The organism is Devosia sp. 63-57 (assembly GCF_001899045.1).
Lineage (GTDB): Bacteria > Pseudomonadota > Alphaproteobacteria > Rhizobiales > Devosiaceae > Devosia > Devosia equisanguinis.
On sequence record NZ_MKUY01000003.1, the window covers coordinates 505,811 to 561,573 of the forward strand.

60 protein-coding genes (2 of these 60 running past the window's edge) are annotated in these 55,763 nt (G+C 62.3%); 31 read left to right on the forward strand and 29 right to left on the reverse strand.

What is annotated here, in order from left to right; translation table 11 throughout:
- The 4 genes in view from trpD to BGO80_RS02630 are tightly spaced (each overlapping or abutting the next) and all read left to right on the forward strand, a layout consistent with a single transcriptional unit that may run on beyond the window.
- Positions 1-589 carry the 3' portion of an anthranilate phosphoribosyltransferase gene (gene trpD, locus BGO80_RS02615; protein ID WP_286718871.1) on the forward strand. Its footprint begins 434 nt before the window's first position, so the window shows 589 of its 1,023 coding nt (coding positions 435-1,023); the start codon falls outside the window, past its left edge; the stop codon is at positions 587-589.
- Positions 586-1,398 (forward strand): indole-3-glycerol phosphate synthase TrpC, encoded by an 813-nt coding sequence (gene trpC / locus BGO80_RS02620; RefSeq protein WP_286718873.1) that lies wholly within the window; start codon positions 586-588, stop codon positions 1,396-1,398. Before trpD ends, trpC begins: the two co-directional genes overlap by 4 nt.
- A complete protein-coding gene (gene moaC / locus BGO80_RS02625) occupies positions 1,398-1,880 on the forward strand; it encodes a cyclic pyranopterin monophosphate synthase MoaC (RefSeq protein WP_286718874.1) in 483 nt (160 codons plus the stop codon). Before trpC ends, moaC begins: the two co-directional genes overlap by 1 nt.
- Positions 1,877-3,079, forward strand: coding sequence for a molybdopterin molybdotransferase MoeA (locus BGO80_RS02630; protein WP_286718875.1), 1,203 nt, complete (start codon positions 1,877-1,879; stop codon positions 3,077-3,079). The genes moaC and BGO80_RS02630 overlap by 4 nt, the downstream gene beginning before the upstream one ends.
- A 23-nt stretch (positions 3,080-3,102) precedes the next feature.
- On the opposite strand, the gene BGO80_RS02635 is transcribed toward BGO80_RS02630, so the two are convergent.
- The 7 genes from BGO80_RS02635 to BGO80_RS02665 form a co-directional block, all read right to left on the reverse strand.
- Complete coding sequence (locus BGO80_RS02635; RefSeq protein WP_286718877.1) at positions 3,103-3,939, reverse strand: MBL fold metallo-hydrolase; 837 nt, start codon at positions 3,937-3,939, stop codon at positions 3,103-3,105.
- A gap of 4 nt (positions 3,940-3,943) precedes the next feature.
- On the reverse strand, positions 3,944-4,723 hold the full coding sequence (locus tag BGO80_RS02640) for a TatD family hydrolase (protein WP_286718879.1): 780 nt from the start codon (positions 4,721-4,723) through the stop codon (positions 3,944-3,946).
- Between the two features lies 1 nt (position 4,724).
- On the reverse strand, positions 4,725-6,275 hold the full coding sequence (gene metG, locus BGO80_RS02645; RefSeq protein ID WP_286718881.1) for a methionine--tRNA ligase: 1,551 nt from the start codon (positions 6,273-6,275) through the stop codon (positions 4,725-4,727).
- Positions 6,272-7,297 carry a DNA polymerase III delta subunit-related protein gene (locus BGO80_RS02650; protein WP_286718882.1) on the reverse strand — a complete coding sequence of 342 codons (1,026 nt, stop codon included), beginning with the start codon at positions 7,295-7,297 and terminating at the stop codon, positions 6,272-6,274. The genes metG and BGO80_RS02650 overlap by 4 nt, the downstream gene beginning before the upstream one ends.
- Positions 7,294-7,980 carry a dTMP kinase gene (tmk, locus tag BGO80_RS02655; RefSeq protein WP_286718884.1) on the reverse strand — a complete coding sequence of 229 codons (687 nt, stop codon included), beginning with the start codon at positions 7,978-7,980 and terminating at the stop codon, positions 7,294-7,296. Before tmk ends, BGO80_RS02650 begins: the two co-directional genes overlap by 4 nt.
- 243 nt (positions 7,981-8,223) lie before the next feature.
- Positions 8,224-9,366: a D-alanyl-D-alanine carboxypeptidase family protein gene (locus BGO80_RS02660; protein ID WP_286718885.1), complete on the reverse strand. Its 1,143-nt coding sequence runs from the start codon at positions 9,364-9,366 to the stop codon at positions 8,224-8,226.
- Positions 9,367-9,426: 60 nt separating this feature from the next.
- Positions 9,427-10,470, reverse strand: a complete 1,044-nt coding sequence (locus BGO80_RS02665) for a septal ring lytic transglycosylase RlpA family protein (protein ID WP_286718887.1) — start codon at positions 10,468-10,470, stop codon at positions 9,427-9,429.
- A 253-nt stretch (positions 10,471-10,723) separates the two neighbouring features.
- Between BGO80_RS02665 and metH the strand changes: the two genes are divergently transcribed.
- From metH to BGO80_RS02680, 3 genes are all read left to right on the forward strand, one after another.
- Positions 10,724-14,491, forward strand: a complete 3,768-nt coding sequence (metH, locus tag BGO80_RS02670; protein WP_286718889.1) for a methionine synthase — start codon at positions 10,724-10,726, stop codon at positions 14,489-14,491.
- Positions 14,492-14,611: 120 nt separating this feature from the next.
- Positions 14,612-14,956: a hypothetical protein gene (locus BGO80_RS02675; RefSeq protein ID WP_126151989.1), complete on the forward strand. Its 345-nt coding sequence runs from the start codon at positions 14,612-14,614 to the stop codon at positions 14,954-14,956.
- Positions 14,957-14,999: 43 nt separating this feature from the next.
- Positions 15,000-15,941: a patatin-like phospholipase family protein gene (locus tag BGO80_RS02680; protein ID WP_286718892.1), complete on the forward strand. Its 942-nt coding sequence runs from the start codon at positions 15,000-15,002 to the stop codon at positions 15,939-15,941.
- A 3-nt stretch (positions 15,942-15,944) separates the two neighbouring features.
- Here BGO80_RS02680 and BGO80_RS02685 read toward each other — a convergent pair whose 3' ends face one another.
- Complete coding sequence (locus BGO80_RS02685) at positions 15,945-16,493, reverse strand: DUF1643 domain-containing protein (RefSeq protein ID WP_286718894.1); 549 nt, start codon at positions 16,491-16,493, stop codon at positions 15,945-15,947.
- Positions 16,490-17,392 (reverse strand): bifunctional methylenetetrahydrofolate dehydrogenase/methenyltetrahydrofolate cyclohydrolase FolD, encoded by a 903-nt coding sequence (folD, locus tag BGO80_RS02690; protein ID WP_286718895.1) that lies wholly within the window; start codon positions 17,390-17,392, stop codon positions 16,490-16,492. The genes BGO80_RS02685 and folD overlap by 4 nt, the downstream gene beginning before the upstream one ends.
- A 74-nt stretch (positions 17,393-17,466) precedes the next feature.
- Here folD and BGO80_RS02695 point away from each other — a divergent pair, with 74 nt between their 5' ends.
- Positions 17,467-18,081, forward strand: a complete 615-nt coding sequence (locus BGO80_RS02695; RefSeq protein WP_286718897.1) for a DUF1176 domain-containing protein — start codon at positions 17,467-17,469, stop codon at positions 18,079-18,081.
- A gap of 195 nt (positions 18,082-18,276) precedes the next feature.
- Here the strand turns inward: BGO80_RS02695 and BGO80_RS02700 are convergent, their stop codons facing one another.
- The gene (locus BGO80_RS02700) at positions 18,277-18,750 is read right to left on the reverse strand and encodes a methyltransferase family protein (protein WP_286718899.1); all 474 of its coding nucleotides are present in this window, start codon (positions 18,748-18,750) and stop codon (positions 18,277-18,279) included.
- Between the two features lie 168 nt (positions 18,751-18,918).
- On the opposite strand from BGO80_RS02700, the gene BGO80_RS02705 reads away from it, so the two are divergent.
- Positions 18,919-20,394 (forward strand): AMP nucleosidase, encoded by a 1,476-nt coding sequence (locus BGO80_RS02705; RefSeq protein ID WP_286718900.1) that lies wholly within the window; start codon positions 18,919-18,921, stop codon positions 20,392-20,394.
- Between the two features lie 86 nt (positions 20,395-20,480).
- On the opposite strand, the gene aqpZ is transcribed toward BGO80_RS02705, so the two are convergent.
- Positions 20,481-21,167 carry an aquaporin Z gene (aqpZ, locus tag BGO80_RS02710; RefSeq protein ID WP_286718902.1) on the reverse strand — a complete coding sequence of 229 codons (687 nt, stop codon included), beginning with the start codon at positions 21,165-21,167 and terminating at the stop codon, positions 20,481-20,483.
- 122 nt (positions 21,168-21,289) lie between these two features.
- On the reverse strand, positions 21,290-22,567 hold the full coding sequence (eno, locus tag BGO80_RS02715; protein WP_286718904.1) for a phosphopyruvate hydratase: 1,278 nt from the start codon (positions 22,565-22,567) through the stop codon (positions 21,290-21,292).
- A 194-nt stretch (positions 22,568-22,761) separates the two neighbouring features.
- On the opposite strand from eno, the gene BGO80_RS02720 reads away from it, so the two are divergent.
- Complete coding sequence (locus tag BGO80_RS02720; RefSeq protein ID WP_286718906.1) at positions 22,762-23,193, forward strand: VOC family protein; 432 nt, start codon at positions 22,762-22,764, stop codon at positions 23,191-23,193.
- A 3-nt stretch (positions 23,194-23,196) separates the two neighbouring features.
- On the opposite strand, the gene BGO80_RS02725 is transcribed toward BGO80_RS02720, so the two are convergent.
- From BGO80_RS02725 to BGO80_RS02735, 3 genes are all read right to left on the reverse strand, one after another.
- Positions 23,197-23,775, reverse strand: coding sequence for a hypothetical protein (locus BGO80_RS02725; protein ID WP_286718908.1), 579 nt, complete (start codon positions 23,773-23,775; stop codon positions 23,197-23,199).
- A gap of 73 nt (positions 23,776-23,848) precedes the next feature.
- Positions 23,849-25,138: an MFS transporter gene (locus BGO80_RS02730; protein WP_286718909.1), complete on the reverse strand. Its 1,290-nt coding sequence runs from the start codon at positions 25,136-25,138 to the stop codon at positions 23,849-23,851.
- Positions 25,139-25,279: 141 nt separating this feature from the next.
- On the reverse strand, positions 25,280-25,504 hold the full coding sequence (locus BGO80_RS02735; protein WP_353744182.1) for a DUF4169 family protein: 225 nt from the start codon (positions 25,502-25,504) through the stop codon (positions 25,280-25,282).
- Positions 25,505-25,871: 367 nt separating this feature from the next.
- Between BGO80_RS02735 and BGO80_RS02740 the strand changes: the two genes are divergently transcribed.
- From BGO80_RS02740 to BGO80_RS02750, 3 genes are read left to right on the forward strand one after another with little or no spacing between them, the layout of a single operon-like run.
- A complete protein-coding gene (locus BGO80_RS02740; protein WP_286718910.1) occupies positions 25,872-26,219 on the forward strand; it encodes a hypothetical protein in 348 nt (115 codons plus the stop codon).
- A gap of 48 nt (positions 26,220-26,267) precedes the next feature.
- Positions 26,268-26,978, forward strand: a complete 711-nt coding sequence (locus tag BGO80_RS02745) for a hypothetical protein (protein ID WP_286718912.1) — start codon at positions 26,268-26,270, stop codon at positions 26,976-26,978.
- A 58-nt stretch (positions 26,979-27,036) separates the two neighbouring features.
- Complete coding sequence (locus tag BGO80_RS02750) at positions 27,037-27,480, forward strand: hypothetical protein (RefSeq protein ID WP_286718913.1); 444 nt, start codon at positions 27,037-27,039, stop codon at positions 27,478-27,480.
- 6 nt (positions 27,481-27,486) lie between these two features.
- On the opposite strand, the gene flhB is transcribed toward BGO80_RS02750, so the two are convergent.
- From flhB to BGO80_RS02780, 6 genes are read right to left on the reverse strand one after another with little or no spacing between them, the layout of a single operon-like run.
- Positions 27,487-28,572 (reverse strand): flagellar biosynthesis protein FlhB, encoded by a 1,086-nt coding sequence (gene flhB / locus BGO80_RS02755; protein ID WP_286718914.1) that lies wholly within the window; start codon positions 28,570-28,572, stop codon positions 27,487-27,489.
- Positions 28,573-28,575: 3 nt separating this feature from the next.
- A complete protein-coding gene (fliR, locus tag BGO80_RS02760; protein ID WP_126151971.1) occupies positions 28,576-29,346 on the reverse strand; it encodes a flagellar biosynthetic protein FliR in 771 nt (256 codons plus the stop codon).
- Complete coding sequence (fliQ, locus tag BGO80_RS02765) at positions 29,346-29,612, reverse strand: flagellar biosynthesis protein FliQ (RefSeq protein WP_126151970.1); 267 nt, start codon at positions 29,610-29,612, stop codon at positions 29,346-29,348. Before fliQ ends, fliR begins: the two co-directional genes overlap by 1 nt.
- 50 nt (positions 29,613-29,662) lie before the next feature.
- Positions 29,663-29,989, reverse strand: coding sequence for a flagellar hook-basal body complex protein FliE (gene fliE, locus BGO80_RS02770; RefSeq protein WP_126152027.1), 327 nt, complete (start codon positions 29,987-29,989; stop codon positions 29,663-29,665).
- Positions 29,990-30,015: 26 nt separating this feature from the next.
- Entirely contained in the window at positions 30,016-30,426 is a 411-nt protein-coding gene (gene flgC / locus BGO80_RS02775) for a flagellar basal body rod protein FlgC (RefSeq protein WP_126151969.1), read from the reverse strand.
- A 12-nt stretch (positions 30,427-30,438) separates the two neighbouring features.
- Positions 30,439-30,843 (reverse strand): flagellar basal body rod protein FlgB, encoded by a 405-nt coding sequence (locus BGO80_RS02780; protein ID WP_126151968.1) that lies wholly within the window; start codon positions 30,841-30,843, stop codon positions 30,439-30,441.
- 172 nt (positions 30,844-31,015) lie between these two features.
- Here BGO80_RS02780 and BGO80_RS02785 point away from each other — a divergent pair, with 172 nt between their 5' ends.
- Both BGO80_RS02785 and fliP read left to right on the forward strand, forming a co-directional pair.
- Positions 31,016-31,633, forward strand: a complete 618-nt coding sequence (locus BGO80_RS02785; RefSeq protein ID WP_286718917.1) for a flagellar biosynthetic protein FliO — start codon at positions 31,016-31,018, stop codon at positions 31,631-31,633.
- Between the two features lie 58 nt (positions 31,634-31,691).
- Positions 31,692-32,447 carry a flagellar type III secretion system pore protein FliP gene (fliP, locus tag BGO80_RS02790; RefSeq protein ID WP_206437887.1) on the forward strand — a complete coding sequence of 252 codons (756 nt, stop codon included), beginning with the start codon at positions 31,692-31,694 and terminating at the stop codon, positions 32,445-32,447.
- Between the two features lie 11 nt (positions 32,448-32,458).
- On the opposite strand, the gene BGO80_RS02795 is transcribed toward fliP, so the two are convergent.
- The 5 genes from BGO80_RS02795 to BGO80_RS02815 all read right to left on the reverse strand — a co-directional run bounded on the left by BGO80_RS02795 (position 32,459) and on the right by BGO80_RS02815 (position 39,098).
- A complete protein-coding gene (locus BGO80_RS02795) occupies positions 32,459-35,755 on the reverse strand; it encodes a hypothetical protein (RefSeq protein WP_286718918.1) in 3,297 nt (1,098 codons plus the stop codon).
- A 181-nt stretch (positions 35,756-35,936) separates the two neighbouring features.
- Positions 35,937-36,953: a MotE family protein gene (locus BGO80_RS02800; RefSeq protein ID WP_286718919.1), complete on the reverse strand. Its 1,017-nt coding sequence runs from the start codon at positions 36,951-36,953 to the stop codon at positions 35,937-35,939.
- Positions 36,950-37,378, reverse strand: coding sequence for a DUF6468 domain-containing protein (locus BGO80_RS02805; RefSeq protein ID WP_286718921.1), 429 nt, complete (start codon positions 37,376-37,378; stop codon positions 36,950-36,952). The genes BGO80_RS02800 and BGO80_RS02805 overlap by 4 nt, the downstream gene beginning before the upstream one ends.
- Positions 37,378-38,565 carry a flagellar motor switch protein FliM gene (gene fliM, locus BGO80_RS02810; protein WP_126151963.1) on the reverse strand — a complete coding sequence of 396 codons (1,188 nt, stop codon included), beginning with the start codon at positions 38,563-38,565 and terminating at the stop codon, positions 37,378-37,380. Before fliM ends, BGO80_RS02805 begins: the two co-directional genes overlap by 1 nt.
- Positions 38,565-39,098 carry a flagellar basal body-associated FliL family protein gene (locus BGO80_RS02815; RefSeq protein ID WP_286718923.1) on the reverse strand — a complete coding sequence of 178 codons (534 nt, stop codon included), beginning with the start codon at positions 39,096-39,098 and terminating at the stop codon, positions 38,565-38,567. The genes fliM and BGO80_RS02815 overlap by 1 nt, the downstream gene beginning before the upstream one ends.
- Positions 39,099-39,383: 285 nt before the next feature.
- On the opposite strand from BGO80_RS02815, the gene flgF reads away from it, so the two are divergent.
- The 10 genes from flgF to BGO80_RS02865 all read left to right on the forward strand — a co-directional run bounded on the left by flgF (position 39,384) and on the right by BGO80_RS02865 (position 46,839).
- Complete coding sequence (flgF, locus tag BGO80_RS02820) at positions 39,384-40,121, forward strand: flagellar basal-body rod protein FlgF (RefSeq protein WP_286719607.1); 738 nt, start codon at positions 39,384-39,386, stop codon at positions 40,119-40,121.
- Between the two features lie 15 nt (positions 40,122-40,136).
- Entirely contained in the window at positions 40,137-40,922 is a 786-nt protein-coding gene (gene flgG / locus BGO80_RS02825) for a flagellar basal-body rod protein FlgG (RefSeq protein WP_126151961.1), read from the forward strand.
- 13 nt (positions 40,923-40,935) lie between these two features.
- Positions 40,936-41,883 carry a flagellar basal body P-ring formation chaperone FlgA gene (gene flgA / locus BGO80_RS02830; RefSeq protein ID WP_286718925.1) on the forward strand — a complete coding sequence of 316 codons (948 nt, stop codon included), beginning with the start codon at positions 40,936-40,938 and terminating at the stop codon, positions 41,881-41,883.
- A 15-nt stretch (positions 41,884-41,898) separates the two neighbouring features.
- Positions 41,899-42,636: a flagellar basal body L-ring protein FlgH gene (gene flgH, locus BGO80_RS02835; RefSeq protein ID WP_286718927.1), complete on the forward strand. Its 738-nt coding sequence runs from the start codon at positions 41,899-41,901 to the stop codon at positions 42,634-42,636.
- 187 nt (positions 42,637-42,823) lie between these two features.
- On the forward strand, positions 42,824-43,009 hold the full coding sequence (locus tag BGO80_RS02840) for a hypothetical protein (protein ID WP_286718928.1): 186 nt from the start codon (positions 42,824-42,826) through the stop codon (positions 43,007-43,009).
- A gap of 52 nt (positions 43,010-43,061) precedes the next feature.
- Positions 43,062-44,558 carry a carboxypeptidase M32 gene (locus BGO80_RS02845; protein ID WP_286718931.1) on the forward strand — a complete coding sequence of 499 codons (1,497 nt, stop codon included), beginning with the start codon at positions 43,062-43,064 and terminating at the stop codon, positions 44,556-44,558.
- 171 nt (positions 44,559-44,729) lie between these two features.
- On the forward strand, positions 44,730-45,164 hold the full coding sequence (locus BGO80_RS02850) for a curlin (RefSeq protein WP_286718933.1): 435 nt from the start codon (positions 44,730-44,732) through the stop codon (positions 45,162-45,164).
- A 62-nt stretch (positions 45,165-45,226) separates the two neighbouring features.
- Positions 45,227-45,613 (forward strand): curli-like amyloid fiber formation chaperone CsgH, encoded by a 387-nt coding sequence (csgH, locus tag BGO80_RS02855; protein WP_286718935.1) that lies wholly within the window; start codon positions 45,227-45,229, stop codon positions 45,611-45,613.
- Between the two features lie 226 nt (positions 45,614-45,839).
- The gene (locus tag BGO80_RS02860; protein ID WP_286718936.1) at positions 45,840-46,253 is read left to right on the forward strand and encodes a curlin; all 414 of its coding nucleotides are present in this window, start codon (positions 45,840-45,842) and stop codon (positions 46,251-46,253) included.
- A gap of 163 nt (positions 46,254-46,416) precedes the next feature.
- Positions 46,417-46,839: a YciI family protein gene (locus BGO80_RS02865; RefSeq protein ID WP_286718937.1), complete on the forward strand. Its 423-nt coding sequence runs from the start codon at positions 46,417-46,419 to the stop codon at positions 46,837-46,839.
- 61 nt (positions 46,840-46,900) lie between these two features.
- Here the strand turns inward: BGO80_RS02865 and dksA are convergent, their stop codons facing one another.
- Together dksA and BGO80_RS02875 are read right to left on the reverse strand one after the other, a co-directional pair.
- On the reverse strand, positions 46,901-47,317 hold the full coding sequence (gene dksA, locus BGO80_RS02870) for an RNA polymerase-binding protein DksA (RefSeq protein WP_126151953.1): 417 nt from the start codon (positions 47,315-47,317) through the stop codon (positions 46,901-46,903).
- A 169-nt stretch (positions 47,318-47,486) separates the two neighbouring features.
- A complete protein-coding gene (locus tag BGO80_RS02875) occupies positions 47,487-47,906 on the reverse strand; it encodes a flagellar assembly protein FliX (protein WP_286718940.1) in 420 nt (139 codons plus the stop codon).
- Positions 47,907-48,149: 243 nt separating this feature from the next.
- On the opposite strand from BGO80_RS02875, the gene BGO80_RS02880 reads away from it, so the two are divergent.
- From BGO80_RS02880 to BGO80_RS02895, 4 genes are all read left to right on the forward strand, one after another.
- Positions 48,150-49,271 (forward strand): flagellar basal body P-ring protein FlgI, encoded by a 1,122-nt coding sequence (locus BGO80_RS02880; RefSeq protein WP_286718941.1) that lies wholly within the window; start codon positions 48,150-48,152, stop codon positions 49,269-49,271.
- Position 49,272: 1 nt separating this feature from the next.
- Positions 49,273-49,584, forward strand: coding sequence for a rod-binding protein (locus BGO80_RS02885; protein WP_126151950.1), 312 nt, complete (start codon positions 49,273-49,275; stop codon positions 49,582-49,584).
- A 98-nt stretch (positions 49,585-49,682) separates the two neighbouring features.
- Positions 49,683-50,054, forward strand: a complete 372-nt coding sequence (locus tag BGO80_RS02890) for a hypothetical protein (RefSeq protein WP_126151949.1) — start codon at positions 49,683-49,685, stop codon at positions 50,052-50,054.
- A 130-nt stretch (positions 50,055-50,184) separates the two neighbouring features.
- Positions 50,185-50,508, forward strand: coding sequence for a hypothetical protein (locus BGO80_RS02895; protein WP_126151948.1), 324 nt, complete (start codon positions 50,185-50,187; stop codon positions 50,506-50,508).
- 97 nt (positions 50,509-50,605) lie between these two features.
- On the opposite strand, the gene BGO80_RS02900 is transcribed toward BGO80_RS02895, so the two are convergent.
- Positions 50,606-51,736, reverse strand: a complete 1,131-nt coding sequence (locus tag BGO80_RS02900) for a flagellin N-terminal helical domain-containing protein (RefSeq protein ID WP_286718945.1) — start codon at positions 51,734-51,736, stop codon at positions 50,606-50,608.
- A gap of 904 nt (positions 51,737-52,640) precedes the next feature.
- On the opposite strand from BGO80_RS02900, the gene BGO80_RS02905 reads away from it, so the two are divergent.
- Both BGO80_RS02905 and flbT read left to right on the forward strand, forming a co-directional pair.
- Entirely contained in the window at positions 52,641-55,403 is a 2,763-nt protein-coding gene (locus BGO80_RS02905) for a flagellin N-terminal helical domain-containing protein (RefSeq protein ID WP_286718946.1), read from the forward strand.
- A 141-nt stretch (positions 55,404-55,544) separates the two neighbouring features.
- Positions 55,545-55,763, forward strand: the 5' portion of a protein-coding gene (flbT, locus tag BGO80_RS02910) for a flagellar biosynthesis repressor FlbT (protein ID WP_286718948.1). 207 nt of this gene lie beyond the right edge of the window; the window shows 219 of its 426 coding nt (coding positions 1-219); its start codon is at positions 55,545-55,547; its stop codon lies beyond the right edge, outside the window.

Genomic DNA, 55,763 nt, shown 5'->3' on the forward strand with positions numbered 1-55,763 from the left:
AGCCGGCATCGGCTTCATGTTCGCGCCCAATCATCACCCGGCCATGCGTCATGTCGGTCCCGCGCGCGCAGAGATCGGGGTGCGCACCCTGTTCAATCTTTTGGGGCCGCAGTCCAACCCGGCAGGCGTCCGGCGCTATCTGCTGGGCGTCTATGCGCAGGAATGGGTGGAACCGGTGGCGGCTGCGCTGCTGGCCAACCGGGCGATCAAGGCCTGGGTCGTACATTCGAGCGAGGGGCTGGACGAGCTTTCCACCTCGGGCCAGAATTTTGTAGCCCAGATCATGGGTGGGGACTTGCGCAGCTTCGAGCTGCATCCTGAGCAGGTCGGCCTCAAGCTGACCGATCCCAAGGACCTTCTGGGCGGTGACCCGGCGGAGAATGCTGCCGCCATTGTCGCCCTGTTCGACGGCGCCCCGGGCGCCTATCGCGAAACCGTGTTGCTCAATGCCGGGGCGGGCCTTTTTGTCGCCGACAAGGTGAGCAGCATAGAAGACGGCATCGCCATGGCGCGCGAAAGCATCGACAGCGGCAAGGCCAAACAGACACTCGCCCGCCTGGTGGCGGCATCGAACGGACGAGCCGAATGAACGACTTTCTCAAGCAGATCGAAGCCTATAAGCGCGAAGAAATCGCCGCGGCAAAAGCCATGCGTCCCTGGGCCGAGGTGGTGGCAGAGGCGCATGACCAGCCAGCGCCGCGCGGTTTTCTGAAGGCGCTCAAGGACAAGCGCGCCAAGGGCGACTATGGCCTGATCGCCGAAGTGAAGAAAGCTAGCCCCTCCAAGGGGCTGATCCGCGCCGATTTTAACCCGGCCCAGATTGCCCGGGACTACGAGATCGGCGGCGCGGCCTGTCTCTCGGTGCTGACCGACCGGCCGAGCTTTCAGGGCTCGCCCAGCTATCTGATCGAAGCCCGCGCCGCCACGCGGCTGCCGGTGCTGCGCAAGGACTTCCTGTTCGAAACCTATCAGGTGGCCGAGGCCCGCTCCTGGGGCGCCGACTGCATCCTCATCATTCTCGCAGCCGTCGATGACGACGTGGCGCGCTACCTGCTCGATTCCGCCCAGGAATGGGGCATTGACGCGCTGGTTGAAGTGCATGACCAGGTCGAGCTCGACCGGGCGCTGGGGCTCGATGCCAAATTCATCGGCATCAACAACCGCAATCTGCGCACTTTCGAGACCTCGCTCGAAACCACAGTGCGCCTGTCGGCCGGCCTGCCTGCGGACGTGATGCTGGTCAGCGAAAGCGGCATCGTCACCCATGAGCATGTGAAGATGCTGGACGAACGCTGTGGCGTCGGCACCTTCCTCGTGGGCGAAAGCCTGATGCGGCAGGACGATGTGGTGGCGGCCACCCGCGCCTTGCTGATGGGCGCCCCCGAGACCGTGCGCTGATGACCGAGGCGCGCCTGACCCACCTCAATGCGCGGGGCGAGGCCCATATCGTCGATATCGGCGACAAGGCCGTTACTCGCCGCCGCGCCGTGGCACAGGCGCGACTGACTGGACAGGCAGAGACCATCGCCACCATTCTCGGCGGTGGGCTAAAAAAGGGCGATGCCTTGGCCGTCGCGCGCATTGCCGGCATCATGGCGGCTAAGAAAACGTCCGAACTGATCCCGCTCTGCCACCCGATCGCGCTGACCAAGGTCAGCGTCGAGATTGCGGGCGATGGCGAGGGTGCCATCCGCATCGACGCGACGGCTGAGACCACCGGCCAGACCGGAGTGGAAATGGAGGCGCTGGTCGCGGCCTCGACCGCCGCCCTAACGCTTTACGACATGGCCAAGGCCATCGACCGCGCCATGGTGGTGTCGGATATCTGCCTCGTGGAAAAATCCGGCGGCAAGTCCGGCGATTTCGTGCGCCAGCCATGAGCCTCTTGCCCGTCGATGCGGCCCTCAGGGCCATTCTGGCGCGCGTGCCCGACGTGGCGCCGGAAGCGGTAGCGCTGAACCACGCCGTGGGTCGGGTGCTTGCAGCCGATGTCATCGCCCAGCACGACCAGCCGCCCTTCGACGCCAGCGCCATGGACGGCTACGCCATGCGCGCCGCTGACGTGAGCGAGGGCGTTTCGCTCAAGGTCATCGGCATGTCGCAGGCCGGCGCCGGTTTTGCCGGGACGGTGGGCCCCGGCGAAGCCGTGCGCATCTTTACCGGTGCGCCGGTTCCGGCTGGAGCCGATACGGTGATCATGCAGGAGGAGGCGGTTCGCGAGGGTGACACCGTGCGCTTTACGGCCCCTGCCCGGCCCGGTCACAGCGTGCGCCCCAGGGGCAATGATTTCGCCACCGGACAGATGCTGATCGAGCGCGGAACGCGGCTGACACCGATGCAGATTTCGGTCGCCGCTGCGGCCAATTATCCGGCCCTGAGCGTCGCCACACGTCCGCGCATCGCGCTGGTGGCGACGGGCGACGAATTGGTGCTGCCCGGTCAGGCGCTGGGACCGGACCAGATCGTGGCCTCCAACAGCTTTGGCTTGGCCGCAATGTTGGCGCCCTATGCCGCCGAGGTGCGGGATCACGGCATTATTGCCGATGACGCGGAAACACTGCGCTCGAGGCTCGCGGCGGTGTTCGCCGACGCGCCCGATATCGTGGTGACCACCGGCGGCGCCTCGGTGGGCGAACATGACCTGGTGCAGGACGTGCTCAAGCAATTGGGCGTGACGCTGGATTTCTGGCGCATCAATATGCGGCCCGGCAAGCCGCTGATGTTCGGCATGCACGGCAAGACGCTGGTGTTCGGGCTGCCGGGCAATCCGGTTTCGGCCATGGTGACGGCGCAGGTTTTCATCAAGCCGGCGCTGCGCCGCTGGCAGGGTGTCGCCGAACCGACGCACTGGCGCCTGCCGCTGGCCGGGCCGACACCGGCCAATACGGCGCGCCGGCATTTCATGCGGGCGCAATTGCTGCACGCGCCGACCGGGCCCAAATTGCTGCCGATTTCCCAGACCGATAGCGGGCATACCTCCTCGCTGGCGCATGCGGATATGCTGATCGTGCAGCCGGAGCATGATCCGGGGCAAGCGGTGGGCGCGCTGGTGGATGCGCTGCCGCTGGATGGGTTTTGAGAAGAACCTGACGGGCTCCACCCCTACCGGTTCAAGATTTCTCCACTCAGTACATCGATCTGCATGCCGTCGAAGGCTGGGGTGACATTGGCGGGCGTCTCGGCTTCGGTGCGGGCATAGTCGAGGTCGATATGCATGTCGGTGAGCACGGCCTGACGGGGCTGGAAGCGGGTGATGAGGTCGAGGCTTTCCGGCAGGCTCAGATGGCTTGGATGCGGAGTCGGGCGGAGGGCGTCGAGCACCCAGAGCGACAGCCCGGAAATGGCGGCATGCGATTGTTCGGGAAAGCCCGAGAGATCGCAGCTATAGGCGAAATCGGCGACGCGGAAGCCCAGCGAATTGATATCGCCATGCAGTTGCAGGAAGGCGCTGATATCGAGCGTGCCGCCCGGGCCAGTCACCGAAATGGTGTCGCCGGCGGCGATTTCGTGGGCATTGAGAATGGGCGGATACGAACTGCCCGCCGGGGTGGTGAAGCAATAGCCGAAGGCCTCGCGGATGCGGGCACCGCATTCGGGGGTGAAATAGACATCGACCCGCTTGCGGTTGAGCAGCGCCAGGACGCGCAAATCGTCGATGCCATGGGTATGGTCGGCGTGCTCATGGGTGTAGAACACGGCGTCGACGCGGTTGACCGCCATGTCGAGCAATTGCTCGCGCAGGTCGACCCCGGTGTCGATCAGGATGCGGGTGGGTTCCGCCTCGCCGTCGCGCCAGCCTTCGATCAGCAGCGCGCAGCGGCGACGGCGATTGCGCGGCTCGTCGGGATCGCAAATGCCCCAATCATTGCCGATGCGCGGCACGCCGCCGGACGAACCGCAGCCCAGAATGGTGGCGATGATGCGATCCGGCGCGGCCATGGCCTTACATTACGCCGGACTTGGCAAACAGCCGCCCAAAATTGGCGGTGCTTTCGCGACCAACCTGCTCAAGCGTGACGCCGCGAATTTCGGCGACCTTCTCGGCGGTGTGACGCACGAAGCTCGGCTCGTTGGACTGGCCACGATGCGGAATGGGCGCGAGATAAGGTGCGTCGGTTTCGACCAGATAGCGATCGGCCGGCACCATGGCCGCGACGTCCTGAATTTCCTTGGCATTCTTGAAGGTGATGATGCCGGAAAAGGAGATGTAGCCACCGAGCGCCAGCGCGCGCTGCGCCAGGTCCATGCCGGCGGTGAAGCAATGGAGCACGAAGGGGAAGGCCCCCTGCCCGGTCTCTTCTTCGAGGATGGCGGCCATGTCGTCATCGGCCTGGCGGCTGTGGATAACCAGTGGAAGACCGGTGATCCGCGCGGCGGCGATGTGCCGGCGCAGTCCGATCTCCTGCGCCTCGCGTGGGGCATTGTCGTAGAAGTAGTCGAGACCGGCTTCGCCGATGGCAATGCAGCGCGGATGGGCACTTAGCCGGACCAGGTCCTCGGTCTGGATATGCAGCTCCTGATCGGCATTGTGCGGATGCGTGCCGACCGAACACCAGACGTTCGGGAAACGTTCCGCGATATCGGCATAGGTGGAAAACTTATCCACCCATGTGGATATCGTGACCATGCCGGTGACCCCGGCCGCGGCGGCGCGTGCCATGACGCCGTCGATATCGGCGGCCAGCGCTTCGAAGTCGAGATGGCAATGACTATCGATCAGCATCTTATTCCGCCGGCTTTTCGAGACGGGCAAAGACGCCCTGCGGCACGGGCAGTTCGGTGCCGGGGACGAGAGCATTGACCGCGACCGCATCGGCCAGGCCGCGCTGGTAGGCGGGCACCATCAGCTGGTCGAGCAAGCGCGCGGCGGATGCCGGCACGAAGGCCTGCATCGGGATGGCGAGGCGGCGAACGGTGTCGGCGGTGACATAGAGAACCGTGGCCATGCGAGCCGGATCGGTCTTCTTCAACGCCCAGGGCTCCTGGCCGGCAAAGTAGTTATTGGCCGAGCTCAGCGCCGCGATGATGGCGCCGGTGGCCTCATGCACCAATTGCTGATCCATGGCCTGCTGCGCCGCAGCCAGTGCCTCGGTGACCTCGGCGATGATGGCATTGTCGGCCTCGGTGAGCGCCCCGAATACGGGCACCTGGGCCTCGCAGTTCTTGTTGATCATCGACAGCGAACGCTGCGCCAGATTACCCAGATTGTTGGCCAGATCGGCATTGACGCGGTTGACCAGCTTTTCGTTGGAATAGTCGCCGTCATTGCCGAAGGAAACTTCGCGCAGGAAGAAATAGCGGATGGCGTCGGGGCCGAAGGTTTCGACCAGATGGAACGGGTCGATGACATTGCCCAGAGACTTGCTCATCTTCTGGCCGTCGACGGTGAGGAAACCGTGGGCGAAGACGCGATGCTGCACCGGCAGGCCGGCGCTCATCAGGAAAGCGGGCCAATAGACGGTGTGGAAGCGGATGATGTCCTTGCCGATAACGTGCAGGTCAGCGGGCCAGAACTTCTTGAACAGTTCGCTCTGCTCGTCGGGATAGCCGACGCCGGTAATGTAATTGGTGAGCGCATCGACCCACACATACATCACATGGCCCTCGGCGCCGGGGACCGGAATGCCCCAGTCGAAGGTGGTGCGGGAGACCGAAAGGTCCTGCAATCCGCCCTTCACGAAGGAGATGATCTCGTTGCGGCGCTCCTTGGGGGCGATGAAATCGGGATTGGCCTCGTAGAGATCGAGCAGCTTCTGGGTATAGGCGGAGAGAGCGAAGAAATAGGTCGGCTCTTCGACCCACTCGACCTCGGCGCCGGAGGGGGCAAAACGCTTGCCGTCCTTTTCAGTCAGCTCGTCCTCGTCGAAATAGGCCTCGTCGCGCACCGAGTACCAGCCCTTATAGGTGGACTCGAAGATATCGCCATTGTGGCTGTCGGCCATCTTTTTCCAGATGGCCTGCGACGCCTCATGGTGGCGCTGCTCGGTGGTGCGGATGAAGTCGTCATTGGAGAGATTGAGCGCCGCGGCGAGCTTGCGGAACTCGCCGGCATTGCGATCGGCCAGTTCGCGCACCGGAATGCCTTCCCTGGCGGCGGTCTGCACCATCTTGATGCCATGCTCGTCCGTACCGGTCAGGAAATAGACCTCGCGGCCTTCCAGACGCTTCCAACGCGCGATGGCGTCGGTGGCGATCATCTCATAGGCATGCCCGATATGGGGGGCGCCATTGGGATAGGAAATCGCGGTGGTGACGTAAAAGGGCTTGGCGGTCATGCTGGCTCAACGGGAACGGCGGAAATGGCGCAGTGCTTCCTTATGGCGTCGAAAATAACCGCCAGCGTCTGCTTCATGTCGAGATTGACGCTGTCGGCTTCGCCCAGAAGTGCGCTGGCCTTGTCCCATAGGTCAGTGGCGGAGGCAAGACGCCTGCGATCCACACCGGCAATGGCAGCCTCGCGCATTTCGGTGGCCATCCAATCGGCGAGGATTTCGCGGGCAAAGGACATGTCGGTGCCCTGCGCGTCGCTGCCCAATGCATCGGCCAGTTGCAGATGCACGGCATTGGGCATGGCGAGCGGATCTTGCAGCCAGGCCAGCAATGCTCCGACCGGCGAGGCCTCCGAGAGCGCCAGGGTTTCAAAGGCACGGCGCGGCCGGCCACCGGCCAGCTGCACGGCGCGGTCGAGCGTCTCGGCATCGAGATCGGCAACGCTGGCGGCCACGAGATCGCGCACCTGACCGCCGGCCAGCGGCCGCAGCGCCAGATTGTGGCAGCGCGACTTGATGGTGGGCAGAAGCGAGCCGGGGCGATGGGAAATAAGGAAAAATGTGGTGTCGGCCGGCGGCTCTTCCAGCGTCTTCAGCAGCGCATTGGCGGCGGACGGGTTGCAGTCGTCGATGGAGTCGAGAATGGCGATGCGGTGGCCGGCGCGGCCACGGGTGTGGTGCAGCGCGTCCCGCAGTTCGCGCACATCCTCGACGCGGATGACGGTGTAGTAGCCCTTGGCGTCCTTGGGACGGCGGCGCAGCACCGAGAGATTGGGATGGGACATGGCCTGCACCTGCTCGCGCACGCGGTGCGCGGGCTCGTCGCCGGTGGTCGTGAGGATGGTGGCGGCCAGTTCGAACGCCAAGGTCGCCTTGCCGATGCCCTGCGGCCCATGCAGCATGATGGCGCCGGGCAGACGCCCCTCGCCCAACTGCGCCAGAATGGCCTGGCGGGCGGCATCGTGGCCAATGGCCAATTGCCGCTGTTCGGGCAGCGGCAGGTCAGGAAGCGCCGTGGGATCGGTCACGCCGCGGGCCCGTCGGATAGTTCGGGGAAGCGGTCGGTGACCAGCTCCCAGATCGCTTGCTCGATCGCGTCTTCGCTCTGATTGGCGGAGATGACGTAGCAGCGGTCGCGATTGTTGCGGGCGATATCAATGAAATTCTGGCGCAGCCGCTTGTGCCAGTCGAGCTCTTCCTTCTCGAAGCGGTCGCCGGTCAGCGCCAGCCCGTCTTCGACGGCGCGCTGGGCGACGCGCTGGAAGGCGATTTCGGGGTCCATGTCGAGCACGATGGTGAGATCGGGCGTGTGGCCGTCAAGCGCCAGCACTTCGAGCGCGTCGATGAGCGTGTCGTCGACCCCGCCGGTCAGGCCCTGATAGGCGCGGGTCGAGTCGCAGAAGCGATCCGAGATCACCCAGGTGCCCTTGGCCAGGTTTGGGGCGATCAACTGGTTGACATGGTCGAGGCGCGCGGCAGCAAAGAGCACAGCTTCGGCGCCGGCGCCCCAGGCTTCCGAGCGCCCCTGCAGGATGAAGGAGCGGATGGCTTCCGCCTTGGGCGTGCCACCGGGCTCGCGCGTGCGCACGGCGCTGATGGAATGGCGATCCAGATTGACCAGCAAGCGACGCACCTGCGTCGACTTGCCGACGCCTTCCCCACCTTCAAAGGTGATGAACCGGGCCGGGTGGCGGTGTGGCGCTTCAAGCATTGGCAGGCTGATTCCTTGGTCGCATTCCTTTTAGGTCAGCAAAGGCCCCGCGAAAAGACTCGCGAGAGAGATTGATGGGCGGGGTGCGGGTTTTGGGGCTCTCCGCCCCCCACCCGGCCTCCCCCTGAAGGAGGGGGAGGAGAAGGGGTGCTCGATGCGAGTGCGGTGCGCTTAATGGGTCACTCCCCCTGCTCAAGGGGGAGGTTAGGTGGGGGCCTACACAGACACCGAGCAGCGGATGGCTTAAAGCCAGCCCAAGGCCAACTGCTTCAGGGCGTCGGTGGCGCGGCGGACGAGGTCGCCTTGGGGGACGTCTTCATTGGCGTAGAGCGGGGCGGTCTGAACCAGCTGGTCGTTGCAGAAGACGCGCAGTTCCGCGATCTGGTCGCCCTGGCGGACCGGGGGCAGCAGCGGGCTGGTATAGTTGACGGTGGCCGAAAGGCACTGGCGCGAGCCGCGCGGCAGGTAGAGCGCGATTTCACCCTTGCCGACGAGGCCGACGCTGCCGGTTTCGCCGCCATAGACATCGGCATGGGCAACGACGCTGCCGGCCGGATAGGGCGCGAAGCGCTCGAAGGCGCGCTGGCCCCAGGTAAGGAGCTTGCGGCCCTCTTCGGCGCGTTCGCGCATGGATGTGAGGCCATGAACCACGGCGACGAGGCGGCGATCGCCCTGGGCGGTGGACAGCACCACGCCATAGCCCGCCGCCGTGGTATGGCCGGTCTTGAGACCATCGACGCCGATACCGACATCGATCAGCGAATTGCGGTTGGACTGCTTGATCTTGTTCCACTCCATCTCCGGCTCGGAGAAGTAGTGATAGAATTCGGGAAATTCGCGGATGAGATAGCGGCCGAGCTCAGCCAAATCGCGGGCAGTGGAATATTCCTCTGGGTCCGGCAGGCCGGTGGAATTGGTGAAATGGGAACCGTCGAGCCCGATCTGGCCGGCCAGCTGGTTCATCATGGTGGCGAAGGTCGGCTCGGTACCGGCAATGCCCTCCGCCAGGATAATGGCCGCGTCATTGCCCGACTGGATGATGACCGAGCGGATCAGGTCTTCGACCCGGATCTGCGAATTGAGCTCGGCGAACATGGTGGAGCCGCCGGAGGCCGCGCCGCCGGTACGCCAGGCATTTTCGGAGACGAAGAACTTGTCCTCGAGGCTGATGCGGCCGGCGCGGAGTTCGTTGAACACCACGGCCAGGGTCATGAGCTTGGTCATGCTGGCCGGTTCGAGACGCGTATCGGCGTCTTTCTGGAAGATCACCGTGCCGGATTCATAATCCATCAGCACGGCGTAGCGCGCCTTGGTGTCGAAATCGACCTGAGCGGCGGCCGGGATCACCAGAGCCAGAAGTGCTGCAATGACGATCAACAGTCTCATGCGGCAAGTCCTTGTGTCTCGAGCCCCTGGACCGGACTATATGCGCCCCTGCCCCGATGATTAATAAAGAATGACGTTGGTAAGGCCAAGTTTCTGCGCCAGGTCGAGCACATCTTGTTGACCGACGCCGGGCTTGAGGTAGCTCACGGTGAGCTTGGTGGCGTCGCGGCCACCGACCTTGACGGGCTCCTCGTCCACCGCGGCAAGTACGGCGAATTCCTCGACCAGCCGTTCGGTGTTTTCCGGATCGGCATAGATGCCCAGGCCGATCTTGACGTGGCGCGCACCGGCATCGACGCTTTGCGCCCAAGCCTGCAATTCCGGTGACTGGCTGGCCATGGCATTGACCGCCGCATGGGCAGTGCCGATGCCGGCATCCACCTGCTGCGGGGTGGTATCGGCATAAGAGAACAGGCCGCTGATGAAATTGGTGGTCATGCCGACGAGGCTGCGATTGCTCTCGCTGGAGGCGACCTGGATATTGCCGCGACCGAAATCGGCCGGGCCGGCATAGCTGGCGACCAGCATGCGGGTATCGTCGCCCTCGAGCGGCGCCTGCCCCACATATTCGACCTTGACGCTGGCCGAGCCGTTATTGACGTAGCCGAGCATTTCGGCGGCGCGATGCGAGAGGTCGATGATGCGGCCGGCCACATAGGGGCCACGATCGTTGACGCGCACGATCATCGAGCGACCATTGCCGGTATTGGTGACGCGGACATAGGACGGCAGCGGCAGGGTCGGATGGGCAGCGGTGATGGCATTGGCGGAGAAGATTTCGCCATTGGCGGTGCGCCGGCCATGGAAATCTGAGCCATACCAGGAGGCCTGGCCGCTGGCAGTATAGCTCGGATTGTGCTCGGGCACATAGGTCTTGCCGCGCACCGTATAGGGCTTGCCGACCTGATAGCGCCCGCCACCCTTGGGCGGGTTGGGATTATTGGTGACGCGTGGAGAGGCGGCGACCCCATATTCCTTGGAGGTAAAGGCCCCGCGCTTGACGGTGGCACCCAGCCCGCCACCAGTGGCGCAGGCGGCCACCATGGGCACGATCAGCGTTGCAAGGGCGAGGATGCGGACGGCGCTGCGCCAGGAGGTCGTCACAGGGGCAATTCTCTACAAAACCACAACTATTCGCGCGCGACGATAAGGCGGATGGGCCGGTTTTCACAGAAAGGAACAATTTTACGGTTTAGGGGAGGTTAAGGCCAATGGGCGGTTACGGCGGCGGGTATCATTTTCGCCAAATGCCGCCGACATCGAGAGATCATTGCTTGGCGCTTGACTGATATAAAGATATCTTTATGTGATGCGTCGACACCTTCGCGCGCCTGCCCCTAAGAAAGAGAGGACGGCAATGAGCCCCTCCCCCGCCCCGACCGCCGAAACTCCTGTTCTGCCCGATTGGCAGGAAGTGCGCGCCGCCCTGGCCAAGGCCATGGAAGAGCGCATCCTCATTCTCGACGGCGCCATGGGCACCATGATCCAGCGGCTGGGGCTGACGGAGGAGAATTTCCACGGCGAGCGGTTCAAGGATTGGAGCCATCCGCTCAAGGGCAATAACGATCTGCTGGTGATCACCGAACCCGGCATGATCGAGGATATTCACTACGCCTATTACATGGCCGGTGCCGATATCGTCGAGACCAACACCTTTTCCGGCACCTCGGTGGCGCAGGCCGACTATGCCTGCGAAAGCGCGGTTTACGACATCAACTATCAGGGCGTGGTGGTAGCGCGCCGCGCCGCCCTGCGCGCCGAGCGGACCGATGGTCGCCGCCGCTTCGTCGCCGGCGCCCTCGGACCGACGACCAAGACCTCGTCCATGTCCACCGACGTCAATAATCCCGGCCATCGATCGATCAGTTTCGACGATCTGGTCGAGGCCTATGGCGAGGCGGTGCGCGGGCTGGTCGATGCCGGCGCCGACCTCCTGCTGTTCGAAACCATTACCGATACGCTCAACACCAAGGCCGGCATATTCGCGGCGCAAAAGCTGTTCGAGGAACGCGGCATCGACGTGCCGATCATGATCTCGGGCACCATTACCGACCTGTCCGGGCGCACCCTGTCGGGCCAGACGCCGACCGCCTTCTGGTACTCGATCCGCCACGCCAGGCCGATCACCATCGGGCTCAATTGCGCGCTGGGCGCCGACCTGATGCGCGACCACATTGCCGAACTCTCGGGCGTCGCCGATACCTTCATCTGCGCCTATCCCAATGCCGGCCTGCCCAACGAAATGGGCGCCTATGACGAAACGCCCGAGCAGATGGCGCAGCAGCTGCAGGCCTTTGCCAGCGACGGCTTGCTGAACATTGTCGGCGGCTGCTGCGGCTCGACGCCCGACCATATCCGCGCCATCGCCGAAATGGCGGCGCAATACCGGCCGCGCCAGGTGCCCGAGATCGAGCGCAAGCTGCGCCTGGCCGGGTTGGAGCCGTTTACGCTGACCAAGGACATTCCCTTCGTCAATATCGGCGAGCGCACCAATGTCACCGGCTCGGCCAAGTTCAGGAAGCTGATCACCGCCGGCGACTATACCACCGCGCTCGATGTGGCACGCGACCAGGTGGCCAATGGCGCCCAGGTCATCGACATCAACATGGACGAAGGCCTGATCGACTCCAAGCAGGTGATGATCGACTATCTGAACCTGCTTGCCGCCGAGCCCGACATCGCCAAGGTGCCGCTGATGATCGACAGTTCCAAATGGGACGTGATCGAGGCTGGCCTCAAATGCGTGCAGGGCAAGGCGCTGGTGAACTCGATCTCGCTCAAGGAAGGCGAAGAGCAGTTCATCCATCATGCCAAACTGGTGAAAGCCTATGGCGCTGCCGTTGTGGTCATGGCGTTCGACGAAACCGGACAGGCCGATACCAAGCAGCGCAAGGTCGAAATCTGCGCCCGCGCTTACAAGATCCTGACCGAAGTGGTGGGTTTCCCGCCTGAGGACATCATTTTCGACCCCAATGTCTTCGCTGTTGCGACCGGCATCGAGGAGCACAATAATTACGGTGTCGACTTCATCGAGGCGACCCGCGAGATCACCCAGAACCTGCCGCATGTGCATATTTCGGGCGGCATCTCCAACCTCAGCTTCTCGTTCCGCGGCAATGAGCCGGTGCGCGAGGCGATGCACGCCGTCTTCCTCTACTATGCCATCCAGAATGGCATGGACATGGGCATCGTCAATGCCGGGCAACTGGCGGTTTACGAGAGCATCGACAAGGAACTGCGCGACGCCTGCGAGGACGTGATCCTCAACCGCCGTGCCGATTCTACCGATCGCATGCTGGAACTGGCCGAGCGCTATAAGGGCCAGGGCGGCGGCGCCGGCAAGGCCAAGGATTTGAGCTGGCGCGAGCTGCCGGTGGGTGAGCGCATCAGCCATGCGCTGGTCAATGGCGTGACCGAATATATCGAGGCCGATACCGAGGAAGCGCGGCTGGCCTATGACCGGCCGCTGCACGTCATCGAAGGCCCGCTGATGGCGGGCATGAACGTGGTCGGCGACCTGTTCGGCTCGGGCAAGATGTTCCTGCCGCAGGTGGTGAAGTCGGCCCGCGTGATGAAGCAGGCCGTGGCCTATCTCATGCCATTCATGGAGGCAGAAAAGCTGGCCAATGGCGATGCCAGCGGCCGCCAGAGCGCCGGCAAGGTGCTAATGGCGACAGTGAAGGGCGATGTGCACGATATCGGCAAGAATATCGTCGGCGTGGTCCTGGCCTGCAACAATTACGAGATCATCGACCTGGGCGTCATGGTACCGAGCCAGAAAATCCTGGAAACGGCAAAGGCGGAGAATGTCGACATCATCGGGCTCTCCGGCCTCATCACCCCCTCGCTGGACGAGATGGTGCATGTCGCCTCTGAAATGGAGCGCGAAGGTTTTGACATTCCGCTGCTGATCGGTGGGGCGACCACCAGCCGCGTGCATACGGCGGTGAAAATTCACCCGCGCTATGCCCGTGGGCAGGCGGTCTATGTCAACGATGCCAGCCGCGCGGTGGGCGTTGTGTCCAACCTGCTTTCGGACGATACCAAGGTGACCTTCATCGACCAGGTGCGCGCCGAATATGCCAAGGCAGCGGCGGCGCATGAGCGGGCCGAACAGGAGAAAAAGCGCCTGCCGCTCGAATCCGCGCGGGCCAATGCTTTCAAGCCGGACTGGGCCGCCTATGCACCGCCCGCGCCGACATTCCTCGGCACAAGGGTGTTCAAGGATTTCGACCTGGCGGAACTGGCCCAATATATCGACTGGACGCCCTTCTTCCAGACCTGGGAGCTGAAGGGGCGCTATCCGGCCATTCTCGAGGATGAGAAGCAGGGCGAAGCCGCTCGCGCCTTGTGGGCCGACGCCCAGAAGATGCTTCAGCAGATCATCGAGGAAAAATGGTTCGCCCCCTCGGCAGTGGTCGGGTTCTGGCCGGCCAATGCGGTGGGCGATGACGTAAAACTCTTCACCGGCGAGGATCGCAGCGAGGAACTCGCGACCTTCTTCACCCTGCGCCAGCAACTATCCAAGCGCGACGGCAAGCCCAATATGGCGCTGTCCGACTTCGTTGCGCCGCTCGAGACCGGCAAGCCCGATTATCTCGGCGGCTTCGTGGTCACCGCAGGTCTGGGCGAAGTGGCCATTGCCGAGCGCTTCGAGCGGGCCAATGACGACTACTCGTCCATTCTGGTGAAGGCGCTGGCCGACCGCTATGCCGAGGCCATGGCCGAATATATGCACAAGCGCGTGCGCCGCGAATTCTGGGCCTATGCCGCCGACGAAACATTGGCGCCCGAAGAGCTTGCCGCCGAAACCTATCAGGGCATTCGCCCGGCGCCCGGTTATCCGGCCCAGCCGGATCATACCGAGAAGACCACGCTGTTCCGCCTGCTGGACGCGGAGAACACGGTCGGCGTGGAACTGACGGAGAGCTATGCCATGTGGCCAGGCTCGTCGGTGTCGGGACTGTATTTCGCCCATCCCGACGCATATTATTTCGGCGTGGCCAAGGTCGAGCGCGACCAGGTGATCGACTATGCCCAGCGCAAGGGCATGGAAGTGGAAGAGGTCGAACGCTGGCTGGCGCCGATTTTGAACTATATGCCGGGCAAGGTGGCGGCGGAGTAGGCAGGGCCCTTTCGCCTCCCTCCCCCTCAAGGAAAGGGAGCGCTGGAGCCGAGGCCGTGGAACGCACAAAGTGCCACCGTAATCAGGGAGAGTCCGGTGGGGGCCTTGAGGACAAATGTCATGACGCAGCAAATCCCCGTCACCCTCATCACCCAGCCGGGCCAACTCGTGCCGCTGGATAGTGACACGGCACTGATCCGGCTGCCGGCCAATTCCGGGCATGGGCATGACGATGGCGATGTCTGCCTGGCCTGTGCGGGGCAAACCGATGTGCGGGCACTTCTCTACAACCTGCTTGAAGAACACCGTCGCGACATGCGGCCAGCATTCAAACGCGTGGTGGTCGACGCCAGCGCGGTGCGGGACCCACAACAAGTGGTGTTGGCGCTGACCGGAAAACTGCCGGCACAGGCGCTTCGCGACCATACTGTCGCACGCATGTTCTATCTGGCTGGAGCGTCCTAGGACATCGGCTTATCCTCCCCGAAACAGAATCGGGGACAGCCTTATGCGCAAACCAAAGATCGGACTGGCCCTGGGAAGCGGTGCCGCACGTGGCTGGGCGCATGTGGGCGTGCTTGACGCGCTTGTGGCAGCAGGCATCGAGCCCGATATCATCGCCGGCACCTCGATGGGGGCCCTGGTCGGCGGCGTTTATGCCAGCGGCCGCCACGCCGCCCTGCGCGATTGGGCGCTATCAGCGGACCGCCGTATCGTCGCCTCACTGGTCGATGTAGGCTTTCTTGGCGGCGGCTTGGTCGATGGCGTACGCATTGCCGAATGGCTGGGTGGCCTCAAGATTGCCCCGCAAATCGAAGATCTCAAACTGCCATTTGCCGCGGTGGCCACCGATCTGACGACTGGCAGGGAAGTCTGGCTGCGGCAGGGCAAGCTGGTCCGGGCCATTCGCGCCTCGATCTCCATGCCGGGCATTTTCAGCCCGGTGGATGTGGAAGGTGAATGGCTCGTGGATGGCGGGCTGGTCAATCCGGTTCCAGTATCGCTGTGCCGGGCCATGGGAGCCGACTTCATCATCGCGGTCAATCTCAACGAAGACCTGCTGGGCCGCCGCCTGCTGCCCGAGATCGCGGTCACCCCTGATGCGGTTGATAAAACGGACGCGCAGAAAGCAACCAATTGGCTGTCAATGGTCAAGACCATGCCGACGGCGCTGGCGAGCCAGGCGGCCAACTTCAAGCTGTTCGGCAATGGCGGTGCGGCACCAGGCTATTTCGATGTGCTGGGCAATGCGCTCAACATCATGCAGGACCACATCACACGCTCGCGGCTGGCCGGAGAGCCGCCGCATGCCCTGATCCTGCCGCGCGTCGTCGATATCGGACTCATGGATTTCCACCGCGCTGCCGAGGCTATCGAGGAAGGCCGAGCCGCGACCGAGAGAGTCCTAGCGATCATCGAGAGCAAGCTCGGCAGGACACCCAAAGCCTAGCCACTAATCCGGAAACGGCAGTAACGGCGTGTCGGCGCGCAGGTAAAGCGGGTGCTTGGGCGAGCCATCGGCATTGGTGCCAAAACACCAGAGGGCGACGCCATCGGCGCGCAGGGCCTGGACCAATTCCCGGCCAGCTGGGGCGAGGGCCTTGTTGAGCTTGCCGTGGCAGAGCACGACGCACCCTGCCCCTTTGGCGGCTTCTAAAATGGCAGGAATATTGGCTGGTGAGACCGCCTCGACGCCCGGTGCGACAAGCATTTTGGGGTCGGTAGCGCGATAGTCGCCGACATTGCATTTGACCATGGCCGAAAACCCCTCGCGTCGCGCAAAAGTCCATTCGCGGGCGCAGGTGGGGTCGTCGACGCTGGCATCGGCGGTGGACGGGTTCATGCCGATGAAGAGGATGTAGTGATCCGGAAAGACGTCGCCGAGCCAACGCCGCATGAGCTGGCGATAGCGACCATCGGCGCTCATCACGGCGTCGCCGCGAACCCCCTCGGCAAGGCGCAGGCGCACCTTGCCGCCGGGATCGTGCAGATCAGCACTCATGCGGTGAGATCGCTCGGCGGGGTGAGGCCGTTGATCAGCGAAGCGGTCGTGATGGTGTTTGCCAAGAGGCAGGCAATGGTCATCGGGCCGACGCCGCCCGGAACCGGGGTGATGGCGGCGGCGACTTCGGCCACGGCGGCGGTATCGACATCGCCGACGAGACGGGTCTTGCCCTCGCCCTTTTCGGGGGCCGGGATGCGGTTGATACCAACATCGATGACCACGGCGCCCGGCTTGATCCAGTCACCCTTGATCATCTGCGGGCGGCCGACGGCGGCCACCACGATATCGGCGCGGCGCACCACCTCGGGCAAGTCCTTGGTCCGCGAATGGGCGACGGTCACCGTGCAATTGTCGCGCAGCAGCAGCTGCATCATCGGCTTGCCGACGAGATTGGAGCGGCCGACGATGACGGCGTTCTTGCCCTCGAGCGAACCGAGCTCATCACGCAGCAGCATCAGGCACCCGAGCGGGGTGCAGGAGACCGGGCCCGGCAGCCCGATCTGCACCTTGCCGACATTGGCCGGAGTAAAGCTGTCGACATCCTTGGCCGGGTCGATGGCTTCGATGACCTTGTTGGCGTCGATATGCCTGGGCACCGGCATCTGCACCAGAATACCGTGCACCGCCGGGTCGGCATTGAGCTGGTGAACCAGCGCCAGCAGATCGGCCTCGGGCGTGTCGGCGGGCAGCTCGTGCTTATAGGAGTTCATGCCGACTTCGGCAGTCTGCTTGGCCTTGGAAGAGACATAGACCTGGCTGGCGGGGTCTTCGCCCACGATGACCACGGCGAGGCCAGGCGTGATGCCGTGCTCGGCCTTGAGGCGCTCGACATGGCCGGCAATACGAACGCGCAAATTCTCTGCGAATGCTTTGCCATCGATGATTTTTGCGGTCATATCGGCCTCGATCTGCTTGAATGGAGGCGCGGGAAATCGCTCCCGCGTTTCGGCTTCGACATAAGGGATAGAGGATGATCCGTCCATTGCTTTGGCTGCCGCTGGCGGCGCTTTCACTCAGCCCCGCCCTCGCCGAAGAGGCTTCGCTGGAACAGCAGGCGCGGGCGCTTCACGCCCTGGCCGGCGGCGAATGGTGCGCGCTCAATGACGGCTTCATTCCCGAAGGCGAGGACTTCGCCAGCTGGACCTTCACCTACAAGCCCGACTGGAGCCCGGATGCCGAAGAAGAGACGGTTACGCTCATCCGCCTGTTCTGCATGGCCGGGGCCTACAACATCAACCACGCCTACTATATTCACCGCGATTTCGAGGGACTGACACCACTGTCCTTCGCCATGCCCATGGTCGACCCGCAATATGAGGATGAGGACTTTGAGGGCAAGTTGCTGGAGGTGCCGGTGATCGGCATGAGCAGCACGCTGGTGCTGGTCAATTCCGATTTCGATCCCGAAACCAAGACCATCACCTCGTTTTCGAAGTGGCGCGGCATTAGCGACGCCAGTTCCTCGGGGACCTGGGCGTTTCGCGAGGGCGAGTTCGTGCTGGTGCGCTACGACGTCGATGCCAGCTATGACGGCGAAATCAATCCCGAGACCGTGCTGGATTACACCGGCAAGCAGAAGAAATAACAAAAAGCCGCCTCGGCATTGCTGCCGGGCGGCTGGGGGGAAGCGGTCCACCGCGCTGTTGAGGGCTTGGGGGACAAGCGGCGGACCGCCTCCCGCTCATCGGTTGCATGGGTCGCTTGCGTATGCCGATGAACTGACCAGAAGATGGGGGTCAATTGCGGCGAGAAAAGAGCGGTTCACCGAAGTGTGAGAATGCTAGAGCCAGCGTCGCGTCGCCGCCTGGTAGCGCGTATAGCTGTCTCCGAACTTGCGCTGCAGATAACGCTCTTCAGGCAACACCGCTAGAAGGTGAAACGCCACCAAAACCAGCGGCAATAGCGGCAGCCCCCAGTTCAGACCGGCCATCAGCGTCAGGCCCAGATGCAGCATCAGACAGCCGATATAGATGGGATTGCGGCTGAACCGATAGGGGCCGGTCGAAACCACAACCAGCGTCGGCTGACTGGGCATGACATTGGTGCCCGCCGCCTGGAAGGCCGCAATGGCCCGGTTGACGACGGCAAAACCCGCGACAGCCAGAAGCAGCCCTAGCCAGAAGGCCCAGCTCGACAGACCGAAGGGCGGGATGAGATGCAGCGGGTGAAGCCATTGCAGGCCGAGCGCTGCCAGCCAGGACAGCGCCGGATAGAATGGCGGCGGCATGATCAGTCCCGGATTGTCCTTTTCCATCAGTTCCCCCCTTGCGCGATTATTTCCGGCTTGGTGGCCAACAGGCCAATGCATGGCTTAGCATGTCCGCTCAACAAAACTGTCTTGATCGCGATATAGTCGAGCTGCATCGAAGACGATTCCTAGCCTAGGCAGGCCCGACCCGCAGGACCGCAACAGAGGATATACATGACCACCCTCACGCCGCCCCGTCTTGAGAAGCAGTCTTTCACCGATCCGGCCGAAGCCTGGGCGCATGTGGCCCATATCTATCACCGCAATTGCGATTTTATCCGCGGCCATCTCGAAGGCCTGACCGATGGCGTCGTCCCGCCGGGCCGGGTGCGCGCCTTCTACCCGCAGGTCGAGGTGCGCTCCACCAGCTATTCCAAGCATGAGAGCACCCTGCCCTATGGTTATCTGCACACGCCGGGCATCTACCGGACCACGGTAACCGCGCCGGACCTGTTCAAGGGCTATCTGCAGGAGCAGTTCGCAGTGATTCTGAAGAACCACGGCGGCACCATCGATGTGGGCGAATCGGAGACACCCATTCCGCTGCATTACGCCCTGGGCCTGCGCCAGCATGTCGATGGCGCCACGCTCAACGCGCTCGATATTCCGCTGCGCGACCTTTTCGACGCGCCCGACCTGGGCAACACAGACGACGAAATCGCCAATGGCACCTATGTGCCGCCGCGTGGGGGACCCTACCCGCTTTCGGCCTTTACCGCGCCGCGCGTGGACTATTCGCTGTTCCGCCTGTCGCACTATACCGGCACCGACGCCGAGCACTTCCAGAACTTCGTGATCTTCACCAACTACGCTTTTTACATCGACGAGTTCTGCCGTATCGCCAAGGACCACCTCAAGAACGGTCATTCGGTCTATCAGCGCTTCGTCGAGCCCGGCAACGTGGTGACAGACAACATGCTGACCGGCGGCGGCGTGTCCGGCACCGTGCCGGTGCGCACGCCGCAAATGCCCGCCTATCATCTGGTGGCCGAGCGCGGCAAAGGCATAACCATGGTCAATATCGGCGTCGGCCCGTCCAACGCCAAGACCATTACCGATCATATCGCGGTACTCCGCCCCCATGCCTGGATCATGCTGGGACACTGCGCCGGGCTCAGGAATTCGCAGGAGCTGGGCGACTATGTGCTGGCCCATGCCTATGTGCGCGAGGACCATGTGCTCGACGCCGACCTGCCGCTTTCCGTCCCCATTCCGGCACTGGCCGAAGTGCAGGTGGCGCTGGAACAGGCAGTGGAAGAGATCACCCAGACCGAGGGGATCGAAACCAAGAAGATCATGCGAACCGGCACCGTTGCGACATTCGACAACCGCAATTGGGAGCTCTGGGACCAGACGGCGATCACCCGTCAGCTCAGCCAGTCACGTGCTGTGGCGCTGGATATGGAATCGGCGACCATCGCCGCCAATGGTTTCCGCTTCCGCGTCCCTTACGGCACCCTGCTCTGCGTCTCCGACAAGCCGCTGCATGGCGAGCTGAAGCTGCCGGGCATGGCGTCCGACTTCTATCGCACGCAGGTCAACCGGCATTTGCAGGTGGGGCTCAGGGCCATGGAAATCCTGCGCGACCAGCCGGCCGAGCGACTGCATTCGCGCAAACTGCGCAGCTTTGCGGAGACGGCGTTTCAGTAATTGGACTTTAGCGCCTTTTGAGAAAAGCCCTCGGGTCAAGCCCGAGGGCGGAACGGTGGTTGGGAAGCACCCAACGCCTCCGATGGTCAGTCGCGCGCGAGCAGCGTCTTCCAGATCACGGCACCGATGGCGGCGCCGACCAGCGGCGCGACGATGAACAGCCAGACCTGACCCAGGGCGCCGTTCTGCGCGAACAGCGCGGCTGCGATGGAGCGTGCCGGGTTCACCGACGTATTGCTGACCGGGATCGAGATCAGGTGGATCAAGGTCAGTCCCAGGCCGATGGCAATGGGGGCGAAACCGACCGGGGCATTGCCATGGGTCGAGCCGAGAATGATCAGGAGGAAGAAGGCGGTGAGCACCACTTCGATCAGCAGCACCGACACCATGCCATAGCCATGCGGTGACAGCGCATCATAGCCATTGGAGGCAAAGCCGCCGGCCACGAAATCCACCTTGCCCGAGGCGATGAGAAAAAGCACGGCTGCGCCCAGGGCACCACCGATGATCTGCGCGGCCCAATAGGGCAGCAGATCCTTGAACTGGAACCGGCCGGCAATGGCGAGGCCGAGCGAAACGGCGGGATTGAAATGGCCGCCGGAAATATGCCCCACGGCATAGGCCATGGTCAGGACGGTGAGGCCGAAGGCCAGAGCGACACCGGCATAGCCGATGCCCAGCTCCGGAATGCCGGCGGCCAGCACAGCCGATCCGCAGCCTCCGAAGACCAGCCAGAATGTACCAAAAGCTTCGGCAGATAGACGCTTCATCATGCCAAAAGACTCCCCAAGTAAAGTTGATTCTACTTGGGCACTGTATGCCTAATTCTTGAGCACGGCTGAAAATAGTAAGGCCGGGCAGTTGCCCGGCCTTTTTATTTCGTCTGGCGAAGAGTTTAGCGACCCTTGACCACCGAATAGCCTGCATATTTGGCGGACGAGCCGAGTTGTTCTTCGATGCGGATCAGCTGGTTGTACTTGGCCATGCGATCCGAGCGGGAGAGCGAGCCGGTCTTGATCTGACCGCAGTTGAGGGCCACGGCCAGGTCGGCAATGGTGGAATCCTCGGTTTCGCCCGAACGGTGCGACATGACCGAGGTGTAGCTGGCGCGGTGCGCAGTATCGACGGCGTCGAGGGTTTCGGAGAGCGAGCCGATCTGGTTGACCTTGACCAGGATGGAGTTGGCGACGCCCATCTTGATGCCGGACACCAGACGCTGGGTGTTGGTGACGAACAGGTCGTCGCCCACCAGCTGCACCTTCTTGCCGATGGCGTCGGTCAGGGCCTTCCAGCCATCCCAGTCGTCCTCGGCCATGCCGTCTTCGATGGTGATGATCGGATAGCGATTGGCCAGGTCTTCGAGGAAGCGGACGTTTTCGTCGGACGATAGGGACTTGCCCTCGCCCTTCATCTCATACTTGCCGCCTTTGTAATACTCAGTGGCCGCGCAATCGAGGCCGAGGAACACGTCCTCACCCGGCTTGTAGCCGGCCTTTTCGATCGAGCGCATGATGAAGCCCAGCGCATCGTCGGCCGAAGCCAGGTTTGGTGCGAAACCGCCCTCATCGCCCACATTGGTGTTGTGGCCTTCAGCGGACAGACCCTTCTTGAGGGTGTGGAAGATTTCCGAGCCGATGCGGACGGCGTCGGCAATGGAGGTCGCGCCGGCGGGCAGGATCATGAATTCCTGCATGTCGATCGGATTGTCGGCATGCTCGCCGCCATTGATGATGTTCATCATCGGCACGGGCAGGATATGCGCGTTCGGGCCGCCAATATAGCGGTAGAGCGGCAATTCGCTCGACTCGGCGGCGGCCTTGGCAACGGCGAGCGACACGCCGAGAATGGCATTGGCGCCGAGCTTGCCCTTGTTGGCGGTGCCATCGAGATCGATCATGGCCTGGTCGATGCCGCGCTGGTCGAGTGCATCCATGCCCAGCAATTCGTCGGCGATCACGTCGTTGACGTTCTCGACGGCCTGGGTCACGCCCTTGCCGTTGTAGAGATTGCCGCCATCGCGCAGCTCGACGGCTTCGTGAGCACCGGTCGAGGCGCCCGACGGCACCGCGGCGCGGCCGAAGCTGCCATCGTCCAGCACCACATCGACTTCAACAGTCGGATTGCCGCGGCTGTCATAAATCTGGCGGCCATGGATATGGATGATCGAAGACATGAGGTGCCTTTCCCCGTGGATGTCGTGAGGTCTAGGGGCCTGTCTAGACGCGCCTCGTGACAATGCAAAGAGGGCAGACGCAATTTTTGGGTCTGTTGTGACGGAAAGGGAGCAAACCGACCTCTGGCGCCGCCTTCGTGCCTGCCCTAACATGTCAGCAAGGGCAAAAAGCCCAGTCATTCCGAGGAGAGACCATGACCGCACCGCTCGTCAGGCAGGTGGCCCATACCTGCATTTTTGCCCGTGACCTCGATGCGGTGGAGGCGTTCTACCGGGACGTCATCGGCATCGCGCCGAAGTTCACCTTCATGCGCGGCCGGGACAAGATCGGCTTCTATCTCGATTTCGGCAATCGCACCTTTATCGAGGTGTTCAAGAAGGGCGAGTCGCGGTTTGAGGAGAGCAACCAGATCAACCACATCTGCCTCGAAACCGAGGATCTCGACGCGTTCATTGCCCATGTCCGCGGCAAGGGCGTCGATATCACCGCCAAGAAATTTGGCGTCGATGCCACCTGGCAGGCCTGGCTGGCCGATCCCAGCGGGGTGAAATTGGAGATTTTCCAGTACACGCCTCAAAGCATGCAGTTCGGCCCGGACGGCGTGGAATGCCAGGTGGACTGGTAACGGCTAGCTTGGGCAGCGCCCCCAGACTTCGATCTCCTGATTGGCGCGCAGATTGACCAGCACGTCCGGCGTGGGCCTCCAGATTTCGAGGCCCGCGCTGAGCAACGCACGGATTTCCGCGAGCTCGGGCGAAGCCGCATCGATGCCGAACACCTTGACGATGTAATCATCCTCGATAGTGGTCGCAAAGACGCGGCCCGCCGGCTCGACGGGCTCCATGTCGAACGTGCCGTGATCATCGCCCTCGGGGCTTTGCTGCGTCACGCGGAACGTGGTGGGGCTGGTTGTCGTGTAGGTGACGATGTTTTCCCAAGTGTTCGCGCAGGTGCGTTCAATGGCGCGGGCGAGGTTTTCCCGATCCGCATCGCCGGTTCCCCGCCAATTGCGCACCGTGTTCTTGAGGGTAAACCAGCGACCATCGAGGCCATCGACAAGTGCTTGCGGCGTTTCCGGCCCACCAAGTGTGGTCAGATTCCCGCCATTGAGCGATGGTGCAACGCGATCGATCTGCAGCGCCAGGTCTTCATTTGCAGAAACGGGTGCCGCCAGAAGGGTGGCTGCGAGGGCAAGCAGAAGGCGCACGGGTTGAGGTCTCCAGGTCTGGATGTCACAGGTGAGACGTCCAGACCCGGTTCGACCTTGGTGGCAGGCAGACTTATTCCGCTGTCTGGCGGATGAAGCCGAAGGCAACGAGCGTCACGACCGCGGCGATGATGATGTAGTAGCCGACGGTGTGCAGGCCATAGGTGTCGGCCAGCCAGGCGGCGATGTAGGGCGCGAAGGACGCACCGAAAATGCCGCCGAGATTGAAGGTCAGCGACGCGCCGGTGTAGCGGACGGCGGTGGGGAACGGAGCCGCCAGCGCGGTGCCCAGCGGACCATAGGTCATGCCCATCAGCGCAAAGCCGATGCACAGGAAGCCCAGCACGCCCCAGACATTGTCCGAGCCCAGAAGTGGCGCCAGCACCAGGCCAAACAGCGCAATGCCGATCGAGACGCCGATCATAACCCGGCGCATGCCATAGCGGTCAGCCAGGATGGCGGCCACCGGGATCAACAGCCCGAAGAACACCACGCCGACCATCTGCAGAATTAGGAATTCCTCTCGGCTATAGCCCAGCGTGCGGGTGCCATAGCTCAGCGAAAACACCGTCATGATGTAAAACAGAACGAAGGTGGCCAGTGCAGCCATGGTGCCGAGCACGAGGCTGAGCTTGTGGCGGCGAAACACGTCGACGAACGGCACTTCGACGCGCTCGGCCTTTTCGATGGCCTTGGCGAATTCGGGGGTCTCGGTGATCTTGAGGCGGATGAACAGGCCCAAGATGACGAGGAAGGCACTGGCGAGGAAAGGCACGCGCCAGCCCCAGCTCATGAAGGCATCGTCGCCCAGGAAATGCGCCAGGACCAGGAAAATGGTGGTGGCGAGGAAAAAGCCCACCGGCGCGCCGAGCTGCGGGAACATGCCGTACCAGGCCCGCTTGCCTTCTGGCGCATTTTCGGTGGCCAGCAGCACGGCCCCGCCCCATTCGCCGCCGAGTCCCAGCCCCTGCCCCAGCCGGCACAGGGCCAGCAGCAGCGGCGCAAAAATCCCGATCTGTTCATAGGTCGGCAAGACGCCGATCAGCACCGTGGAAATGCCCATGGTCAGGAGCGCGGCCACCAGCGTCGCCTTGCGCCCGACCTTATCGCCGAAATGGCCGAAAAAAGCTGCGCCGATAGGGCGGGCCAGGAAGGCGATTGCAAAGGTGGCGAGCGAGCTCAACAATGCCGAATTGGCATCGGCGGCCGGAAAGAACAGATGCGGGAACACGATCACCGCCGCCGTCGCATAGATGTAGAAGTCGAAGAATTCGATCGTGGTGCCGATCATGCTGGCCGCCAGCACGCGGCGCGCCGAATTTCCGCCGGCCGGAGCCAGGCTGGTCTCTGTAGCAATTGTCATGGGTCGTCCGGGATCTTTTAAGCAAGGGGCGCCCGCCGACGCCGCGCCTCCATCCCGAAAATTCGCGGCCTGCCGAGCAATTGAAACGGGCGTACCGCAGAGTACGGTTATCCGCAAGTGCCTTTCGCGGGCGTATTCTGGCTATTCTTCGCGCTTGTGGCCGTCGATAAGACGCTCGGCGCGCTGCCGCTCAGTGGCTTCGCGCTGCTTTTCGGCCTTGGTGCGGCCATGCAGAACCCGATTCTGGGCCGCCACATTTTCCTTGTCAGAACGGGCCTTCTGCTTGCGGACCTGTCGCAGATTGATGATGTCGGCCATGAAGCGGTCCTCGGGCACTGCCGGTGGCGTGGAGTCTAGATGATCCAAGGTGCGGACTCAATCACCAGTGCATCGATGAGATGCTGCGGCAAAGCCTCCCTGCTCAGGCTCACCCTGACGTTCAAATTCCACCTTCAGCTCTTCGCACCTTTTGATGTCAACGACGATAGGCATGGGCGTGTGCTCGCCTTGTCCTTCAAGAGTGCAACCAACTAACCCTTCCTGCAGACTTGAGTGTGATCAAGGTGTTCAAGGTTGCCTCTGTCCCCAACCTTGCCGCGGCGTCATCACCAGGTCGGGTGATCCATGCATGTCGCTGGCACGCCGTCCACATTTCGTTGCTCTAAATTGCCCTTGCATTGACAGCATCCGTTCACTTTATTAAAAGCTCACTGAGTTAATAATGAGGTGAGCAGTGCGCCAGGTTTTGAAAGCCTTCATTGTCCTGGTGGTTACAACTTTCGCTCCACCTTCCTTCGCCACAGGAGTCGATGGTGTTTGGGAGTGCAAAGCGTTCGGTACGCTTGTTGCAACCATCGGATTCGAGGGCAGAAACTATGTCCTTGCCAATAAGTCGGGCCAGAGCGGTCGGGGGGAAGTTGGCGAAGTCGACGCGTCCTTCGACATGTTCGTGGTCCGCAGCGGCCCCCTATACGATGACCTTGGAATTGTCGGCGGCCGGCGGAACCTTGGCACTGATAAGCCAACGCTGACGCTGCTTGGCCAACAGGGCGGAAACCTTGTTTGTGACGCGAAGCTTTAGTCGCACCGTATGAATGCCACGTCTCACCACACTATTCAGGTCTAGAAGATGAAACACGTGCTCGTCGCAACAGTGCTCGCTGCCGTCGCCATAGGCGGTGGCGCAAAACCTTCATATGCTCAGTACGCGCCAGATGGCATCTACTTGATGACGAGAATGTGGATCAGCTCGTTTGAGATGGACGTCTACTATTTCGGCCCGGGGATTGCTGTAAACGCGCCCGGCTACGACATCGCAGCCTATGGCACAAGCTATGCCGAAGAGCAGAACCCTGGAACGGTTGGCGATGTAAGCTTCACCGGGGGCACCATGCGCATCGACTGGCACGACGGGGACGTTACCGAGGCTGATTTGGAGCCGTCGTCAGGAGGCTGCTTCAACTTCGACGGCGGCCTGTTTTGTCCTGTCGAAAAGTTTAGCTCCAGCACCTTGTCGGGCGTATTCCATGGCGGAGCCGCGGTTGGGGGCGGAACGAGCGCTTTTGCCAGTAGCGGCCAGACACTGCTGTTTCAGGAGGATGGACGCTATGCCATGGGGTCGACCACGGTAGTGGACTCCATCGCCGGGGGCGTCGATGCCACCGCCTATAGTGACCAGGCAGAGGCCGGGCAGTACACCATCTCGGGAAACAGTATCGAATTCTATCCGGACGGCGGCCAAGCCTGGAGCACGGCCAGCTTCCCATACCACGATGATGCTTTGCCGGGCGCTTTCCCAAACCGGATCTATTTCGATGGCGTGATGATGTCGCGCCAGTGACGCGACGCTCATAGGTGCCGCGGTGCCACTCAATATCTAGGTCGTGGGGTTAGTACGGATGCTCAAGGAATTCCTGAACGGCAAATCGCTGCCACAGCTGGTCATGATAGCGGCGTTGGTGCTGAGCTTTGCCTCCCAGTTCTTCAATTACTTCGACGATGGAACCACTGGGTTCCTGTCTTTCGGGCCAGACTTCGGCGACACTACGGGCATCTATACGTTCGGGCTCTATGGAACAGGCTGGGCTTTCCATCCGCAGGCCTATGTCATTTATGTCGTGCTCGCCTTTGCCCTGCTGCGCGAAGACATTGCGCAGCATCCCCTGTTCATCCGCTTCGGCTATTGGGTGAGCTTTCTGCTGATTGGTTGGGCCGCGTCGCCCGGAGCTCCCATGCGTGCAGAAGGCGCGGCAGCAGGGTGGATCGCTGTGCTCATCGCTCTCGCCGCAGCTCTCTTGCACCAGTTCGGCAAAAAAGCCGCGACCGACCGCCAAGAAGGCTGAACTGTCTTATCGATTGGCGCGCCAGCCGCCGCTGCCGGGCTGTTTCAGGCGCATGACGAAGCCGATGATCTCGGCTACGGCTTTGTAGTGCTCGGCCGGGATGACCTCGTCGATATCGACCGAGGCGAACAATGCCCGCGCCAGTGGGGGATTTTCGATGATAGGCACGTCGCTGTCCTTGGCGAGTGTGCGGATGCGCAGCGCCACGGCATCGGCACCCTTGGCGACGCAAATCGGCGCTTGCATGGTCTTGTCATATTTGAGCGCCACCGCGAAGTGGGTCGGGTTGGTGACCACCACAGTCGCATCGGGAACGGACGCCATCATGCGCTGACGCGCCTTTTCGTGCCGCAACTGGCGGATGCGGCCCTTCACATGCGGGTCGCCTTCCATCTGCTTGTACTCTTCGCGTGTTTCCTGCACCGTCATCATGTGCTTCTTCCACCATTTCTGGCGCACATAGAAATAGTCGGCGCCGGCAATGATGGTGACGACCATCAGCACCGCCATGAAGATCTTGTTCCCCAACTCCTGGAAGTCGAGCAGGATCACCAGGGGATCGGCGGTCATCATGGTGTCGAGCCGATCGCGCTCGGGCCAGCAGACCATGACCACGACCGCGCCGACGATGCTGATCTTGAGCAGGCCCTTGCCGAAATTGACCAGTGCCTCAGTCGAGAACAGGCGCTTTGCGCCCGAAAGCGGGGAAATCTTGGAGAATTTCGGGGTGATGGGCTCGGCCGAAAACACCGGCTTATGCTGGACCAGATTGGCCAGGATGCCACAGACGTAAAGCACGGCCAGCGGCGCCAGCACCACGCCGATCATGGTGAGGGCAAGACTATTGAAGAAGGCCCCGAAGCCGGCGCCTTCGACGTCGAACCGGTCGGCATTCATGATGATCAGCTTGAGAGCAGAGCTCAGCTGGGCGCTGCTCCAGGGCGCGATCATGGCGAAGGCAATGGCCGAGCCCAACAGCATGAACCAGGTCGTGACCTCCTGGCTCTTGGCGACATCGCCCTTCTTGTGGGCGTCCTCGAGCTTTTTATGGGAGGGGTCTTCTGTTTTGGAGTCTTTGTCCTCGTCCGACATGGACTAGCCCCTCCACATCGCCAGGTGATTTTCGAAGGCGGTAATGTACCAACCCATCATCATCACGAGGAGCAGCGCGAACAGCAGCAGGCCGACAATGATATTGGCCGGCATGAGGATGAAATAGACCTGCAATTGCGGCATCAGCCGGCCCAGAATGCCGGCGCCGAGATTGAAGACCAGGCCGAAGACGATAAAGGGCGCCGACATCTGCAAGCCCACCGAAAAGGCCCCCGCAACGGTCTTGATCGCCAGTTGCATGGCGTCCTCAAACATCAAAGGGTCGCTGGGCGAGAACAAAGTGTAGCTGTCATAGATCGCTGCCAGCGCCATGTGATGGAGATCGGTGGCAAAGATCAGGGTAACGCCGAGATAGGAAAGGAAGCTGCCGAACACCGCCGCCTGCGCACCGGCTTGTGTCGGGTCCGCCGCCATGGCACCGGAAAGGCCGGTCTGAAAGGCGATGATGGCGCCGGCCACCTGCGTGGCCATCACGGTGATGCGCACAATGGCCCCGATCATCAGGCCAATGGCGATTTCGTGGAACAAGAGCCCCACCATTCCGGGCAATTGCGTCGGCAGCGCCGGCATGGTCTGCGACAATAGCGGATAGACCACGAGGGTGAAGGCCAGCGCGAAGCTGAGGCGCATACGGACGGGGATGGTCTGTTCGCCCAAGGCCGGCATCAGCATCAGCATGGAGCCGATGCGCGCGAACAGGATCATATAGGCAAAGGCGGTGCCCGGCAGCCAATCGAGGCTGGCCGTGATCATCAGCCGCCCACGATGATCATGTCGATCACCCGGTTCATGTAACCGGCCATAGTAGCGCCCATGAAGGGCAGGATCAGCAGCATGGTGACGAAAATGGCGACGATCTTGGGCACGAAGACCAGCGTCATTTCCTGAATCTGCGTCAGCGCCTGGAACAGCGCGATCACGACGCCAACGCCGAGACCCACCAGCATCATCGGCATGGAAACGATGAGCAGCGTCCAGATGCCATCGCTGGCAATATCGAGCACTTCTGCGCCGGTCATCTCTACCGTTCCCGTGGAATCACCGCGTCAGGATACACCCAAATCAGCGATCAGATCGGCATCCGCATGATTTCTTCATAGGCCGAGATCACCCGGTCGCGCACAGTGACCATGCTTTCGATAGCCATTTCGGTTTCCGAAAGTGCGGTGACCATGTCGACCACATTGGCCTTGCCATTGACCATGTCCATGGCCATGCGGTCGGAGACGCGGCCCTGATCGACGACGCCCTGGACATTGTCGGCCAGAATCTGCGCGAAATTACCGCCATTGGATGGGGCGAGCGCGGTGAGATCTGTGGCCGGCTTGCCTGCTTGCTGGATCAGGCGCTGGGCATTGCCATAGGCGGCGGTGGCGGCATTGAAAGGCGTGGTGATGGCCATGTTGAAAAATCCCCCTGAAATCAGCCGCGCAACAGATCAAGCGTGCGGCCCAGCATCTGCCGGGTGACGGTGACCACGTTGAGATTGGCCTCGTAGCTGCGCTGGGCCTGACGCATGTCGACGGATTCGATCAGCGTATTGACGTTCGGATATTTGACGAAACCGCTGGCATCGGCGGCCGGATGGCCGGGCTCATAACGGGTGGTGAAATCGCTCTGGTCATAAGCCAGGCGCCCGATCTCGACCACGCGCCCGCCGATCTCGGAATCGAAATGGCTCTGGAAGGTGGGGATGCGGCGGCGATAGGGATCGTCACCCGGCGTCTTGCCGGCGGAATCGGCATTGGCGATGTTCTCGGCGATGACGCGCATGCGGGCGGTCTGGGCGTGCAGCCCGGTCGCGGCGATGCGGAGCGACGAATTGAAATCCATGATCCCCTGCCCTTACGCGTTCTTGCCCAGGGCCACGCGCAGGATGCGGATGGATTTCTGGTAGATGGAGGTGGCGGCCTGGTAATCCATCATATTGGTGGTGACCTTCATCATCTCGTCTTCGAGCGTGATGCCATTCCCTTCGGGCGTGACCTCGAAATTGGCCATGTGCTGCGCGCCGAAGGCCCCGGCCTCGCTGGACACGGAAAAGTGCATCGGCTGCGTTGCCAGCGTGGTGATCTGCGCCGAGCTCATTGCGCTGACGCGATCGGCAAAACTATACTGCTTGAGATCGCGCCCCTTGTAGCCGGGGGTCTCCGAATTGGCGACGTTTTCGGCAAGAAGGCCCTGGCGCGCCTGATGCCACTTCATCTTGTCGGTGAGCGCCGAAAACACCGGCATATCCATCAGGCCCATGGCCGACTCCAATCAGCAGCGCGATAGGCAAATCTTGCCGCCCCATGGTTAATCAAGTGTTAACTGCGTATAGGCATGAAGGCGCAAGCCTCGCATTTTGCACAATCGCTTGGCTTAACTAGGCAAGAAGTGCCGCCAAAGATTCGGCCAGCAGAGAAGTGGAGCAATTTTCGTGGGATTTATCACCGGCCTGTTCAGCGACAGCGGCAACAGCTTTCTGACCGCCGCCTTTGCGCTGGGCGCCGTCATCGTCCTTATCGTGCTGGTTGCCTGGCTGTTGAAAATGCTCTCCGGCTTTTCCGGCAATGCCGTGCGCGGCCGCAATCGGCGGCTGTCGGTGATCGATACGCTGGCGGTCGACCAGAAGCGGCAATTGGTGATCATTCGCCGCGACAATGTGGAGCACCTGATCCTGGTCGGTGGACCGCAGGACCTGCTGGTGGAATCTGGGATTGCCGTCGAGGAAATCCCGGCCGCGGCCCAACCAAGCCGTCGCCCCCTGCCCATGGTTCCGGGGCGCAGGGCCCAGGACAAGGTGCAACCAGCCGAGGCCAGCAAACCGAAGGCTCCGACCCCCGTGGTGCCGCAATCCGCCCCGGCAGCCCCGGCCACCGCCATCGAACAATTGCGCGATCTTGGCACGCCGGCCAATCAGCGCGGCCCCAAATCGCTGCGCCACACCGGCCTGCTCCGTCCGGTCTCCAGCCAGGACGCAACGACGCCGGGTAAAAGTCCCGACATTTCCACAGCCGAGGATACCGACTCAGCTAAAGAGGAAAGCTCCAAATAGGGCAATCAAGGCGCGGCGCGTGGACACCACACCGGCATCCAAGCCAGGGAAAGCGAGACTGGCGGCTTTTCGCAAGGCGCGCCTGCCGCTGATCTTCGGGCTGGCCGCCACCGCTCTGGTGCTGTTCGCGGCCGGGGTGCAGGCCCAGGACCTGTCCATCGATTTCGGCGACGACGCCACGCTGACCGAGCGCGCCATCCAGCTCATCGGGCTGATCACCCTCTTGTCGCTGGCGCCCTCCATCCTGGTGATGGTGACCAGCTTCACCCGCATCGTGGTGGTGCTGTCGCTGCTGCGAACCGCCATTGGCCTGCAGACCGCGCCGCCCAATTCGGTGATGGTGTCGCTGGCGCTGTTCCTGACGCTCTTCATCATGCAGCCGACATTGCAGCAGAGCTATGACCAGGGCATCGCACCACTCCTGGCTGGCAATATCGAGATCACAGAAGCGTTCGAACTCAGCGCGGCGCCGCTGCATGAGTTCATGCGCGCCAATGTGCGCGAACAGGACCTGGCGCTGTTCTACGACCTGTCCGATACCGAAGTGCCGGCCGAGCCCGAGGCCATTCCTCTGCAGCTGCTGATCCCATCCTTCATGATCTCGGAACTGCGGCGTGCCTTCGAAATCGGGTTCCTGCTGTTCCTGCCCTTCGTGGTGATCGACATGGTGGTCGCCTCGGTGCTGATGAGCATGGGCATGATGATGCTGCCCCCGGTGGTGATCTCGCTGCCGTTCAAGCTGATCTTCTTCGTGCTGGTGGACGGCTGGTATCTGGTCGCCGGCTCGCTGGTCCGCAGCTTCGTCAGCGGATAGTTACGCGGCCCTCAGCGCGCTGCGGCGACGCCGGAATTCGGCTCGGTAGCATTGGTGGGCACCAGCGCTCCTTCCCCGGCATAGGTGTCGCGATAGGAAGCCAGGAAGGCGTTGAGGCCGTCCACCGCTGCAACCTCGGCGGCGACCTTCTTGAATTCCATGCTCGAAGCCTGGATCGGCCCGGTGACATAGTCGAACATGGCCCATTCGGGCGAATTGACCATCTGCTCGCCGAACTTGGTGCGCAACCGCGACAGGCCGACCGTATCATTGGCCATGACATAGCCGACGGCAGCCTTGATCAGCTCAAGGCGGGTCTGGCGATCAAGCGGCTGGCCGGCGGACTGGGCATAGAGCGCTTCCATCATTTCGCCAGCCTGGCTGTAGCGACGGGCCTTCCAGTGCACGTCGATCTGCAACACCTTGACGTCCTTGCCATCCATATCGCGCACGAGATCGAGGGCGAGCTGATCGCGCCCGCCATCGATCAGCGCGCGCGCCTCGAGGATGCGGCGCTGCCGGGTAAGCGAGGCCGGCAGGTCGGGAACGCGCGTATCGTTGAGGACCCGCAATGCCTCATTGGGCTTGCGGTCGGCGAGATAGATCACCGCTAGATCGGCAGCCACCTGGCTGCGCGCCACGCCGGTGAGGCGGTTGTCGAGCTGGTAACGCAGAAGGTCGGCGGCTTGCGGCAAGAGGTCCATGCGCACCAGCCGCCGCGCCAGATTGCGCACCATCTCGTCGCCGCGCGCGCCGGAGGGGGTGAGCTGGCGGAAATCATAATAGATACCGAGGGCCTCGACCGGGCCAAGCGAGTCGGCGACGCCGTTGAGGAACAGGTCTGAGAACATGACCTGCGCCTCGTCGCGCAGCTGATTGACCTGCGGGCTTTCCGGATAATTGGCGACCGCCGCCTGCACGGCCTCGAAGCCGAGGCGATAATCGGCCTTGCGGAAGTAGAGCCGGGCCAGCAGCGTCTGCATTTCGGCCTCCAGCGCATCGCCGCGCCAGAGCATGGTTTCGGCCGACAGCGTCTTGATGGCGCGGCCGAGATCGAGCCGGCCCTGCTTGTCCAGCAGCATCAGCGTACGATAGACGGCCTCGGCGCGGGTTGGCCGCACCTCGGAGGCAATCACCTGCCCATAGGCGTCGAGCGCCGCCTGATCATGGCCATTGAGTTCGTCCAAGCGCGCTGTAAGCAGCGAATAGAGGGACATGTCCTGGCTGCTGAGATTGGAATAGGCAATCTCATCCAGCATGCGGTTGGCGGTGGTGGCGTCATTGCCCTCGACCGCGCCGCGGGCGCCGGCGAGATAGAACGCATTGCGGGCCCAGACGGGATAGGTCTCGGCGACGCTGCGGGCCTCGAGCGCATCGAGCCGGGCGCCTGAATAATCGTTGTCGGCGGCGCGCGCAATGGTGCGCCAGAACAGGGCGTCCAGGTCCTGGTCGAACGAGGGGGTATTGAGGACCTGAAGTGCTTCCCTGGGGCGACCGGCCAAGATATTGGCGATCGACTCTGTCATGCGCAGCTTGCGCGTCAGGTCCTCCGAACGCAGATCGGCGGCCAGAACCCGCAACACGCCAAGGGCTTCGGGGCCGAACTGATTGGCCACATAGTATTGCGCCAGCCCCAGGCGGGCATTGTCGCGATTGCGGCCATCGCTCTCGGCGGCCATCTGCTCGAGTTCATCGCGATGCTTGAGGAACTTGGTGGGCGCCGGCTGCTCGAGCGTGGCGAGGTCGATATAGGAGCTGCGCGAAGCCTCGTCGCCCTGAGTGCCGGAATTGCGCAGGCTGTCGAGCGCGGACACTGTCAGACCGCCATTGGTGCTGATCACGGCGAACTGCCCGTCCAGCGCCACCTGCAGATTGGAAGCCTTGGGCTTCAGCACCAGACCATGGACGCTGCGCAGGGCGGTGAAATCGACATAGTCGAGCGAACGCGTCAGGCCGCGCGCCGGCGGATAGGCGGTAACGATCTTGAGCATGTCGCCGACCAGCGGGTCGCGGAAATCGTGGACACGGGCCGGCCGCACGATATCGGCGGCCATTTCGAAAGTGCCCTCGAAATTACGGCGGCGGGACAGGGTGACCGGCTCGGTGGGGCTCAGCATGACGTCGCCCAGCGACAGCACCCAGGCCATGCCTTCGGAGCCCATAGTAGCCAGGCGATCCTTGGACAGATCGATCCGCACCACCTGCGTATCACCCGAGGAGATGACGTCGAAAGCGCTGGCGACGGCATCGAAATCGGTCGAAGCCGCGGGAGCGGCAATGCCGCTGATGGTGTCGAACACCATCCACACCGAGTCACCGCGCCGGAACACGGCGGCGGGCGTATCCTGCTCGAACGGGAAGACCACGCGCACCGTATTGCCCAGCACATTGATGAACGGGACGATGGTTTCGGCGGCATTGGCCTGAAGCGCCGACGTCTGGGGTTTGGGCGCCTCTGGTGTCTCTGCCTTGACCTGCGCTGCGGCCGCCGCCAGATCCTCGACCTTCAGCTCGGGCAGCCCCTGCCCCTTGATGTCGATATCGAGCACATATTGCGTGGGCGTAACCTCATAAAAGCGCGGCTCGACCCCGCGGGCAAATTCGAGATAGATGTCGCTACCATCCGCCGTCACCACGTTTTCGACCGAGGCGATTTCCTTGGGCAGGTCGGCCACAAGATCGCGCACATCGATGCCGATCGGCCATTCGAAATTGATCAGGCCGGTATTTTCTTGTTTGGCATAGGCACCCTCGGTGGGCACCGACCAATCGAACTGCAGGCGGATAAAGCTGGGGTTGCGGCCGATGCGCAGGGCGACCTGCGGATTGAGCTCTGCGGCCAGCGCAGCCTTGCGGTTGCGCTCGGCTTCGATGGCGGCCAGGCGCGCCCGCTCCGCCAACTGGTCGATGACGTCCTGCGGAAGCGGCGGCGGCATGCCTTGCCACTCCGGCGGCATCAGGTCGATGAACAGGCGCTCGGCGGCCTCGATGCGATTGAAGGTGAAGCTGGAGCGCAGGCCGATGCGCAGCCCCATGCCATCGGGGTCCACGCGCGCGACGGTGAGATAATTGGGAAGCTGGACAGCCACATCGGGCAGGATGATCGAAACCGGTTCGGTGAACAGGATCGACATCACCCCGTTCTCGACCTTGACCGTATATTCGGGCAGGTCATCGCGCGAGGGAAAGCTCAGGATGAGGCGGGCATAGCCCTGTTCTTCGGTGCCGAAAAGCTGGCCCTGCACCTGTGCAAAGGCAGCGGCAGCCATAGCCAGATACATGGCCATCGCCGTGGCAGCGACGACCATAGCGGCTCGCTGCCAACCTGACTGTATTGCGGTCTTCACCGGCTTTCTGCCCGCCCGACGCACTATTATCGCATCCGACAGCAGAAAGTTCTTTCCGCCGGCTCGGCATGCGAGGTTTACAACACTCGATGCCGAACCCTAGCCAGGCGGGCTTAACACCCCCCTAAAGAAAACCACAAAGCTACTGGCCGACAATCTGCGGCAGGGCAGCAAGATCGGAGGAACTCATTTCCTCGACCGGCCCGCCATCCAGCGAGGCCAGGCGCACGGTAAGCTCCTGGGCCCGTGCCGTGGTCATGGCGGCGAGAATAGGCGACATCTTGCGGGGGGTGATCTGCTTGGCGACGCGAACCAGAATGTTCATGTCGAGATCGTTGAAGATGCTGGCCGCGTCCTTGGGCTTCATGTTCGAATACATGGCCACCAGCTCGGCGAACTGCCCCTCTTCCATCTTCTTGCGCTCTTCGACCAGCGCGGCAATCTGCCCTTCCAGGGCCTGCAGGGTCTGGGTCCGTTCCTCGATGCGCTTCTCGGCGGCTTCCACCAGCGAAGCGCGCATGGCCAGCTCCTGCTCATAAGCGTCAAGATCGGCGCGGCGCGTCGACAGGCGCTCCAGCAGCACCTGCTCGGTGGGCACGCTATCGGTCGAGGTCATCGGCACCGGGCCGCGATCGGTCAGCAATTGCGGCACCGCATCGGTAAGCGGCGGGCAGTCGCCAGGAATGATCATCAGCTGCCCATCGGCCGTCGAGGCCGCCTTGTCGGGCGAGGCCGGGCGCGGATCGCAGGCATTTTCAGCAGCGACGGTATTGGCAATGGGCTGGCCATGGGCGTCGGTCGCGGGCGCTGCGGCATCACTGCCAGTGGCGGCGGCATCGCCGTGACCACCACCTGCGTCGGTCGGCGCCGGCGCGCCATGGCCACCACCACCTTTGGTTTCACCCATGGTCGGCGCCGAATCGGAGAGGGTCGGGCTGGCATCGGTCAAAGTTGGTTCGGCCGGCAGTGTGGCATTGTCACCCGGCGGTGTTTCGGCCGGCGCAGAGCCACCACCATGGCCACCACCGCCCCCTGCCGCCTGCGCCAGGCTCACGCCTGTCAGCACATAGCCACCATTGGTGACGAGCCCCACGGTCTTGAGGACCAGAAGGGCCGAAATCACCAGGATGACAACGGGCAACAGGCGGATATTGGTCACGCGGCGGCTCCGCGATTGCGCACGCGCGCCTGCAATTGCTGCAAGGCCGACTGCGCCTTGCTGGGCTCTTCGACCGGCTCCATGGCCTGGCTGTGGCGCGCGACGCTGGTGATCTTGGCGATGCGTTCCATCAGCACCGTGCCGGCATTGACGTGATTGGCGAGCTCGACCCCGAAGCGCTCGGCCTCCTCGAGGCGGGCGCTGAGCGTCAGATCGGCCTCGACGGCAGTCGCCTTCAGCTCCTTGATCGCCTGATTGGCGAGATTGGTGGCACCGACCAGGTCGGCCACCATCTGCCGCAGCGCATCGCGGTCCGCATGCAGGCGCTTGAGGCGCTGGTTGAGCATGATGCAATAGACGACGGTGGTCGCCAGCAGGACGGCAACGGCGCCTTCCACAAAAATCCCCAGGGGCAAGCCGAACATCATCGTCCTTCCATTGTCTCGTCGATTGCCTCGAAGGCCGCCATGGTGACCTTGGGCGGGTTGAGCGGGCGCGTGACCCGCACCGATACATGCTTGCCGATATGGCCCATAATGGCCTCGGTGAGTTCGACATCGCCGCAACGCAGGCGAATGGGGTCGGACGGAGAGCGCTCGAACATGATGGTCTGGCCGGGGCGCAGATCGATCAAGGTCGACAGCGGCAGGTCCTGTTCATGCAACACGGCCTCGATCTCGACGTCGGCGTGGTAGATCTCGGTCGCCAGATGGCCTTCCCAGATCGGGTCGCGGCCAAACTTTTCGCCCATGAACATCTGCAGCAACTGCTCGCGGATGGGCTCGATGGTGGCGTAGGGCAGCAGGATCTCGATCTTGCCGCCGCGATCGTCCATTTCGATGCGCAATTCGATGAGAATGGCGGCATTGCCCGGACGGGAAATGGCGGCGAAGCGCGGATTGGTTTCCATACGCTCAAGCTTGAAATTGACCTGCGTCACCGGTTCGAAGGCACGGTGGGTATCCTCAAGGATCACCTCGATCATGCGCCGGGCCAGCGCCAGCTCGATCGTGGTGTAGGGACGCCCCTCGACGCGGATATTGCCGCCGACCCGGCGACCGCCCAGCAGCACGTCGATCATCGAATAGATGAGGTTGGAATCGACGGTGAGCAGGCCGTAATTCTCCCACTCCTCCGCCTTGATCACCGAGAGAATGGCGGGCAGCGGAATGGAATTGAGGTAGTCGCCGAAACGTACCGAGGAGATGGAGTCGAGCGCCACTTCCACATTGTCGGAGGTGAAATTGCGCAGCGAGGTGGTGGCGAGGCGCACCAGCCGATCGAAGACAATCTCCAGCATCGGCAGGCGTTCATAGCTCACCAGCGCGGAGTTGATCAGCGCCTGGACGCCGGTCAGCTCGACATTGCTGGCCGCCGTGGCGTCGAAACCGAGCAGGCTGTCGATCTCGTCCTGGTTGAGCACGCGATCTGCACCACCATCGGCCTCGGACGTGCCGCCTTCGAGCATCGCCGCCCATTCGGCAGCAGCGGCGGCGGCAATGTCGTCGTCACTCAGGCCATCGCCGTCGTCGAAGGACGGGATCGGAGCGGCATCGATATCGTCGAGCCCCCAATCCTCAGCCAATTTGTCCTGATCGCTTGGTCCAGCCATTACTGCACCAGGATTTCCTTGAAGAGGATGCTTTCCACCCGCGCGGGATAGATCGCCAGATTGACCCGACGCAGCAGCTCTTCCTTGAGGCGATAGATGCCAGCCGAGCCTTCGAGATCGCTCTTGCGCATCTCGCGCAGATAGACCTGGAAGGAATCCACCACCTTGGCCAGGCGCGGCTGGATTTCGGTCATCATGTGCTCGTCGGCGACTTCCAGCGCCACGGTCAGCTTCATGAAGGCTTGGGTGCCGCCATCGCTGTTGAGGTTCACCATCATCGGCGGCAGGTTGAAGATGAACGTATTGGCTGGCGCGTCGCCTGCAGGGGCGCCATGCCCGGCATCGGCACTGGCTGCGCCATGCTCGCCTGAGGCAGCCGCCGCATCAGCCGAGCCACCAGAAGACGACAGGAAGAAGAAGATGCCGCCGCCGGCCAGCAGCACCACGAGCACCGCGGCGCCAATGAAAATGAAGAGCTTGGGAATGCCCTTCTTGGCCGGCGCTTCGCCTGAAACTTCTGCTTCCGCAGCCATCTAACGCCCCACCAGATATCAGCATTTCCGGACGATTCCGGCCCTGGGACCAGCTAAGGCCCACTTGGTTAACGAATGGTTACAAACACCCTTCTGTCGGCAATTTTTGCCGGGCAGCATTTTCCCAGTGCAGGAAATTAACGCCGGGCAGGCCAAGACTTCGAGACTGCTAAGCGTATGATTTTATTAAAAATCTTCGCCTGGCATGGTTTCTGCAATGTTAATGGCGAGACGGCGGGCTTGGGGAAGTCGGCGGTCTCGGGGAAGTAGACGGGGACCGAGATGATCGAGAATGCGCAACTGATCAGCCTCAGCCGGCAGATCGCTCTGCAGCGCCAGATGGATGTGGTGGCGAACAATATCGCCAACATCAACACCACTGGCTTCAAGTCGGAGCAATTGCTGTTTGAGGAATATGTGATGCCGGTGGCCCGCCACCAGGATTTCCAGCGCCTCGACCAACCCCTGTCCTATGTGCAGGACTGGGCCACCGTTCATGACCTGGCCAATGGTCCGATGCTGCAGACCGGCAACGACCTGGATATGGCGCTCAATGGCGAAGGCTTCTTTGCCGTGCAGACGCCAGCCGGCGAGCGCTGGACCCGTTCGGGCTCCTTCCAGATCAATAGTACCGGGACCCTGGTCGATCTGTCGGGCAACCCGGTGCTGGGCGAAGGCGGCCCGATTCAGTTCGGCGCCACCGAAACCAGCTTCACCGTGGCATCCGATGGCACTGTCGCCACCGATGCCGGCCCCAACGGGCGCCTGCGCATCGTCGAATTCGCCAATCCGCAGGCCCTCACCCGCGATGGCTCCAATCTTTTCGCCGGCGGCACGCCGACCCCGGCCACCGGCACCAGCGTCATGCAGGGCTTTCTCGAGCGCTCCAATGTCTCGGGCGTGTCCGAAATGGCCGAGATGATCCGCGTCACCCGTTCCTACGAATCCCTCGCCTCGTTGACCGAGAAGCAGGATGAGCTGCGTCGCAGCGCCATCCAGCGCCTCGGCGATGCCAACGCCTGATCCTGAGGTTCTGCCATGAAAGCTCTCTACATCGCATCGACCGGCATGAGCGCCCAGGAACGCAATGTCGAAGTCATCTCCAACAATATTGCCAATATGCGCACCACTGGCTTCAAGCGCCAGCGCGCCGAATTCCAGGACCTGCTCTACCAGCAGATCACCCGCGCCGGCTCGCAAACCTCAGACCAAGGCAGCATGGTGCCGGCCGGGCTCGAAATCGGTTCGGGCGTGCGCACCGTCGCCACGCCACGCGTGATGAGCCAGGGCAATGTAAGCATGACCGAGCGCGAGCTCGACGTGGCCATCCGCGGCGAAGGCTTCTTCATGATCCAGCTGCCCGATGGCCGCACCGCCTATACCCGCGACGGCTCCTTCGAGCGTGACCCCAATGGCACGCTGGTAAACTCCCAGGGCTATTCGCTCAATCCGGGCATTTCCATCCCCGGCAATGCCAAGGGCGTGTCGATCTCGCCCAATGGCACCGTCGAGGCGTTTCTGGGCACCGACACCACCCCGACCCAGCTCGGTCAGCTCCAGCTGGCGCGCTTCGTCAACAAGTCGGGCCTCGAATCCATGGGCGACAATATGTTCCTCGAAACCGCAGCCAGTGGCCCGGCCCAGGTGAACATTCCCAATTCCGATGGCACCGGCGACCTGCTGCAGAACTATCTCGAAATGGCGAACGTCAATTCGGTCACCGAAATTGCCGACCTGATCGCCGCGCAGCGCGCCTACGAAATGAACGCCCGCGTCATCTCCGGCGCGGACGAAATGATGCGCGCCACCAGCCAGTTGCGTTGATGAGGAGGGCCAGATGAAACCGCTTCGCTCCACAATCGCCGCTTTCGCCTTCGCCCTCTGCGGCACCAGTGCCTGGGCCTTGCCCATGCTGCGCGCCGATGTGCAGGTGGTCGGCTCGGTCGTTACCGTCGGCGACATGTTCGACGATGCCGGGTCCTTGGCCGACACCGCCCTGTTCCGGGCCCCCCAGCCAGGCACCACCGGGCAAGTCGATCTACCGGCAATCCGCTCGGCGGCCGCCCGCATTGGTCTCGACACTTTCGAGGTCAACGGTGTCAGCGCCGTCAGCGTCTCGCGCGCCGCCACCGTCATCGACGACGTGCTGCTCGGCGATCTCGTCATCAACGATCTGCGCCTGCGTGGCATCGTCACCTCCAGCATGAAGGTCAACGTTTACTTCAACGACCTGATTTCCCCCATCAAGGTCGCAGTCGCCGATACCCCCGCACGGCTCGAACAGCTGCGCTACCACCCCGGCAATGACAGCTTCACCGCCCGTTTCTCCATCACCGGCGCTGACCGTCTTGTCGAACTCAGCGGTACGCTCGATCTCACCGTCGACGTGCCGCACCTGGCTGCAGCCCTCCCCGCCGGCACCGTCCTGCAGCCCAGCCATATCGTCATGCGCCCCCTCCCCGTGCGCCAGGCCGATGCCCAGGGCACCGCACAGCTCGACCAACTGATCGGCATGGCTCTCAACCGCCCGAGCCGCGAAGGTATGCCGCTCAAGGCCAGCGATGTCAGCACCCCCCTGACCATCGCCAAGAACGACCTCGTGACCATTTTCTACCGCAAGGGCCCCATGACCCTAACGGTCAAGGGACAGGCCATAACCGGCGGCGCCCAGGGCACCAGCGTCCAGATTCTCAATCTCATGTCCAAGCGCGTCATCAGCGCCACGGCCATCTCCCCCGGCGCCGTCGAAGTCACCACCGCGCCGCTCGCCCTGGCCGGCCTCTAATCAGGACCTATTGCAATGAACATTCTCAAGATCGCCACCATCCTGACCCTGGCCGCATCGCTTGGCGCCTGCAACACCATGGACCGCCTCGCCAATGTCGGTCAGGCCCCGGTTCTGACCACGATCCAGGATCCCACCGCCATGGCCGGCTACCAGCCTGTGCGCATGCCGATGCCCGAGCCGATGGCCGATACCTACCAGGCCAATTCGCTCTACCGCACTTCGGCCCGGGGCTTCTTCAAGGACGAGCGCGCCCACCGCATCGGTGACATCCTGACCGTGGTGGTCACCATCGACGACAGCGCCAAGATCAACAACCAGACTCAGCGCAGTCGCAACTCGACCAATTCGGCCGGCATGGGCGGGCTGTTCGGCGCTGCAGTGGACGGCATTGGCGGCGGCAGCTTCGACCCCAAGGCCGCCATCGACCTCACGTCGGGCGTCAAGGATACCGGCAATGGCTCGGTCAACCGCTCTGAAGCGCTGGAGACCTCTGTCGCCGCCGTGGTGACCCAGGTGCTGCCCAATGGCAATCTGGTCATCGAAGGCCGCCAGGAAGTGCGGGTGAACTTCGAGGTCCGCGACCTCATCGTCGCTGGCATCGTTCGCCCCTCCGATATCCAGGCCAACAACACGATCCCCTCCACCAAGATCGCCGAGGCACGCATCTCCTATGGCGGCCGCGGACAGATCACCGATGTGCAGCAGCCGCGCTACGGTCAGCAGGTTCTCGACGCCATCCTGCCGTTCTGACCCCCAATCCGGTGGCACCATCCCCCCCATGGGCGCCGCCGCAATCCCCGTCGGTCCAGGATGGACCGACCGGCCCGGCAGAAGCATTATGGGCCCTCCCCAAGGCGCAGCTCCCCCAGCTGCGCCTTCCCCGTTTTGGGGAACCGCAGCCTCCTCAGGGGATTGATCAACTTCAGGAGGAAACAACATGCAGAAGAACTTGGGACTGGCCCTTGGTCTGGGCGTCGCCATCGGTGCAGGGCTGGGAATGCTGGTATTCGACAATATCGCGATCGGCATCGGCTTCGGGATATCGCTGGCCGTAGCGTTCCATCTGGCGCTTTCCGACGAAAAAAGCACCAGCTCCAAGGACAAGCCGGACCGCCAGCCTTGATCCCCCGGCGGGGCTGTGGGAGAGATCGGGCTCGATAGTCAGGAGCCTTTCCATGTCCTTTGCCAAACTCGACGAACTCGGCCACCGGCTGGAAGCGCTCGAACATGCCCTCTCCATACTCGGGGCCGACGAGGCGACGCATATGGCAGTGGGCGGCGGCGATAAGCGCGCCGAGGCCATGTCGCAACTGGCAGGCATGTATCATGCCCAGGCCACCGCTCCCGAAATCGCCGACTGGATCGAAGCCGCCAAGGCCGAGGCTCTCGACACCGACCAGACCCTGGCGTTGGGCGAATTCGAGCGCAACTATGTCAACGCCACCTGCCTGCCCACCGAATTCGTGCAGCGCCGCACCGCCGCCACCATGCGCTCCGAGCAACTCTGGCGCGACCTGAGGGCCAAGGGCGATTGGGACAGCTTCCTGCCGGCGCTGGAAGGCGTGGTCGCATTGGTGCGCGAGGAGGCAGCGCTGCGCGCCGACGCCACCGGCCTCGCCCCCTATGACGCGCTGATGGATCAATACGACCCGGGTAATCGCACGGCTGAGATCGACGGCGTGTTTGCCGACCTCAAGGGCTTCCTGAAGGACTTTTTGCCCACCGCCCTGGCCGTGCAGGAACAGCGCCTGGCCCAGCGCCCGCGTAAAAACCTCAATGCCCCCTATCCGATCGAAAAGCAGCGCGAACTGGGACTCGCTGCCATGCGCGCGACCGGCTTCGACTTCACCCATGGCTCGCTGGCGGTGTCGCACCACCCCTTCTGTGGCGGCGTGCCGACAGATGTGCGCATGACCACACGTTATCGTACCGACGAGTTCCTCACCTCGCTGATGGGCGTGCTGCACGAGACCGGCCACGCTCTTTATGAGCAGGGCCTGCCCAAGGACTGGTCGCACTGGCCGCTTGGCGAGGCGCGCGGCATGGGCATGCATGAAAGCCAGAGCTTATTCGTGGAAATGCAGATCGCCCGCAGCGCCGATTTCTGGGAGTTCATGCTGCCGCTGGTGCACCAGCATCTCGGCGAAACCGCCATCCCCGGCTGGGACATTCCCGATATACTGAGCGAGGTAAACTTCGTCGAACGCGGCTATATCCGCGTCGACGCTGACGAGATCACCTATCCGCTCCACATCATCCTGCGCTACGAGCTGGAGCAGGACCTGATCGCCGGCAAGCTCGAAGCCAGCCAGATCCCCGAGGCCTGGGACGCCAAGATGACCGAATATCTAGGCATCTCGACTATCAATGATCCCAAGGATGGCCCCATGCAGGACGTGCACTGGCCGGGCGGCGCCTTCGGCTATTTCCCCAGCTACACGCTGGGCGCCATGATCGCGGCCCAGCTGGGTTCGGCTATGGCCAAGGATATCCCGGATATGGGTGCCCAGATGCGCCAGGGCGATTTCACCGCCATCAATCAGTGGCGCGCCGACAAGGTGTGGAGCCAGGCATCGCGCTATTCGACGCCCGATCTGATCACCCGCGCCACCGGTGAACCGCTCAACGCCGACCATTTCAAGGCCCATCTCAAGCGGCGCTACGGATCATAATCCTTTAAAATCAAAGATATAACTAAAAAGGCGGATTCAAACTCCGCCTTTTTTCATTTCTGAACGGATTATGAATCGCCACTTCAGCAGCCGTTCCAAATCACACCCGTAAAACAGTCTCCATCAACGACGCGGTCGGAGGGACCGCAACCCAACAAGGAGACGCCTAAAATGATCCGCAAGTTCATCATCACCGCCCTGGCCGCCACCGTCATCGCCGCTTCGGCCGCCCCCGCAATGTCCAACGACATCTTCGTCGACCAGTTCGGCATCGGCAATCAGGTCGGCGGCGGCCAGGCCGGCTGGAACAACAAGTTCGGTGTCAAGCAGACTGGCTGGAACAACAAGGGCGTGAGCCAGCAGTTCGGCGGCAACAACGTTTCGGCCATCGGCCAGCAGGGCAACCACAACTATGGCGATGTCTGGCAGAACGGCTGGAACAACCAGGGTGGCGTCGGCCAGTTCGGCAACAACCACAACGCCATGATCACCCAGGACGGCAACGGCAATATCGCCGCCGGTGTACAGGTCGGCAATGGCTGCAACGCCAATGTGGTGCAGCAGGGCTCGGGCAATGTGACCGCCTTCGTGCAGGCCTGCCCGTAACCTCCGCTCCGAACGGGGCCGGCACCAGAGCCGGCCCCTCCGCTCACTCCCAGGAGGATGAAATGATCCAGACCCCCATCACCATCGGCGCCATGGCGGCCCTCGCCATCAGCCTTGCAGCGCTGGGCGCCGGTGCCAGCGCCAATGCCGCCGGCACCGATATCGCCTGCGGCGTCAGCACCAAGACCGAACACGGCATGCTGGCCGTTGAGGGCGTGTTGCAGAGCCCCACCGCGCTCAACGGCGAATATCGCTTCGCGCTCAAGAGTTCAGGCGGCGGCGGTTCGACCAATGTCAGCCAGGGCGGCGCCTTCTCGGCCGCACCTGACGCCGCCGTCTCACTCGGCCGAGTCATGGTCAATGCCGGCTCCAAGATCGATGTCGATTTTTCGGTCACCGCCAATGGCAAGCAACTCGATTGCTCCCAGCAATTTACCGCCCGCACCTAACCGCGCCTGCCTCTTCCTTTCTCGACCTCCCCACTCAGCCCCGGCCCGCCGGGGCTTTTTCCGTTGCGAGCGGGCCTATCCTCAACCGCCAAAACCTTAATTTTCCAAGTGAACGAAATCTGAATGCGCCGCTCCGAACCGGTTCAGTTGTCAGGCTCTAATGTCGTTTCATGAGCTGGAAAGACCAGCACCCAGGGAACGCAAATTCAACTTCGGAGAGACCAAAATGACCACTCGCTTCACCAAGATCATCGCCGCCCTCGCCACTGCCGCTCTGATCGGCGTCGGCTCCGCCCCCGCCATGGCCGCAGGCCAGATCTCCATCGGCTTCACCCCCAGTGATCCGGAACAGGCCCAGGCACTGGGCATGGGCCTCAAGATGTTCTCGCTGGTCAAGGGCATGTCGACGACCGGCGCCAATGCCTACCAGAATGGCAATGGCAATTCGGCCGGCTTCAACCAGAACGGCAGCAACAATCATGGCCTGATCGTCCAGGACGGCAATGGCCATAACGGCACCATCAGCCAGAACGGCAACAACAATACCTGCGGTCTCTTCCAGTTCGGCCAGGCGACCAATGCCCAGTGCATGCAGAACGGCGACAACCAGACCGGCATCACCACCGTGTTCGGCTTCTGATCCCGGCTGGCAAACGAGACAAGGAGGCGGGGCCGCAGGGCTCCGCCCTTTCTGTTTTTCGAAGGTCGCATAATATCGCAGGCAAATTTGTCGAACGCCTGCCGCCTGGATCGTCGGTTGGCCAGATGGGCAATTTCGCCCACGCCGCATGAGGAGAACATCAATGCGCGTCGTCGTTTTCGTAAAGGCCACCCAGGACAGCGAAGAGGGTCGCATGCCGACCACCGAACTGCTCGAAGCCATGACCAAATATAACGAGCAGCTGATCAATGCCGGCATCATGCTGGGTGGCGATGGCCTGCGTCCCAGTGCCAGCGCAAAGCGCGTGCGCTTCAGTGGCGCCAATCGCACCGTCATCGATGGACCCTTCGCCGAAACCAAGGAGCTGGTGGCCGGCTACTGGATCTGGCAGGTGCGCGACATGGACGAGGCGGTCGAATGGGTCAAGCGCTGCCCCAATCCCATGTTCACCGACAGCGACATCGATATCCGCCCCGTCTATGAGGCCGAAGCCTTCGATGAGATCATGACCCCCGAAATCCAGGAAATCTACGACCGCAATATCGAACGCTCCGGCGGCAAGTAATACCGATCAAACAAAAAGCCCGCATCGCTGCGGGCTTTTCCAATTGGCCGGGATGCGCCGGTCACTCGTCGCGATAGACCTTTTCGCGACGCTCATGCAGCTCCTGGGCTTCCAGGCTCAGCGTCGCGATCGGGCGGGCGTCGAGCCGGGCAATGCCGATGGGATCGCCGGTTTCCTCGCAATAGCCATAAGTGCCATCGTCGATACGCTTCAAGGCCGCGTCGATCTTGGAAATCAGCTTACGCTGACGGTCGCGGGTGCGCAGTTCCAGGGAGCGGTCGCTTTCCGAGCTGGCCCGGTCGGCCATGTCCGGATGGTTCTGGCTTTCTTCCTGGAGGTTTTCGAGGGTCTCACGGCTTTCGCGAAGAATTTCGTCCTTCCAGGACAACAACTTGCCCCGGAAGTATTCGCGTTGGCGCGGGTTCATGAACGGCTCGTCGTCAGTGGGCCGATATTCTGTCAGTTCAACCGAAGACATTAGCAGACTCAACTCCAATGCGCCCTTGGCGGCCTATATATGCGCCTCGCTCTTCTGGGGCAAGCACGCAGAACGCCGCTCGTTAACGCAGAAAACGCCGCTTGCAACAGGTGCATAGCGCGGGAGTAGCAACAATTTGATGAAGCGAGCCGTCTTGACTATTGCAAGACTACAAGGGCGGGAAGCGTCCGAACTTGGCGAGCTCCACCCGAACGCGCAATTCGATGTCATCGATCACGGCATCCAGGTCCGGCTCACTACGCTCGCGCATGCTGGCCAATTGCCCCACCAGGGCGTCGAGACGGTCGGCGGAAACATTGCCCACCAGCAGGTCGGCCTTGATGGATTCGAGAGCATCCAGCATTGACGCGCCGCGCTTGACCGAGCGGCGCCTGCTTTCGCGGAAGTCGCCAACGGTCTGCAGCGCCAGGATGGCATCAAGTCCAGCCATCGGCATTGCGGGCGTCGCCGCCGAAGCCCGCGCCGCCCCACCCATTCCCGCAGGCACGAAGGCTGGCGCCGAGCCGGCCTTGCCGGCGGCAGCACGCCCGGAAATCCCGGTCGAACGAATGGTGGTATCAATACGCACGAAGCAGACTCACCCTCTGGCTGAACCTCACGGCAAAATCTGCCCACGAGGGTTAACAGAGCCTTAATGCACCCGGCAAGAATTGCTTACCGACAGTCAAGCGGCATGGAGCAGATACGAGGCTTCCAGATTTTTCCTTTTCTTTTCATGTAGATAACAACCATCTCGAAGAGTGGCACGCTTCTGGCATCGCTATGAGCGAAGGCCCCATCATATCCCCGGGGCCATCGCTCGAGGACGTCCATGCCAAACCGCCTGTTCAGAATCTGCCTTGCCCTGGTGCTCAGCGCCACTCTGGCACTGCCGCCCGTCACCACGGCCGCAGCCCCGGCGCGGATCAAGGACATCGTCGACATGGAGGGCATCCGCGAGAACCAACTAGTGGGCTACGGCCTTGTGGTCGGCCTCAACGGCACGGGTGACAGCCTCAACAATTCGCCCTTCACCAAGCAGTCGCTGCAATCCATGCTCGAACGACTGGGCGTCAACACCCAAGGCGAAAATGTCCGCACTGCCAATGTCGCGGCGGTGATGGTGACGGCAAACCTGCCGCCCTTTGCCACCCAGGGCTCGCGCATGGACGTCAGCGTCGCGGCGCTGGGCGATGCCGATAGCCTCCAGGGCGGCACCCTGCTGGTGACCCCGCTGCTCGGCGCCGATGGCGAAGTCTATGCCATCGCCCAGGGCCCGGTGCTGATCAACGGCTTCAAGGCGCAGGGCGATGCCGCCACCGTCATCTCGGGCGTGCCCACGACCGGCCGCATTTCCTCCGGCGCCCTGATCGAGCGCGAGATCGAGTTCAGCCTCGGCGCGCAGCATTCGCTGCGCCTGTCGCTGCGCAATCCCGACCTGACCACGGCCCGCCGGATTGCCCTGGCCGTCAATGATTTCATCGGCGTACCCACCGCAGTCCCGGAGAATCCGAACACCGTCCGCCTGACCCTGCCCCACAATTTCAACGGCAATATTGTCGACCTGCTGACCGATATCGAACAGCTGATCGTCCAGACCGACCAGAGCGCCAAGATCGTCATCGACGAGAATTCCGGCATCATCGTCATGGGCAAGGACGTTCGGGTGTCGAGCGTGGCGGTGGCGCAGTCCAACCTGACCGTGACCATCGCGGAAAACCCGCAGACGGTGCAGCCCAATCCGCTGAGCCTGGGGCAGACCAATGTCGATCCCAATACGAATCTTGATGTGCTGCAGACAGATACCGCCCTGCAGGTTGTGCCGGAAACGGTGACACTGCAACAATTGGTCGACGGGCTTAACGCGCTGGGTATCTCGCCGCGCGACCTGATCGCTATTCTTCAGGCGATCAAGGCGACCGGCGCGCTGCAGGCCGAAATCGAGGTGCTCTGACATGAATTCCATCAATGCCGCGACCGGCCTTTCCTCCGCCCAGACATTGCGCATGCGCCAGCAAGCCGAGGAATTTGAAGGCGTTTTTCTGACCATGCTGACCAAGGAAATGTTTGCCGGCATCAAGCCCGACAAGAATTTCGGCGGCGGCTTCGGTGAGGAGACCTGGCGGGGCATGCAGGCCGAGCAGTTCGCCAATTCCATGGCGCAGAACGGCGGCATCGGCATTGCCGATCAAATCCTGTCGCAGATGCTTTCCGTTCAGGAAGCCAGCCAGACAAATAATATCCCAGTAAACGGAGCGTATCGCTAATGTCCGCAGCCGCAAAACGCATTGCAGCCCTCGATTCCATGCCTGCCTTGACTTTGTGTGCGGAGGCGGAGACTACGCTCACCACGCTGGTGAATGTCATGAACGAAGAAACCATGCTGCTTCGTGCCGGGCGTTACAAGCAGGCGGGTGAGCTGACCGCCAACAAGACCCAGCTGGCCCAGGATTATGTGGTCCTCGCCCGCGCCGTGCAGCGGCAAAACCAGCGGCTGGCCGCTGAAGCGCCCGAGGCCTTGGCCCGATTGCAGCACTGCCATGAGAGTCTGGCCACCCAAATGGCTGAAAACCTTCGCATAATCGCCACTGCCAAGACGCTGGCGGAGAACCTGCTGACCGATGTCGCCGAGGCGGTGGGGCAGCAGGATCGCACCAAGACCTACAACCAGACCGGCTATGTGGGCATGCCCAAGACGGCTTCGGCCCGTGGCATCGCGGTCAATCGCGCCATGTGAAATCGATGTGGTGAAAGAGAAGTTAACCGCATTATGAACGAATTATGAAAGTTGTAAGAACGAGAGCAAGAGTGGCGTAGCATCGGCACCATAGCCTGACCTCGGCGGAGTCCCGCCGAAGGACAGGACAATGAGCCCAGGCATCGAGCCTATGCTGCGTGCGAAACGAAGCGGCTATTGGTCGCCCAATCTGCCTCGCCGCGAACGTGACTTCAAACGCCGGCCGATACCAGATGCGACAGCGGCCGATATCGATGCCGAAGCGCCACCGGCCTCATCGTCAGCCGCGCCGGCCGAATCGAGCGACGCCGAGAGCGAAACGCTGTTCGAAACCACCTTGCTGGCGATGGAAGATCGCAATCAAGGTCTCTCCAAACTGGAAATCGCCCGCCGTCTTCACCGCGACTGGACACCTCCCGAAGGCTCTTTCCAGCTGACCGACAAAACCATTTAGGGCGACGCCGCATTGCCCTTGGTTCCGCAACAACAAAAACCAAAACGCAAAAGGCCCGCCAAACTGGCGGGCCTCTCCGTTTGGTTGCGCTGCGTGCTTAGCGCAGCAGGCTCAGGGCGGTGGTTTCAGCCGAGCGCATGATGGAGAGCGAGGTGGTGGCCATCTGCTGACGGGTCTGGAGAGCCATCAGATTGGCGGCTTCCTGGTCCATGTCGGCGGCGGTCAGGTCGGACGAACCGGCCTTGAGAATGTCGGACAGCGAAGCATTGAAGTCGGCACGGGCATCGATGATCGACTTGTTCGAGGAGAATGAGGCGGCGGTGGCCTGCAGCGAGTCGGCTGCGTCGATAAGCGAGCTCAGGGCGTCATTGACAGCGGTATCGCTCTGCCAGCTGTCGGCGGCTTCTTCGATATTGAGGGATGAGGCGCTCACAGCGGTACCTTCGATTGTGGTCGAGGACGATCCATTCTCATTCAGAGCCAGCTTGATCTTGTCACCAGCCAAGAGGTTGGTGCCGTTGATGCCGGCATCCTTGGCGATCCGGTCGATTTCCGAGCGGAGGGCGTCGAACTGCTTGGCCAGCGAGGTACGGGTGGCGTTGGCAGTACCGGTGGTGGTGCCTGCGGCGACACCCAGGGCGCCGAGTTCGTCGGCATCGGCAGCGCCGCCGATAACCACATTGCCGCCCTTGACGTTTTCGAGCTTAAGCTTGCCGCTGTCGTCGAGGCTTGCCTTGACGTTGAGATTGGCAGTGCCGTTCACCGCAGTGATGAAGTCTTCGACATCGGTACCTGCCGCGGTGGTGAAAGTCGCGGTGGTGGTGCCATCGCTGACAGTGACCGTATCGGCTGCTTCAAAGCCCATGGAGGCGAAGGTGGTGCCGTTGGTCAGGTTGGTCGAACCCGTGACCTGGCCGGTGGTGGCCGAAGAGGTCAACGCCTGGCTGGTGAGCGAGCGAGCCTCCTTGATCAGACCCTGAATACCCTTGATGCCTTCACTGGCGGCCTTCATCGAGCTCTTGGCGGAATTGATATTGTCCATGAGCGCATCGATCGAAGCGGCACGAGAGTCCATCGAGGAGGCGGTGAAGAACTTCGACACGTTGTCCAGCGGGCTGTTCACGGCCTTGCCGGTGACCAGGCGGTTCTGCGTCGTCGACATCTGATCAGCGACATTGCGCAGAACGGTGAGGCCAGCACGGGTATTTGCAGAGAGAGAGACGCTCATTTGTGGACTTCCTGTTCCTGAATTTTTCCCGGCGTTTCTTGCCGGCGAGATCAGGTTTAGGCTCCAAGTCCTGCGGCCTCTTTTCACGAAAAATCGCAAATTAATTCAAATTGTATCTATCTCGGAAACCCTTGGGAAATATGGGTTTTCAGGTGGTAAGCGGCGGGAAATTCGGGAGCTTCACTGAGGGACGAACCGGGTGCTCGCGGCGGCGCAAGCCAAGTGGCCAGAGACGCGGATGAGCGTCTCATCGGGGCTGACCGGGGCGCATCGATGGATCACTGCACCATCGCCCACCGCGACCCTCCCCCTCAAGGCAGGGCTATTGCATATGGGTTGGAACGTGCTGCACACCCCCTCCCAGCCTCCCCCTGAAGAAGGGGGAGGAGCCGCATCGAGTTGTAGGCAAGAGTCAGTCAAAAGCACCGGCCCATCTCCCTTCCCCTGGGGGGAGGGTTGGGTGGGGGGATGAGAGCCCGGGGCCAATTGGCCTTCTGCGATAGCCCTGCAGCAAGAGGCCCCTCCGTGCCTTTGGTTAGACTTTGCCCAGGGCGTGTCGGGGCTGCGTGCGCGCATGAGGGAAGCAGCTGGGCTGCACAGGGAGCTCAATACAGTCTCGCGCCAAGCAATACCGGACGCTTATCTGTCCTTCCGGCAGCAGCGCCCTGCCATGCCTAATCACCGCAGTTAACCGAGGCTTTCCAACCACGCCCATTAATGACCACGGCGGCGAGCAGAGGTATCTGAAAGCCCCGGAAACCGGGAAATTCCGTGGTAAATCAGACCCTTACCAAAAACGTAAACATCTCGGAAAATTAAGAGTTTTTTACCGACTCCGGTTCATAGTCGAGCCAACCTCAAGAACTGAGGCACCAGCACCACAAGGGTCCAGAAGGAAGTAATTATGTCCGACGTTACGCTCAGCAAGGCCGTTCGCTCTAACCTCATGAGCCTGCAGAACACTGCAGAGATGATGAACAAGACGCAGAGCCGCCTCGCCACTGGCAACAAGGTAAACTCGGCTCTCGACAACCCGTCCAACTTCTTCACGGCTTCCGCGCTCAACAGCCGCGCTGCCGACATGAGCAACCTTCTCGACTCCATGGCCTCGGGTATCAAGGTCATCGAAGCCGCGAATAACGGCCTCACCGCCCTGACCAAGAACCTGGAATCCATGCAGTCGACCCTGCGCCAGGCCCGTCAGGACAAGTCTTTCCAGACCAAGTCCTTCGAAGTTGGCGACAATTCGGTGATCAACCTCAGCGGTGGCCAGTTCGGCGACCTCAACGTCAAGGTTGACCTGGCCAGCGCCACCCAGGAAGGCACCAAGGCCGCTGTTTCGACCGCTGCCACCAGCTTCCTCGGCCCGGTGTCGACCGCCGGCGGCGAACAGGGTTCGGGCGCTCGCTCCGTCATTTCCGGCATGGGCGGCTTCACCAACAATGACAAGATTTCCGTTGCTGGCGTCGAAGTCACCCTCTCGGAACCCTCTGTCGGCGCTCCGCTGACCGCCGATAGCGTTGCCAACAACATCCGCGCCGCTCTGCAGAACGACCCCTCCACTCTGAACAAGTTCACTGTGACGGCCGGTACGGGCGCGAACAGTGGCAAGGTGATCATCGAAACCGTCGATCCCACCGCAGAAGCTGCTGAAGTCGAGTTCGGCGCTGGCTCGGTTGCAGCCACTAAGGGCGAAACCAGCTTCAACTACTCGGCGATCACCTCGAATGTGAGCGTCGGCGGCCAGACCATTGCCACCGGCTCGACCTTCGACTCCTTCGTCAAGAACCTGCAGGACGGCGCTGCCGCCGGCGGTTACACCGTCACCGCCGATGCCACCACCAAGGACATTAAGCTCACCAGCACTGCCTGGGGCGGCGCCGCACCGACCGTGACCGGTGTGCCGACCAATTCCGGCGCAGTAGCTGGGTCTGCCGCTGAAACCACCTTCACGCTGACCAGCTACAACGACGCCGGTACGCAGAAGCTGACTTCGGCTCAGGACCTGAACATTGCCGGCGCTACCGGCGCGGTCAGCCTCACCGCAGGCATGACCGGTGCTCAGATCAAATCGGCGATCGAAGGCGACGCCAATATCAATGCCGCCTACAATGTCACGGTCGACAACACGACCCTCGAGGTCACCCTCGAAGCCAAGACCAATGGCACAACTGCTCCGGGCGTAACGTCCACCAAGGCAGCAGTTGCCATGTCGCCTGCATCGATGACCACGTCGGGCGGTTCGGTTGACCTGTCCACCGGTACAACTGACCTCTCTGCCTATGCCGGTACGGAATTCACCATCACCGACGGCACGAATACCGCGACTCACACCATCGCAAACGGTGAGACTGCCGCCGACCTGATGACGGCGCTCAACGCCAACGGCTTCACCGTAACCGGCACGAATGGTGGCCTTTCCATCACCAGCGCGTCGGGCACCAACTTCACGTTGACCATCGATAGCGGTTCGACCGACTTCGGCCTCGCCGCTTCTTCCGAAGCATCCACCAACGGCGTCGTGGCCTCGCCCGCCGGTATCACGGGCGCAGTGAACACCACCAATGGCGTAGCCGACACGGCTGCAGTCATCGGCCAGACCAGCACGCCTCCGGTTCAGGGCGCTTCTGTCGAGGCCGTTGAAGCCGCCACCAACAACTTCACCGTCTCCTATGACGGCAAGACCGCCGACATTTCGATCGGCGCCGTGAAGGGTGGTATCGGCTCGACCTCGAACATCGTCGAAGTCAAGGAATGGCAGGACAAGACGGTTGCCGCCGTCAACACCACCCTGGCCCAGGCCGGTATCACCGGCGTCGAAGCCAAGTTCGGCGACGATGGCAAGTTCTCGATCGTCGCCAAGACGGCCGAAGCCAAGACCATCGCCATCTCCGGCGACGACTCGGTGGCCCTGTTCGGTACCGATGGCGTCAAGACCGGCGTTGCCGAGAAGAGCCAGCTGAACTCCACCAAGACCGTCGACAAGTTCGTCGAACTGATCAACCGCGATCACGGCACCAAGGTCCGTGCCTCGAACGACAACGGCAAGCTGCGCATCGAGAACCTCTCGACCCAGTCCCTCGACGTCGGCGTGGACAAGGACGGCAACAATGCCGTGAACACCACCAAGGTCGATGGCAACTCGGTTCGCGCCAACCTGTCCAAGCAGTTCAACGAACTGCGTGACCAGCTCGACAAGCTCTCCGACGACGCCTCGTTCAACGGTATCAACCTGCTGCGCGGCGACAAGCTGAAGATCACCTTCAACGAGAGCGGCACCTCCTCGATCGACATCCAGGCCAAGGACAAGGATGGCAATATCCGCGCCATCAACGCCTCGAACCTGAGCGTTGAAAGCCTGACCGCCGAGGATCTGGACACCGACGAAAAGATCGACGCCTTCCTGAGCAACCTGTCGACCGCCCTGACCGAGCTCCGCTCGCAGTCGTCGGCCTTCGGTTCCAACCTGTCGTCTGTCGAAAACCGCCAGTCGTTCACCAAGAACATGATCAATACGCTCGAAACCGGCGCCGCCAACCTGACGCTGGCCGATACCAACGAAGAGGCCGCAAACCTCCTCGCCCTGCAGACCCGCCAGCAGCTGTCGTCCTCGGCACTGTCGATGGCGTCGCAGCAGGACCAGGCCGTGCTGCAGCTCCTGCGTTAATCGCTTCGAACGCGCAAAATCCGGAAGGCGGGCCACAAGCCCGCCTTCTTCTTTTTTCAAGGGGTGGTAACACTATGCCACCACGAGTCTCCCCTGCCCCGCGGCGGCGCGCCGGCCACCTCTCCCGACAGGAACCCAGCCATGTCCCTCAAAGTCGAACTCAAGCCCGGCGAGCGCCTCCTGGTCGGCCAGTGCATCATCACCAATTCGGACCAGCGCACACGCCTGTTCATCGACGGCAAGGCCCCGATCCTGCGCGAGAAGGACATCCTCACCGTCACCACGGCAGACACCCCGGCCAAGCGCATCTACCTGGCGGTGCAATTAATGTATCTCGAGGAAGACACGGCGCGACTCCGC

Coding starts and splice junctions, on each gene's coding strand:
- BGO80_RS02905 (WP_286718946.1), top strand. CDS start 52,641: ATGTCCGACGTTACGCTCAGCAAGGCCGTTCGCTCTAACCTCATGAGC.
- BGO80_RS02700 (WP_286718899.1), bottom strand. CDS start 18,750: ATGGAAAAGGACAATCCGGGACTGATCATGCCGCCGCCATTCTATCCG.
- folD (WP_286718895.1), bottom strand. CDS start 17,392: ATGACCGCAAAAATCATCGATGGCAAAGCATTCGCAGAGAATTTGCGC.
- BGO80_RS02815 (WP_286718923.1), bottom strand. CDS start 39,098: ATGGCTGCGGAAGCAGAAGTTTCAGGCGAAGCGCCGGCCAAGAAGGGC.
- BGO80_RS02745 (WP_286718912.1), top strand. CDS start 26,268: ATGAAACACGTGCTCGTCGCAACAGTGCTCGCTGCCGTCGCCATAGGC.
- eno (WP_286718904.1), bottom strand. CDS start 22,567: ATGTCTTCGATCATCCATATCCATGGCCGCCAGATTTATGACAGCCGC.
- csgH (WP_286718935.1), top strand. CDS start 45,227: ATGATCCAGACCCCCATCACCATCGGCGCCATGGCGGCCCTCGCCATC.
- flgH (WP_286718927.1), top strand. CDS start 41,899: ATGAACATTCTCAAGATCGCCACCATCCTGACCCTGGCCGCATCGCTT.
- trpC (WP_286718873.1), top strand. CDS start 586: ATGAACGACTTTCTCAAGCAGATCGAAGCCTATAAGCGCGAAGAAATC.
- BGO80_RS02900 (WP_286718945.1), bottom strand. CDS start 51,736: ATGAGCGTCTCTCTCTCTGCAAATACCCGTGCTGGCCTCACCGTTCTG.
- BGO80_RS02675 (WP_126151989.1), top strand. CDS start 14,612: ATGACGCAGCAAATCCCCGTCACCCTCATCACCCAGCCGGGCCAACTC.
- tmk (WP_286718884.1), bottom strand. CDS start 7,980: ATGCTTGAAGCGCCACACCGCCACCCGGCCCGGTTCATCACCTTTGAA.
- BGO80_RS02685 (WP_286718894.1), bottom strand. CDS start 16,493: ATGAGTGCTGATCTGCACGATCCCGGCGGCAAGGTGCGCCTGCGCCTT.
- fliQ (WP_126151970.1), bottom strand. CDS start 29,612: ATGACCGGCGCAGAAGTGCTCGATATTGCCAGCGATGGCATCTGGACG.
- BGO80_RS02635 (WP_286718877.1), bottom strand. CDS start 3,939: ATGGCCGCGCCGGATCGCATCATCGCCACCATTCTGGGCTGCGGTTCG.
- fliM (WP_126151963.1), bottom strand. CDS start 38,565: ATGGCTGGACCAAGCGATCAGGACAAATTGGCTGAGGATTGGGGGCTC.
- BGO80_RS02660 (WP_286718885.1), bottom strand. CDS start 9,366: ATGAGACTGTTGATCGTCATTGCAGCACTTCTGGCTCTGGTGATCCCG.
- BGO80_RS02730 (WP_286718909.1), bottom strand. CDS start 25,138: ATGACAATTGCTACAGAGACCAGCCTGGCTCCGGCCGGCGGAAATTCG.
- metG (WP_286718881.1), bottom strand. CDS start 6,275: ATGACCGCCAAGCCCTTTTACGTCACCACCGCGATTTCCTATCCCAAT.
- BGO80_RS02780 (WP_126151968.1), bottom strand. CDS start 30,843: ATGGGCCTGATGGATATGCCGGTGTTTTCGGCGCTCACCGACAAGATG.
- BGO80_RS02795 (WP_286718918.1), bottom strand. CDS start 35,755: ATGGTCGTCGCTGCCACGGCGATGGCCATGTATCTGGCTATGGCTGCC.
- BGO80_RS02695 (WP_286718897.1), top strand. CDS start 17,467: ATGATCCGTCCATTGCTTTGGCTGCCGCTGGCGGCGCTTTCACTCAGC.
- flgG (WP_126151961.1), top strand. CDS start 40,137: ATGAAAGCTCTCTACATCGCATCGACCGGCATGAGCGCCCAGGAACGC.
- BGO80_RS02640 (WP_286718879.1), bottom strand. CDS start 4,723: ATGCTGATCGATAGTCATTGCCATCTCGACTTCGAAGCGCTGGCCGCC.
- BGO80_RS02630 (WP_286718875.1), top strand. CDS start 1,877: ATGAGCCTCTTGCCCGTCGATGCGGCCCTCAGGGCCATTCTGGCGCGC.
- BGO80_RS02750 (WP_286718913.1), top strand. CDS start 27,037: ATGCTCAAGGAATTCCTGAACGGCAAATCGCTGCCACAGCTGGTCATG.
- BGO80_RS02680 (WP_286718892.1), top strand. CDS start 15,000: ATGCGCAAACCAAAGATCGGACTGGCCCTGGGAAGCGGTGCCGCACGT.
- aqpZ (WP_286718902.1), bottom strand. CDS start 21,167: ATGATGAAGCGTCTATCTGCCGAAGCTTTTGGTACATTCTGGCTGGTC.
- BGO80_RS02720 (WP_286718906.1), top strand. CDS start 22,762: ATGACCGCACCGCTCGTCAGGCAGGTGGCCCATACCTGCATTTTTGCC.
- flhB (WP_286718914.1), bottom strand. CDS start 28,572: ATGTCGGACGAGGACAAAGACTCCAAAACAGAAGACCCCTCCCATAAA.
- BGO80_RS02895 (WP_126151948.1), top strand. CDS start 50,185: ATGAGCCCAGGCATCGAGCCTATGCTGCGTGCGAAACGAAGCGGCTAT.
- BGO80_RS02860 (WP_286718936.1), top strand. CDS start 45,840: ATGACCACTCGCTTCACCAAGATCATCGCCGCCCTCGCCACTGCCGCT.
- BGO80_RS02840 (WP_286718928.1), top strand. CDS start 42,824: ATGCAGAAGAACTTGGGACTGGCCCTTGGTCTGGGCGTCGCCATCGGT.
- metH (WP_286718889.1), top strand. CDS start 10,724: ATGAGCCCCTCCCCCGCCCCGACCGCCGAAACTCCTGTTCTGCCCGAT.
- BGO80_RS02880 (WP_286718941.1), top strand. CDS start 48,150: ATGCCAAACCGCCTGTTCAGAATCTGCCTTGCCCTGGTGCTCAGCGCC.
- BGO80_RS02850 (WP_286718933.1), top strand. CDS start 44,730: ATGATCCGCAAGTTCATCATCACCGCCCTGGCCGCCACCGTCATCGCC.
- flgA (WP_286718925.1), top strand. CDS start 40,936: ATGAAACCGCTTCGCTCCACAATCGCCGCTTTCGCCTTCGCCCTCTGC.
- dksA (WP_126151953.1), bottom strand. CDS start 47,317: ATGTCTTCGGTTGAACTGACAGAATATCGGCCCACTGACGACGAGCCG.
- fliR (WP_126151971.1), bottom strand. CDS start 29,346: ATGATCACGGCCAGCCTCGATTGGCTGCCGGGCACCGCCTTTGCCTAT.
- flgC (WP_126151969.1), bottom strand. CDS start 30,426: ATGGATTTCAATTCGTCGCTCCGCATCGCCGCGACCGGGCTGCACGCC.
- BGO80_RS02805 (WP_286718921.1), bottom strand. CDS start 37,378: ATGTTCGGCTTGCCCCTGGGGATTTTTGTGGAAGGCGCCGTTGCCGTC.
- BGO80_RS02885 (WP_126151950.1), top strand. CDS start 49,273: ATGAATTCCATCAATGCCGCGACCGGCCTTTCCTCCGCCCAGACATTG.
- BGO80_RS02705 (WP_286718900.1), top strand. CDS start 18,919: ATGACCACCCTCACGCCGCCCCGTCTTGAGAAGCAGTCTTTCACCGAT.
- BGO80_RS02845 (WP_286718931.1), top strand. CDS start 43,062: ATGTCCTTTGCCAAACTCGACGAACTCGGCCACCGGCTGGAAGCGCTC.
- BGO80_RS02865 (WP_286718937.1), top strand. CDS start 46,417: ATGCGCGTCGTCGTTTTCGTAAAGGCCACCCAGGACAGCGAAGAGGGT.
- BGO80_RS02890 (WP_126151949.1), top strand. CDS start 49,683: ATGAACGAAGAAACCATGCTGCTTCGTGCCGGGCGTTACAAGCAGGCG.
- moaC (WP_286718874.1), top strand. CDS start 1,398: ATGACCGAGGCGCGCCTGACCCACCTCAATGCGCGGGGCGAGGCCCAT.